We start from the raw sequence: 57,671 nt of genomic DNA, 5'->3' as shown, positions 1-57,671 counted from the left end.
CATTGTGAATATTGCTTAAAAAAGTTTCATTGTAGGCTGCAAAAATTCCTGTTTCTTCCAGTAATTCTTTCGGGAAGTAGAAGCGGCTATCTCCATGAATAGTTCCTGAAAGAGAAGCTACAATAGGAGATAATTGGGATAATTCAATAAGAGAATTATCCTTGCAAAGGATTTCAATCTGGGTTCTTTTTTTAGTGGATTCAGGACGATAGACATCATAGGGAAGGTCAAAGTTATGGTGAATTGCTGTATAATACTCTGGGTCAAAGCCAACTTCAGCCACGATATTACGGAGAATATCCAATTGTGTCTCATCTTCTGCTGAAAAGGTAATAGATTTGAAGACCTTGCGGTTGATGTAGCGCTGAGCCAAGTCAGACAAGGTTCTATCTGGTCCATCAATCCAGCTTTGAAAATAGGTATTCATGACTCCATCATCCAAGGCCAGATAATCTGCCAAGTTGAAACGATGCTCAAAGAAAGGAAGAAGTCTGGGTGAAGATTTAGCGAAAAATTCTTTTTCTCCAGCATAGAGCACTTTGGCTCGATTGAGGAGATTTTGCAAGAGGACTTCCATGGAACGACTAGCTGGGTGGAAGTAGACTTGCATATACATTTGATAACGACTAACCACATAATCTTCGACAGCATGCATACCAGATTCAAGGAATGCAATACCGCTATCGGTCGGGCGGATGACCCGCAAAATACGGGTCAAATCAAACTGCCCATAATTGGTACCTGTAAAATAAGAATCCCTCAGAAGATAATCCATTCGATCCACATCAATCTGACTAGAAATCAATTGAACAACCTGTTTATTGGGATAAGTATGACGGATGACATTGGCAACTTTGTCTGGAAAATCAGGAGCAACCTGTTTTAGAAGAGCATTGACCTCTGTTTCAGGGTTGGTCAAAATTTCACAAGTCATTTCTTCGTGATCAGTATCAAAAAGCCGCTCAAAAGTATGAGAATAAGCCCCGTGACCGATATCGTGCAGGAGGGCAGCTACCATGGTCAGAAGGGATTCTTCCTTGTTCCACTTGTCAGGATACTTTTCCTCAAAACTCTTCGTGATTCGTCTGGCAATCTCGTAGGCACCAAGACAATGCGAAAAGCGGCTATGCTCGCCACCATGAAAGGTATAGGAAGTTGTTCCCAATTGCTTGATGCGGCGTAGTCGCTGAAATTCTTTGCTATTGATAAGTTTATAAATCACTTCATGGTTAACATGAATATAGTTGTGAACTGGGTCACGAAATACTTTTTCAATCATTCTACTATTATAGCAAATATTAGAAAAAAATGAAAAGATTGGAAAGCCTGCGGTTTTACGAAATGGGATTTTTAGCATATAATAGATCTAAGAAGCAAAACAGAAAGTTCAAGATGAAAATTAGTTTACGCAATAAAATAACCTTAGATGGACAAATAGAAGTGTTAGACCAAGAATATCCAGTAGAGCTGGTAGAAAAAAAAGATCAACTCTATCTAATCTTTCACAATGAGGAAAAAGAAAAGACAATCATCAAGTGTGATGAGACCGAATTAGTCATGACTCGTTTTTCAAGTCCAAAGTCCATTATGCGCTTTAGGGAGAAGAAAGATGCTGTGGTGATTCTCCATACACCCCTAGGTATGCAACACTTTGTGACAGACACTAAGTATTTTCTTCTTGATAGAGACCAGCAAAGCCTTACTTTACATTATGACCTTAAACAGTTAGAGGGAGATGGGATTTTTGCATCCTATCAGATGGAGATCGGTTGGGGTTAGGTCGTTCCAAAAAAACGTTTTCAAGGTGTTTACTTCTTGAAAAAATCTCTCAATTTGATATAATTTAAAGTAAATCGAGGGAGTAGCTAGTAATTTTTAAATTGATTTCTTCATATGGGCTGATTTTCACGTTTAAAAATCAGCGATCTTGTGATAGAAGCTTTTAAAAATTGCGTTTATGTCGTCATTACGAAATCTAGAATTTCCGGCATAATCTTAAACAGCGAGACTTGTTTTTTAAAAAAACAAGTCTCTTTTTTGTGAAAAAGAGACTAGGAGGAGCTTATTTTGTCGAAAGAACAAAAAAAGGAATTGTATTATACACAGGCCAAGGATCAGGTCTTATCTAGCTTGGAAACAAGCCAAGATGGTTTGACCAAGGCACAAGCCAACGAACGTCTAGCAACATATGGACGTAATGAATTGGATGAAGGTGAAAAACGTAGCCTATTTATGAAATTCCTTGATCAGTTTAAGGATTTGATGATTATCATCCTCTTAGTGGCAGCAGCCCTTTCTGTTATTACAGAAGGCATGCATGGATTGACCGATGCCATTATCATCTTGGCAGTCGTTGTACTCAATGCGGCCTTTGGTGTATACCAAGAGGGACAAGCTGAAGCGGCTATCGATGCCCTTAAGTCTATGTCTAGTCCATTGGCGCGTGTGCGTCGTGATGGTCATGTTATTGAAGTTGATTCAAAGGAATTGGTTCCTGGTGATATCGTTCTTTTGGAAGCGGGTGACGTGGTTCCTGCTGATATGCGTCTCTTACAAGCAGCCTCTTTGAAAATCGAAGAAGCAGCTTTGACTGGTGAGTCTGTGCCAGTTGAAAAAGACTTGCATGTGCAAGTAGCAGCTGATGCCGGTATCGGTGACCGTGTCAACATGGCCTACCAAAACTCAAATGTTACATACGGACGTGGTACAGGTGTTGTGACCAATACAGGTATGTATACAGAAGTTGGACACATCGCAGGAATGCTTGCAAATGCGGATGAAACAGATACACCGCTTAAGCAAAACTTACACCAATTATCTAAAATTTTGACCTACGCAGTCCTTGCGGTTGCTGCGATTACCTTTGCGGTGGGAGTTTTCCTACGTGGTCAAGCACCTATTCAGGGTCTAATGACTTCTGTGGCCCTGGCTGTTGCGGCTATCCCAGAAGGCTTGCCAGCTATTGTAACTGTTGTGCTGTCACTTGGTACACAGGTCTTGGCAAAGCGGAACTCTATCGTTCGTAAATTGCCAGCGGTTGAAACGCTTGGTTCAACGGAGATTATCGCATCTGATAAAACTGGTACCTTGACCATGAACCAAATGACAGTTGAAAAAATCTATACCAACGGTCAATTGATTTCATCTGGTGCTGATATTGACATGACCAACAACACGCTTCGTGTCATGAACTTTGCTAATGATACAAAAATCGGTCCAGATGATAAGCTGATTGGGGACCCAACAGAAACAGCCCTTGTTCAATATGGATTGGATCACACCTTTGATGTTCGTGAAGTTCTTCTTGCTGAACCACGTGTAGCAGAGTTGCCATTTGACTCAGATCGTAAGCTTATGTCTACCATTCATAAACAAGCGGATGGCAATTTCTTCGTGGCTGTAAAAGGTGCTCCAGACCAGTTGCTGAAACGAGTGACTCAAATGGAAGAAAATGGGACTGTTCGTCCAATTACCGATGCGGATCGTAAGGCTATTCTTGGTACCAATAAGGAACTCGCTAAACAAGCCCTTCGCGTCCTTATGATGGCTTACAAATACACGGATGCGATCCCAACTTTGGAAACTGAAATCGTTGAAGCAGACCTTGTCTTTGCAGGTTTGGTTGGTATGATTGACCCGGAACGTCCGGAAGCAGCAGAAGCAGTTCGTGTTGCCAAGGAAGCTGGAATCCGTCCCATCATGATTACCGGTGACCACCAAGACACGGCTGAAGCGATTGCTAAACGCTTGGGCATCATTGACGAAGGTGATACAGAGGACCACGTCTTCACTGGTGCAGAACTTAATGAGTTGACAGATGAAGAATTCCAAAAAGTCTTCAAACAATATTCTGTATATGCCCGTGTATCACCTGAACACAAGGTGCGTATCGTAAAAGCTTGGCAAAATGACGGTAAAGTTGTTGCCATGACGGGTGATGGTGTCAATGATGCTCCATCCCTCAAGACCGCAGATATCGGTATCGGTATGGGGATTACAGGTACAGAAGTGTCGAAAGGCGCATCGGATATGGTTCTGGCAGATGACAACTTTGCAACCATTATCGTTGCGGTTGAAGAAGGTCGTAAAGTCTTCTCAAATATCCAGAAAACCATCCAGTATTTACTTTCAGCCAACATGGCCGAAGTATTTACCATCTTCTTAGCAACACTCTTTGGTTGGGATGTACTTCAGCCAGTTCATCTCTTATGGATCAACTTGGTAACCGATACACTTCCAGCTATCGCACTTGGTGTAGAACCTGCTGAACCAGGTGTTATGAAAAACAAACCTCGTGGTCGTAAATCAAGTTTCTTCGACGGTGGTGTTATGGAAGCTATTCTCTATCAAGGTGCTTTCCAAACAATCTTGGTATTGGGTGTTTACGGATTTGCCCTCATGTTCCCAGAGCATACAGGCTATGATTTAGTCCATGCAGATGCCCTAACGATGGCTTATGTCACTCTTGGTTTGATTCAATTGGTTCATGCCTTTAATGTTAAGTCGGTTTACCAATCCATCTTCAAAGTTGGTCTCTTCAAAAATCGTCTCTTCAATATGTCTATCCCCATTGCTTTCGTGCTCTTAATGTCGACAATTGTTATTCCTGGTTTCAATAACTTCTTCCATGTGACCGTATTGTCACCAACTCAATGGTTGGTTGTTGTCATCGGAAGTCTCCTTATGGTCGTCTTAGTTGAAGTAGTGAAAGCTGTTCAACGAGCGCTTGGGCATGATAAAAAAGCGATTTAAATCATTTTTAGGCTCTTTGTCAACTGTAGTGGGTTGCTGAAAAGTCATAACCTGGAGAGGACCAACTTGGTTCTCTTCTTTTTGATGTTCAAAGCGATGAGAATTCTTAATTTAAAGTTGTCAAAGTTCCGGAAACCAAAGGCATTACGCTTAATGACTTTGATGAGGTTGTTAGTAGCGTCTAGTTTGGCGTTTGAATAGGGGAGTTCTAATGCGTTAATGATCTTGTCCTTATCCTTCAAAAAGGTTTTAAAAATAGTTTGAAAGATGGGATTTACGCTGGGAAGCAGCTCCTCAATGAGGTCAAAGAAATGTTCAGCTTGCTTCTTTTGAAAATGAAAAAGCAATAGTTGGTAAAGTTCATAGTGTTCTCGAAGTTCCTGCGAGTAAGAAAGTAGTTTTTTAAGAATCTCTTTGTTGGTTAAATGCATCCGAAAAGTAGGGCGATAAAAGCGTTTATCGCTGAGTTTACTTCTATCCTGTTGAATGAGTTTCCAGTAGCTTTTTAGCGCCTTGTATTCATGAGATTTTCTGTCAAACTGCTTCATGATTTGGATGCGCAGATGGTTCATGGCCCGACTCATATGTTGGACGATATGAAAGCGATCGAGGACAATTTTAGCGTTTGGAAATAATTTTTTAGCGATATCGTAGTAAGGACTAAACATGTCCATAGTGATGACTTTGACTCGGTTTCTCACCTGTCTGGAATAGCGGAGGAAGTGATTGCGAATGGTCGTTTGTGTTCGTCCATCTAGAATAGCTAAGATAGTAAGCGAGTCAAAATCTTGTGCGATGAAGCTCATTTTGCCCTTCTTGAAACTATATTCATCCCAGCTCATGTGAGCTGGGAGCCAAGTTAGGTCAGTCTTGAATTGGAACTCCTTGAGTTTGCGAATGACTGTTGAAGTGGATACGGCCAAGCATTCAGCGATGTCTGTCATAGAAGCTTTCTCAATCAGCTTTTGAGCAATCTTATGGTTAACAATAGCTGGTATTTGATGATTCTTCTTGACCAGAGAAGTTTCTGCGACAGCTATTTTTCCGCAATCCTGACAACGAAAACGACGTTTCCTTAAACGAATTAAGGTCTTATATCCAGCACATTCCAGATAGGGGATTTTAGATTCTTTTTGGAGGTCATATTTAGCCATCTGACCATGACAGTTGTGGCATTTAGGAGCCGGATAGTCAAGTTTAGCGATGACTTCTTTATGAGTTCCAGCGTCCACATAATCTGAAATGGTGATATTAGGGTCTTTTATTCCAAGTAAGTTTGTGATAAAATCAAATTGTTCCATATGAGTCTTTCTAAAATGATGGTTTTGTCGCTTTTCATTATAGGTCATATGGGACTTTTTGTATACACTCAAAAAGGCTCCATAACCTCCATAGTGGTCTGACCCACTACAGAAATTATAGAGCCCATTTTTATGGTTAAAAACTGTCAAAAGATATTTGGCAGTTTTTAATTTTATGAAAAATATATGAAAACAATCAGAAAATTTGCTATTATTCTTGAATATGTCTATAATGACAGTATAGAAAAATATTATGGTTTCAAGGAAGGTGGATTTTTATGAAAAAATTCTTTGCAGAGGCAATCGGTACATTTATTCTTGTATTTGTTGGTACAGGAACTGTTGTTTTTGGGAATGGTGTTGAAGGTGTCGGTCACCTCGGGATTGCACTTGCTTTTGGTTTATCCATTGTAGCAGCAGCATATTCAATCGGTGCTGTTTCAGGTGCTCACTTAAACCCAGCAGTCTCAATCGCTATGTTTGTCAACAAACGTATGGATGGTAAGGAGCTTGCTACCTATATTGCAGCTCAATTAGCGGGTGCTTTTCTAGCGACGGCCACCCTCTTCTTCTTAGCATCAAATGCTGGGTTAGATACAGCCAGTCTTGGTGAGAACGGATTCTCAACGGTTAATGTCGCAGGTGCTTTCATCTTTGAAGCAATCGCATCATTTATCTTTATTTTGACAATCCTAACTGTTACATCAGAAAGCAAGGGCAATGGCAAAATTGCTGGCCTTGTTATCGGTTTGACTTTGACACTGATGATTTTGCTGGGGCTCAACGTAACAGGTCTTTCTGTCAATCCAGCTCGTAGTTTGGCTCCAGCAGTATTTGTTGGTGGTCAAGCACTCAGTCAAGTTTGGGTCTTTGTCTTTGCTCCAATTTTAGGTGGTTTATTGGCTGCCCTTGTTGGTAAGAACCTTATTGGTACAGAAGAGTAACTAGTAATAAAAAATCAGATTCCAGTGAATCTGATTTTTTTGAGTTTTAAGAGTTCGTTTATCTTAGGCAAACTACTACTAACAAAATTCTTTAATCTTGATCCTAGGAGCCAGCATAGGTTTGAAGCAATAGCGGGGCAAAAAGAATTGAGCTACTAGGAGTAAGGTCATATAAATAATAAGTAAAATCCATTTGATCAAGACAATTTTGATGAAGATACTAATGATAAAAAGGCTAATGGCTGTTAAGCAAGCCCACTGAAAAAGAGGATTGGTACAGAGAATGTATTTTTGATGATCACTGACTAAGATTGTCGATTTAGGATCCCCCTTAATCGATAAGTGGATAGGATAACTAGGTAAATCAAAGGTCACAGTTTGATTGTTGGCAATCTTAGCTGCTTCGTCCTCTTTCACTATTAGTTTCAGTTGTCCCCAAGGACCGAATATTCCTGTCTTTCGTAAAATAGTCACAGCCATAATATCACCTCTCAAACTTATTATATCATAGGAAGGGGCTAGTGAATCTTTCCATTTTAAAAAAATATGATAAAATATGAAAACTAGGAGAAGAAACATGACACAAATAATTGCTCATAGAGGGAGCTCTGTTAACAGACCAGAAAATACACTTGCATCCTTTGACGAAGCTCTGCGTGTTGGAGCTGATGGCATTGAATTAGATGTTCAACAGACTAAGGATGGTCACTTAGTGGTTATCCATGATGTGACAGTGGATAGAACAACAGATGGAAGTGGATATATCAAGAATTTGACTCTAGCTCAATTAAAGGAACTGGATGCTGGAACTTGGTTTGATAAGTCTTTTATGGGAGAGAGGATTCCTAGTCTCAGTGAAGTTTTTGAGCTTTTGGAAGACAGGCATTTTCGAGGAATCTTAAATATCGAGCTCAAAATGAAGAAGTTTGCTTATAGAGGTATGGAGAAAAAAGTGCTTGCCTTGGTCAAGAAGAAAAGCTGGCCATTTGAAATAATGTACTCATCCTTCAGTTTGTGTTCACTATATCGCATGCACCGCTTGGATAAAAAGGCTGAAATAGCATACTTGGTCAAGGAAATGAAACTCTTGATTTTACTGGGGAGGTTACTACCTTGGATTAAGACCTTGCATTTGTCTCATAAGTGGTATTTTAAAAATAAATATGCTTCTAAGAAAGCTTTGCGTCTATGGACTGTGAATAATGAGAAGTTAATGAGCGAAATTTTTAAAAGAGACTTACCTGCTATCATTACGGACAAGCCAGAAATAGCGAAAGCAGTGCGAGATCGAGTAGTCTAGGCCTAGGCCAGCCTTTACAAAAATGGTAGAACTGTGTATAATAAAAAAGTAGTCAAAGGAGAAAAAGATGTCCGTATTTTCAGATGCCTATTTAGCTGCCAATGCTGATAATTTACCACCAGAAGCTATTCCCATGCTTCGTCAACGCCTAGATGCTTTGACAGAAAATCAAAAGGCTTATGTTCTTGCTGCAAATTTAAAAAGTCCGACTACTGCCTTAATTTTTTCAATTTTCTTAGGTCATTTTGGTGTGGATCGTTTCTATATCGGACATATTGGTTTGGGAGTGGCTAAACTTTTTTTATCTTGGATGACTCTGGGGATTTGGCCATTTATTGATTGGTTCTTGATTATGGGAACTACTCGTCAGGTCAATCTCGAAACTCTCAACAATTCTATCAATGCAGCTACAATGTTTCAAACTTATTGAGTCTAAAAAATTTTAAATTGTAAAAAAAATGTAATAAGAAGAGGGATTCGTTACGTAACTGTAACCCAAGCTCCTCTCTTTTTTGTTATAATACTAAAATGCCTTACTATAGATATCTTATCAATGTTCAAGACCATTGATTTTTAAAGCATTTTTGTTAGAATAAAAGAGATGAATCTAAAGGAAAAAATTATTCAAGTGTCTCAAGAAATTGGGATTTCAAAAATTGGTTTTACTACAGCAGATGATTTTGCATATTTGGAAAAATCATTGCGCGCAGGAGTGGAAGAAGGTCGTACAACAGGCTTTGAGCATAAAAATATCGAAGAGCGCATTGATCCCAAGTTCAGTTTGGCATCAGCTAAGACCATTATCTCTATTGCCATTGCTTACCCCAGGAGACTTCCACAGAAACCGCAAAAGACCCAGTACCGTCGTGGGAAAATAACGCCTAATTCTTGGGGGTTGGATTACCACTACATTGTTCAGGATAAGTTGGAGCGGTTGGCTCGAGCGATAGAGGAGCTGACAGCTGATTTTGAATACAAGGGGATGGTGGATACAGGAGCCTTGGTGGATACAGCAGTGGCAAGGCGAGCTGGCATCGGTTTTATTGGAAAAAATGGTCTGGTCATCTCCAAAGAATTTGGCTCCTACATGTTTTTGGGCGAGTTGGTAACCAATTTGGTGATTGAAGCGGATAGTCCCGTTGACTATGATTGTGGGGACTGTAACCGTTGTGTCACTGCTTGTCCGACCTCCTGTTTGTTGGGTGACTCGACTATGGACGCCAGACGTTGCTTATCCTTTCAAACTCAGGATAAGGGGATGATGGACTTAGAATTTCGAAAAAAGATGAAAACGGTCATTTATGGCTGTGACGTCTGCCAGATTTGTTGTCCCTATAACAAAGGTATTGACAGTCCACCAGTGGTAGCGATTGATCCGGATTTAGCTCAGCCAGAGCTATTGCCTTTTTTGGAATTATCTAATGGTCAGTTTAAGGAAAAGTTTGGTATGATTGCAGGTTCTTGGAGAGGAAAAAACATTCTACAAAGAAATGCCATCATTGCTCTGGCCAATGCCCATGACCGTTCAGCTATTCCTAAGTTGCTGGAAATCATCGACAAGATGCAAAATCCCATCCATGCAGCGACTGCTATCTGGGCGCTCGGTCAATTGATAAAAGAGCCGGATGAAGGTATGGTTTCCTTTGTCCAAGAGATTAAAAGTGACCATCCAGAAGTCCTAGCTGAACAAGCAGCATTTTTGAAAATAGCCAAAGGGCTCTAAATGTGATAAAATAGATAAGCTAAGGCCGTTTTCTGCGGTCAAAAAGAGAATGAGGTGTATATGGATACAGCAGAAATTCGACAAAAAATCGAAGAACTTGAAGCCAAATTGAACTCATTCAGGGGGTCTCTTTGACTTAGATAGTCTGGAAGAAGAGATTGCCATCTTAGAAAATAAGATGACCGAACCTGATTTTTGGAATGATAATATTGCGGCTCAAAAAACATCACAAGAACTTAATGAATTGAAGAATACCTACAATAATTTCCATCTTATGATTGATTTGTTGGAAGAATCTGAAATTCTAAAAGATTTCTTAGCCGAAGATGAATCCGTTCGTGAAGAATTGGTTGAAAAACTTGCAGAATTAGATAAACTGATGACAAGCTACGAGATGACGCTTCTCTTATCAGAACCCTATGACCATAACAATGCCATCCTGGAAATCCATCCAGGTTCTGGTGGAACAGAGGCTCAAGATTGGGGCGAGATGCTCATGCGGATGTATATGCGCTATGGTAATGCCAAGGGTTATAAGGTTGAAACCCTGGATTACCAAGCAGGAGATGAAGCTGGAATTAAGTCTGTAACGCTCTCTTTTGAAGGTCCGAATGCATATGGATTTCTTAAATCAGAAATGGGCGTTCATCGCTTGGTTCGCATATCTCCATTTGACTCTGCCAAACGTCGCCATACTTCTTTTACATCTATCGAAGTTATGCCGGAATTAGATGATACCATTGAAGTGGATATTCGTGAAGACGACATTAAAATGGATACCTTCCGTTCGGGTGGTGCCGGTGGTCAGAACGTTAACAAGGTTTCGACAGGTGTTCGCTTGACCCATATTCCAACTGGAATCGTTGTTGCATCAACGGTTGACCGAACTCAGTATGGCAACCGTGATCGAGCAATGAAGATGCTTCAAGCCAAGCTCTATCAAATGGAACAAGAAAAGAAAGCAGCGGAAGTCGATGCCCTTAAGGGAGACAAACGGGAAATTACCTGGGGAAGTCAAATTCGATCCTATGTCTTTACACCTTATACCATGGTTAAAGATCACAGGACTAACTTTGAAGTAGCCCAAGTAGATAAGGTGATGGACGGAGATATCGACGGCTTTATTGATGCCTACTTGAAATGGCGGATTCGCTAATCTGAAGAAAGGACTGTCTTAGGACAGCAAACTTATGGGAATTATAGAAATGAAAGACGTTTCCAAAAAATATGGAAACGGAACAACAGCCTTAAGAGGAGTATCTGTTAGTGTAGAATCGGGTGAATTTGCCTATATTGTTGGACCGTCTGGTGCTGGTAAATCGACCTTTATCAAATTACTCTATCGCGAGGAAAAAATTGATAAGGGTAGTTTGACAGTAGGGAACTTCAATCTTGCTAAAATCAAGAAAAAAGATGTGCCTCTATTGCGTCGTAGCGTGGGAGTGGTCTTTCAGGACTACAAACTTTTGCCAAGAAAAACAGTCTTTGAAAATATTGCTTACGCCATGGAAGTTATCGGGGAAAAACCGAGAAATATTAAGAAGCGTGTCATGGAAGTCTTAGACTTGGTTGGTTTGAAGCATAAAATCCGCTCTTTCCCCAATGAACTTTCAGGTGGGGAACAACAACGTATCGCTATTGCACGCGCTATTGTCAATAATCCCAAAGTCTTGATTGCGGATGAACCAACTGGTAACTTGGATCCTGAGAACTCATGGGAGATCATGCATCTTTTGGAGCGCATTAACTTGCAGGGGACAACCATTTTGATGGCTACCCACAATAGCCAAATCGTTAATACCCTCCGCCACCGCGTTATTGCAATCGAAGATGGTCGACTGGTGCGTGATGAAACTGAAGGAGAATATGGATACGATGATTAGACGATATTTTAGACACTTTCTTGAGTCGCTGAAAAGCCTCAAACGAAATGGTTGGATGACAGTTGCAGCTATCTCTTCTGTAACCATTACCTTGATTTTGGTTGGTATTTTTGCTTCTGTTATTTTGAACACAGCTAAGTTGGCAACTGATTTGGAAAACAATGTCCGTATCAATGTTTACTTGCGTGAAGGGGCAACTGATCAGAAGAAAGAAGTGGTAAATGATGTTGGTGAAACGGTAAAAAATGAAAGTTACTTGGCCATCTTTAACCAGATTAAAAATATGGAAGAGGTTGCTGATGTTACCTATTCTAGCAAAGAAGAACAGTTGCAACATTTGACAGATACCTTAGGGGAAACTTGGAAACTCTTCTCAGGGGATGCAAATCCGCTCTATGAAGCTTATATCATCGAAACAAAAACTCCTGAATCTGTGAAAAAAGTTGCCGCAGAGGTTGCGAAAATTGATGGAGTTTCCGAGGTTCGTGATGGTGAAGTGGAAACAGAGCGAATCTTTAAGTTAGCAGATATGGTTCGTACATGGGGTCTAGCAGCAACTGTGCTCTTACTCCTGACGGCAGTCCTCTTAATTTCAAATACTATCCGTATTACCATTATTTCACGTAGCCGTGAGATTCAAATCATGCGCTTAGTGGGCGCTAAAAATTCCTATATCCGTGGTCCATTCCTCTTGGAAGGGGCTTGGGTCGGTCTAATGGGAGCTATTGCACCATCTGCTTTGATTTATTTCCTCTACAGAGCTGCGTTCCAATCCTTGGCACCAAGCTTGGCAACTCAGAATCTTTCACTAATCCCAATGAATGTCTTCATTCCTGGAATGATTGGAAGTCTCTTCTTAGTTGGTATCGTCATTGGATCTCTGGGTTCTATGATTTCAATGAGCCGATTCTTAAAGATTTAAGTAAAAAGATTATTAACAAGTGCTTGTTTACTTTTCTTATTTTACCGATAAAAAGAACTTAGAAAAACAGCACCCAATCTTAAAAGGCATAGAATAACGCAATTGTAGACGTTATTTTATGCCTTTTTATCAGGGATTTTTAGTTGTTGCCGTTGAAAAATTGATTAAAGACTTTCTCATGGGTAATAGTAGAATCAGGGCCATGGCCAGGATAAACTTTATAGTGACCGGGTAAACTGAGGATGTTTTTCTTAATACCTGCAATCAGTTGATCGAAATTACCGGTTGGTAGGTCTGTGCGGCCGATGGTTTCTCGAAAGAGAGCATCTCCCGTAATCACCAATTCATCTTGAAGGAAGATAAAGGAAACACCACCCCATGAATGACCAGGCGTCTCTACAACGGTAAAATGGAAACCAGATAGATCGTAGTCTTCTTCATAGTGAAAGACTTCTTCAGCGGCTTGGCAAATGACATCCGCTAAGTCATCATGCCTTGGCTGACCAGATAGATTATCCAGTGGGGAATAGAGCCAAGTGGCCTCTTTTTCAGAGACATAAACGGGTGGATGGTCAAAAGTATTACGCACTTTTTCTAGACTCATGATATGATCATAGTGGGTGTGGGTCAATAGAATGGCAGCGATCGGTTTATTGATTTGCTTAATGGTTCTTTCAATCACAGTCCAATCACTGCCAGGATCTACCACAATCAGGTGGCTGTCATTTTCAAGATAATAGGTATTCTCCCCTGCAATGGTATTGTTTGTACGATGTAGTTTCATAGAAAATCCTCCACTTATAAGTCTAACAAAAAAGAGGAGATTTGACATGGTTGGTGCCTGTTTTAGAAACAAGTTTACGAATTTCTGTTAAAATAGCTTCAAGAGGGGAATCATATGGAATTAAATGTGTATCAACTATATCAAAAAATGTTGGCTCAGATGGGGCCGACCGGGTGGTGGCCTGCAGATAGTAAGGAGCAGATTATCATTGAAGCGATCCTTATTCAAAATACCACGGAAGCGAATGCTACTCGGGCTTCTCAAGGCATAAAGAAAGAGACCGCCTATGATTTTACAAAGATAGTCAAGTTGAAGAGGGAGTTCTTAGAAGAATTGGTCCGTCCAGCTGGTTTTATGAAAAATAAGAGTAGGGCAATTCAAACGATGGCTAGCTGGTATTTGCAACATGAATCAAATCCTGCTGCAATCGTGGAGAAATATGGTGATGACTTACGATCTGTCCTGCTGAGTTTGCACGGAGTTGGTCCAGAAACGGCAGATGTCTTGCTGACCTATATTTTTGAACAAGCTCAGTTTGTAGCGGATAAATACGCTCGAACTCTCTTTGGCTTGCTTGGAGTAGAGGGGCTAACCGATTATCAATCTTTGCATCGTAGACTTAGTCTTTTGCCAGCCCCCTTTACCTATGCGGATGCTCAGGAATTTCATGGTCTGATTGATGAATTTGGCAAGACTCATTTTCGACCAATTAGCAAATTTCAAAGTAGCTTCTTAGCCGATGATAGCTTGCGACTAGACGGATAAAAAGTGATGAAGAGTCTAACTTGGTCAAACCCAAGTAGGCTCTTTTATGATATAATTTGAATACTATGGCAGAGAAAAAAAGTGGAAATCGTTACGCTGTTGTGGACTTAGAAGCAACGGGGACAGGTAGCGATGCAAAAATTATACAGGTTGGGATTGTTTTAGTAGAAGATGGGCAGATTATCCAGACTTATGAGCAGAATATCAATCCCAATGAGGATTTAAGTCCGCAAATTCAACTCCTGACAGGAATCAGTAATAAAGAACTGAGAAAGGCTCCTGGATTTGGTCAGGTAGCAGAAGACATCTATCGTCTGATTGAGGACGCTATTTTTGTAGCCCATAATGTCAAATTTGATGGAAATTTACTGGCAGAAAACCTCTTCTTTGAAGGATTTGATTTGCATACTCCACGTGTGGATACAGTTGAATTAGCCCAAGTATTTTTCCCAACTTTGGAAAAATACAGTCTGAGTCATTTGGCTCAAGCCTTGGATTTGGAATTAGAACAGGCCCATACAGCTATTTCAGATGCTAGGGCAACAGCTCAGCTACTCATAAAAATCCAGGAGAAAATTGCTAGCTTACCTAAAGAAACGATAGGACAAATCCTGCAACTGGCTGATTATCTTCTACATGAATCCCGCATGGTCATTGATGAGGTCTATGAAGCGATGTCTGCTTACTCTAGTCATCACCATCAGGATGTTCATGGGCTCATGCTCAAGACCATTGAGCCAGAAAAAAAAGGGACAGGTCTGGCGAACGATTTCTCGGAAAACTTGATCAGACTTGGCTTAGACCAGCGTCAAGATCAAGAAGTCTTTGCTCAAGTGGTGAAGGAACGGTTGCAGGATCAAGATAAACAGGTACATTTTATCCAGGCTCAGGCTGGAATAGGTAAAACCTATGGCTATCTCCTGCCTATTTTGGCCGATACTAGCCAACCTTTATTGGTTTCAGTACCCAGTTTGGTCTTGCAGCAGCAGATTATGGAAAAAGAAGGCCATCAATTGGCTCAGACCTTTGGTTTGTCTATTCAGTCTGTCAAATCTTCTAGGCACTATCTTAAGCTAGAGAGTTTTTGGCAAAGCTTGCAAAGGGAGGATAGCAATAGTTTACTCAATCGCTGCAAGATGCAGATCTTGGTCTGGCTATGTGAAACAGAAACAGGTGACATGGATGAACTCAAGCAAAAGTATCGCTTTCCATCTTACTTTGCTGAGCTTCAACATGATGGTTCCCTCTCCGCTCAATCGGTTTTTTCCGAATGGGATTTTTGGAGGAGATTGCATTCGAAGGCACAAGCTAGTCAGCTACTCTTGACCAATCATGCCTATCTTCTCCATCATCTTAAGGACCAAGCTTATCTGACGCAAAACCGTATTCTAGTGATTGACGAGGCTCAGAAGTTACTTCTGACAGCTGAGGAGTTTACCAATCAGTCCATGTCTCTTCAACCTCTTCTCCAGAATCTTCAACGTCGTAAGGATAAGGCAGAAAATTTGTTGGAGCAGCGCCTTTATGAAAGTTCTTTTTTTGAATTGCAACAGTTGCTTCATAACTATCAAAACTGTGGAACGACAGAGATTGTCAGCAAAGACCTAAAACAACTACAGCAGAATCTGCAGGAACTAGCTAATTTAGATACAGGCTTAGCTGATTTGAAATGGTTGCTAGACTTTTATGAGCACTTCTGGTTGGAGGTGGACTATTTGGATGGGGAGACTATCTACAATTTGCGGGCGACACAGATGGAACTGCTGGATTTAGCGGCGCTTTTACCAAAAGAAAAAACCTTCTGTATCTCTGCGACATTGGATATCAGCAAGAAAGTCAATTTGGCGGACCTATTGGGCTTTAAAGAGGCGAGTATGGATATCTTGTCCAGCCAAAAAAGTCAGCAACAAGAAATATTTCTCTTAGCTGATGGACCAGATTTGGTGGAGTTGGATTTGCCAGATCAGGCTGTTTTCGTGGTAGATTCATTAGAGCAAGTAAGGAGTCTGAATCAACCCATCTTAGTTCTCTTTACCTCACGGGCTCTTTTAGGAGCGGTGTCAGAAGTGTTGGAGGAGAGGAGCTTGCCTCATTTAGCTCAGTATCGCGATGGGAGTGAGATGGTGGTGAAGAAACGCTTTGAAAGAGGAGAATGCCAGATTCTATTGGCTACCGGTTCCTTCTGGGAGGGCGTTGATTTTTCTAGTCAATCTCAGATTCTTCAGCTCATCCCCCGACTACCCTTTGATAATCCTCGTGATCCTCTGGTTAAAAAAATCAATCATTATCTCAGAGAGAAAGGCAAGCAACCGTTCTTTGATTTCAATCTACCCGTCATGTTGCTCAAGCTCAAACAGGCTATTGGGCGTACCAAACGCACTGACCAGCAAGTATCAGCAGTCGTCATCTTAGACAAACGGAGTCACAATAAGCGTTACAGTCGCCAAATCCGACAGTTTTTAAAAGAACACTACCAGCTTCAGAAGACAGATACTGCAGGATTGGTTCAGACATTAGCAGAATTTTTTGCAAAACATTCGCTTTAAAAGGAAACTGGAAAGAATGGCTTTTGTCATTCTTTTCTTATCTGTATGAATATGGTATACTTTTGAGAAAGATTTAATGGAGAGAGTCTATGAAAGAGAAAACTCTAGTATTTAAGGTTGGGACCAGTTCCTTGACCCAAGAAAATGGTAGTTTGGACCGCATCAAGATTGCCCGTATCACCAATCAGTTATCCCAGCTTCATCAAGAGGGGCATCAGATCGTTTTAGTGACCTCTGGCTCTATTGCGGCTGGTTTTCGTCGTTTAGGTTTTGAGAAGCGACCGACCAAGATTGCGGAGAAACAAGCTAGTGCGGCGGTTGGTCAGGGTCTTTTGATTGAAGAATATACCCGTAATTTCATGAAAGATGATATTGTATCCGCTCAAGTTCTCTTGACTCAGGATGATTTTGCAGATGCTAGACGTTATCAGAATGCTTCACAAGCTTTACAGGTACTTCTTCGCCAAAGAGCTATTCCCATCATCAATGAAAATGATACCATTGCGATTGAGGAGATTAAGGTTGGGGATAATGACACTCTGTCAGCTCAAGTAGCTTCTCTTCTGAAAGCTGATTTGTTGGTTCTTCTAACAGATGTGGATGGACTCTATACCGACAATCCAAATATCAATCCCCATGCTAGACATTTGGACAAGATTGAGACTATTACAGAAGATTTATTTGAAATGGCAGCAGGAGCTGGCTCTGCAAATGGAACGGGTGGGATGACGACTAAAATTCAGGCTGCTCAAATTGCGACCAAGTCAGGTGTTCCCGTCTTTATCTGTTCATCAAAAGAAGATACAGCACTCCTTCAAGCGGTCCATCAAAAGAATAAGGGTACACTTTTCTTGGCGGATCCTCATGCCATGAACCAACGCAAGCAGTGGATGGCTTTTTATGCCCGTACGGATGCTTTAGTTGAAATTGATGCTGGCGCAGAAAAAGCAATGTTGGAGCAGGGGAAAAGCCTCTTGGCAGCAGGAATCAAGATGATTGAAGGTGATTTTGAGGTGGGCAACATTATTGCGGTTTATAGTCAGAAAAGTCACCGTTTGATTGGCAAAGGCCGTGTGAAAATTTCGTCAGTTGATTTGCGAGATATGGTGGATAACCAGCATGCTGAAGGAGTTTTCATTCACCGCAATGATTGGGTCACCCTTTAAGGAGAAAGATATGACGACTACACAAGCATTACTAGACAGTCTTTTAGAGCATAAATCAGCCATTAACTTGGCAACGACAGGACAGAAGAATCAGGCTTTAGAAGCTATGGCTAACCAACTGGAAGAACAAATAGATGCTATTTTGGCAGCTAATAAGTTGGATATGCGCGCAGCAAAGGATTCTGCTATTTCAAGCGTTATGTTGGAGCGCCTACTTTTAAATGAAGAACGCGTTAAAGATATGGCAGCGGGGATTCGAGCCTTAATTGCTTTACCAGATCCAATCGGATTGGTTTTGGAAGAAACCACTGCAGCAAATGGAATGAAGATTAGCAAACGCTCCATTCCCTTTGGTCTTATTGGCATGATTTATGAGAGCCGTCCAAATGTTACTTCAGATGTGGCTGCCTTGGCTATCAAGAGTGGTAATGCAGTGATTTTACGGGGCGGTAAGGAAGCTTTTCATTCGGCTCAGGCCATTGTGACAGCTCTAAAATCAGGCTTGTCTCAAGCTGGAATTGCCCCAGAAGTTGTAGAATTGGTTCAGGATACTAGCAGAACTTCAGCTACTGAGTTGATGACAGCAAAAGGTAAGATTGATCTCTTGGTCCCACGTGGTGGAGCTGGCCTCATTCATGCAGTGGTAGAAAATGCTACTGTTCCAGTTATTGAGACAGGAACGGGAATCTGCCATGTCTATGTGGATAAGGATGCAGATGTGGCTAAGGCATTATCGATCGTGGTCAATGCTAAAACTAGTCGTCCATCTGTTTGCAATTCAGCAGAAGTCCTCTTGGTCCATGAAGATATAGCTAAGACATTCTTACCGATTTTAGAAGCACATTTGGCTGGACAGGTTGAATTGAGAGCAGATCAACCCGCACTCTCACTATTTGAAAGAGCGGTGCCTGCAGGTGAGGATGATTTTGATACGGAGTTCCTTGATTATATCCTGGCAGTTAAGGTTGTTAAAGGTGTAGAGGAAGCTGTGGCTCATATTGGCCAACATTCCACAGGTCATAGTGAGGCTATTGTGACAGAAAATGATCAAGCGGCTCATATATTTACCCAGTCCGTTGACTCAGCAGCCGTCTATGTCAACGTCTCCACTCGCTTCACGGATGGTGGTCAGTTTGGTTTGGGCTGTGAATTGGGAATTTCGACGCAGAAGATGCATGCGCGTGGTCCGATGGGCTTACGGGAAATGACCACCTATAAGTACATCATCACAGGTGATGGCCAGATTCGGATATAAGGAGAAAAGATGAAAATTGGATTTATCGGTTTAGGGAATATGGGTTCTGCTATTTTGCGTGCTGTTGCGAAGTCCGGACAACACGAGCTGTTATTTAGCGACCATAATGCTGACAAATTAGCTGAACTAGTAGTGCTCTACAAGGGCAAAATCTCCAATAATCAGGAAATAGCAGCTCAAGCGGACGTTGTTTTTCTAGGGATTAAACCTCATCTAGTGGGTTTGGTTTTAACGGAAGTGAAAGAAGCCGTTTCAAAAAATCCCTCTGCAGTTTGGATTTCCATGGCTGCTGGAGTCAGCTTAGAGCAATTGGCCCAATTTTTACCAGCTGATAAACTTGTCCGTATGATGCCCAATACTCCAGTGGCAATCGGCCAAGGTATGACAACTTTTGCGACGTCAAAAGCTGAAAATGCCCAGCTCTTTCAAGAGCTGATGGCTCATTCTGGTCAAGTCAAGCAGTTGCCAGAAGGATTGATGGATGCAGCAACTGCCATTGCTGGTTGTGGTCCAGCTTTTGTCTATGAATTTATCCATGCCATGACCAGTGCTGGAGTTCAAAATGGACTTTCAGTTGCGGATTCTCAGCTCTTAGCCAGTCAAACCGTTTTGGGCTCTGCTCAGATGGTTTTGGAAACTGGCCAACATCCGGCTCATTTACGAGATCAGGTGACTTCACCAGGTGGCTCAACTATCGCTGGTGTGGTAGCCATGACCCAAGCAGGTTTCCAAGCAGCAACTATGGAAGCTGTTAATGCAGCTTTAGATAAAACAAGAGAATTAGGTAAATAAGAAGAGAGACTAGTATAAAAATGTCACACTTCATATAAAAAAGCGAAAGGGATTGACTTTCTGTTGTTCAGAAATCAGTCTCTTTCGCTTTTTGGATTTCCAGCCTTTTCTAAACATTAAAATCGCACTCTCCCTTGAAATTCTTTTTGTGCAATTTGCCCTAAAAGTTTAGCTCTTATGCATCTATAATGAAAGCGCTATTTTTGTTAAGATAGTAAAAAATATTAAAAAGGAGTGACCGATGGCCATTACAAATAAAACAATGTTGATTACTTATTCAGATAGTCTGGGTAAGAACTTGAAAGAATTGGATGAGATTTTAAGCAAGTATTTCGGTGATGCAGTTGGAGGGGTTCATCTCCTGCCATTCTTCCCATCAACTGGGGATCGTGGATTTGCACCTGTGGACTATGAGGAAGTAGATGCCGCTTTTGGGGACTGGGATGATGTGAAACGTTTGGGTGAAAAATACTACCTCATGTTTGACTTTATGATCAATCATATTTCTCGCCAATCTAAGTACTATAAGGATTTTCAAGAGAAAAAGGATGACTCAGAATATGCAGATCTCTTCTTACGTTGGGAAAAATTCTGGCCTGAAAATCGTCCAACTAAAGAAGATGTAGATTTGATTTACAAGCGTAAGGACAAGGCTCCTATGCAGGAAATCATCTTTGCAGATGGTAGCCAGGAGCACCTCTGGAATACCTTTGGTGAAGAGCAGATTGACCTAGATGTGACCAAGCAAGTCACCATGGACTTTATCCAAAAGACCATTGAAAACTTAGCGGCCAATGGCTGTGATCTCATTCGTTTGGATGCCTTTGCCTATGCTATCAAGAAATTGGACACGAATGACTTCTTTGTTGAACCTGAAATTTGGGATCTCTTGAACAAGGTTAGAGATATGGCTGCGGCGGCAGGAGCAGAATTATTGCCAGAAATCCACGAGCATTACACGATTCAGTTCAAGATTGCCGATCATGATTATTATGTCTACGACTTTGCTCTTCCAATGGTGCCTCTTCATGCCCTTTATTCAGGTCATACCAATCAGCTAGCTAAATGGTTGAAAATGAGTCCTATGAAGCAATTTACGACTCTGGATACACATGATGGGATCGGAGTGGTTGATGTCAAGGATATATTGACTGATGAAGAAATTGATTTTGCTTCCAATGAACTTTATAAGGTTGGCGCCAATGTGAAGCGCAAGTATTCATCGGCAGAGTACAATAACTTAGACATCTACCAAATCAACTCAACCTATTACTCGGCTTTGGGAGATGATGATAAGAAATACTTCCTGGCTCGCCTGATTCAAGCCTTTGCCCCAGGGATTCCACAAGTTTATTATGTTGGTTTCTTAGCAGGTAAAAATGACTTGGAACTGTTAGAAAACACTAAAGAAGGCCGTAATATTAATCGTCACTATTACACCAGTGAAGAAATTGCCCAAGAGGTGGAGCGACCTGTCGTCAAGGCCCTCCTCAGCCTCTTTACCTACCGCAACCGTAGTTCTGCATTTGATTTAGATGGTGGTATAGACGTGTCGACTCCTGATGACAATAGTATTGTCATTACACGATATAATGCAGATAAATCAGTTGTTTCAGAGGCAAGTCTTAACCTGAAAGAATTGACCTATAAAGTTCTTGAAAATGGACAGAACGTGACGTTTGAATAAAAGGAAAAATGAATTCGAAGGGATGTCGAATTCATTTTTTTATAGGCTATCTCTTATGACTAGTTCGGTTTTTAGAAGTCTACAATTAGGGACCTCATTGCCTTCTAGAGAGTTGATTAATATTTCTGTTGCTAACTCTCCCATTTCCTCTATAGGTTGAGCGATAGTTGTGATAGCAGGTGTTGTTAGTTCTGCAATCGGTTGATCATCAAAACCCAAAACAGCCAAATCCTCAGGAACACGGTAATCATGCTTCTGAACTTCAGATATTATACCTGCTGCCGTCATATCACCGTTTGAAAAGACAGCAGTAGGGCGATTTCTTTTCATTTTTAACCAGGCTTGAGCAAAGCTTCGACCGCCGTCAATACCCATAGTTTTTTTGAAATAGTGGCGATGGTTGAAAGGTAGACCAGCTTCATCCATTGCTTTCATAAAACCCTTGTACCGTTTATCACTTGGTGAAGGTGGCCGATGATTTCCCGTGCAAAAGGCGATACGTTCATGTCCTTTTTCAATCAACAATTTTGTCCCTTGATAGCAAGCTTCCTCTTCATCGATGCGGATCATATCTAATGGTTCATCTCCCAAATAGCGGTTACAGAGGACAACTTTTCCTTCACTTATAAGATTTTTTAATTTTGGAGTGGCTTGACCGATACTGGTAACGATGATGCCATCCATTTGTTTTTTGGCAATGAGATCGAGATAAAAATCTTCCAGTTCAGGGCTTTCAGATGTTTGTAATATAATCAGACGATAGCCCATTTGCTTGGCTTTTTTTTCAATAGCATCCACTAGGTAGGCGAAAAACTGGTTGGTAATAAAGGAAACCGTCACGCCGATTAACTTTGTTTTTTGCCCTCTTAATTGTTGAGCGATATTATTAGGATAGTAATTGAGCTCTTGCATAGCCTTTCGGATGCGTTTTTTTGTTTTGTCAGAAACATAGGGATGGTCATTAATAGCTCGGGATACTGTCGTGACAGAGACATTGGCTTTTTTTGCAACATCTGTAATACTAGCTGACATAGGAAGTTCCCTTTCTTCTTTTTTCTTAGTATAAAGAAAATTACATAAGATAGCAAGGTTTTGAGTGAATTTTTTGATAGATAAAAATTTTTAAAAAAATTTTATAAAAACGGTTTACAAAATGGTAACGTTTTCATATAATAGGATCATCGATATATATCAAACGAAAAACAAACAGCGAAATATGAAGTAGTGAAATGGCCTTCAAATTTTATAAGGAAAGAGATGTTTATGAAGAAAAAAACATTTTTGCGCATGCTAGCAACTGTCTCATTAGGTGTTGCTCTAGTTGGATGTGGAAATTCTGGTGGTTCAAGCAATAGCAATGAGCTATACATTTTTAATACCAAGAGTGAAATTGGTCCAGGGTTGGAACAATTAGCAAAAGACTATGAAGCAGAAACTGGGCAAAAGCTCAAAGTTTTCTCTCCGGGATCAGGTACAGATACGACAGAAATAGCCAATGCAGAGATGGCTTCTAAAAATCCACCGGCGATCTTCTCAACAGTTTCCCTGGTGCCATGGGGGCCAAAAGATGGTGATTTCCTCTACAATCTCAATGACTCATCTAATGAAGAGTTGAAGAAATTGGCTGAACAAGTTCCAGAAGCGCAACGACTACGTTCAACGGATGGGGAAAACTTCGGGATTCCTTATACTGTAGAAGGCTATGGGTATGTTTTTGATAGCAAGCTCTTGGGTGAACTTTTTGCAGGAGCAGATACTGCTAAATTAGCAGCGGATCTTAAAGCTTCTGATTTTGATTCATTCCGTAAGTTTACAGATGCTGTTGATGCTTTCATTAAGGGCACAACTGGTGCAAGTGTTACATTGAATGGCAATACCTATACCTTTGCAAGTGAAAAAACAGATCTTACCAAGCAATTGACGGGTGTCTTTGTGGAAGCGGGTGCTGAAAAATGGACCTACTCAGACCATTTCATGGCTAATCTTCCCATCAATGCTGCTTTTGAAAGTTATTCGGATGCCTTGTACACAGATCCTAAGCAAATGGAAAAAGCAAAATCTGCTATCATCAAAGCCATGGGTGTCTTGGAATACAACACAGCGCATGCAGCTGGTGAAAATGGCCCAAATAAACGTGGCCCTGAATACGTGAACACAACAACTGGTTCATATGACTACTCTCTAGAATTGTTTGCCAACCATAAAGGTCTCTTCATCAAACAAGGAAACTGGATCTATCCTAACCTTGTCAAATTGAATAAAGATATCGTATCCACTCTCGATATGCTTCCAGTAAAAATGCCTTTCACACAAGAAGATATTTCTGTTGAAGGACGCAAAGCGGAAACCTTTACCAAATCTATTCCAGTCTTTATTCCAAACTACTTCACTATCAACAAAAATGTTGGCGAAGAAAAAATCAAGGCTGCAGAAGACTTCCTCGTATGGCTTTATACCTCAGAGCGCGGTCTTAAATTCCTCAAAGAAGAAAGTGGCTTCATCATGTACAATGATCCAACAGCTACTGATTCACCAAATACATTAAACAACGCTATCGTTCAATATCTTGGCGAAGATACCCTTTCAAATCCATACAATGCTGCTCCAGGAAACTTCCTTGAAGAAATCGGAAATGATTTGAAAGAAAACTACATGACCAAAGAAACTTGGGACGAAAAAACTTACTCAGACTTTGCTGACAAGTATATCAAGACTTGGGAAGACTTGAAAGCTGCGGCAAATTAATTAGAGACGAAAGACAGGAGTGAAAAGTCGGTCAGCCAAGGGGGCTACTAAACTTCTCACTCCTATCATTTTAGAATTATTTAGGAGAAGCATATGAATTCTGTTTATAAAAAATGGTTTGCACCATTTGTCCTGCCAGCATTTATATTATTCGGATTGGTGGTATTGGTCCCATTTATCATTGGAGTCCTCTACTCTTTCTCTGCTTGGCGAGGCGTTTACTTTGCAGGTGGGAGCAATGCTTTTGAAGCCTGGGTTGGTTTTGAAAACTATCTTCGTTCCTTTGAGAATGAAAATTTCCGAAAAGCCTTTATTTATACTTTAAAATTTACAGTCATGGCAGTGGTAGCAGTCAATGTTGTAGCCTTGGCTCAAGCACTTTTTCTTCATGGATTGGGCAAAATGGTTGGATTTTTCCGTGCGACCTTCTTCTTGCCAAACCTACTGGGAGGCTTGGCTCTTGGCTACATCTGGCTCTTCATCTATGAGAATGTCTTTTCAAAGATGCTCTTTGGACCTAATGGCTCAATGCCCTTTGACTTGTTGAACAACATGACCCAAGACAGTGGTAAAAATCTTATTGCTCTCTTGATCATGGTAACGTGGCAGATGTCTGGTTATATGATGTTGATTTACATCACAGGCCTTTCTAACATTTCCGATGATTTGTATGAAGCTGCAGATATTGACGGAGCAAACTATTGGCAAAAACTACGTCATGTGACTTTCCCAATGCTAATGCCTAGCTTTACAGTTGTCTTCTTTATGGTTCTATCAAACTGTTTCAAACTTTTGGATCCTAACGTAGCCTTGACCAACGGAGAGTTCAGCACCCGTATGCTGGCCTTGCAAATCTTACGGGTTCCTAAAGATACGACCAACAACTATGGTATGGCCCAGGCCCAAGCGGTTATTTTCTTCATTATTATCGCTGTAGTATCCTTGACACAAGTGGTCATTACTAAGAGAAAGGAGGTTGAAGTACAATGAAAAAGAATACAAATTCTTACTTACGGTATGCAGTCATTACAATCATGGCCTTGTTTACCCTTTTTCCAGTTGTCTTCTTAGTCTTGAACTCCTTTAAATCTCAAACGGAGATTGTTAAATCACCCATGGCTTTTCCTCAGAATTTCTCTTTTGAATACATTCAAACAGCCATAGAAAAAATTAATATTGGTAGTTCCTTTGTCTTAACTTTAGTCATTACCGTACTGTCAGTTGCTTTAATTATTCTTGTTTCTTCGGCTGCCGCTTGGATGATGGTCCGCTTTAAGTCAAAACTATCCACTGTTCTCTTGCTCTGCTTTACGGCCTCCATGTTGATTCCTTTTCAGGCCATCATGTATCCGCTTATCAGCATTTTTGATAACATGGGCTTGAAAAATGTACCTGGGCTGATTCTCATGTATGGTGGTTTCGGACTCAGCATGTCTCTCTTTCTCTATCATGGATTTATTAAGAGTATCCCAGCCTCCTTGGAAGAAGCGGCTATTATTGATGGAGCAAGTCCATTTCAGGTTTACTTCAAAGTCATCATGCCACTCTTGAAACCGACGACTATGACCGTGATTATTTTGAACGGAATGTGGATTTGGAATGACTATCTTTTGCCATTTTTGGTGATTGGAAATAGTCCGATCAAGACCTTAACCCTCTCCGTTTACTTTGCTAAGATTGAATCAGGTCAGTACGGAAATTCCTGGGACTTGATTTTCCCAGCTGTCTTAATTACGATTACCCCTGTTATTTTGATGTTCTTGTTCCTACAAAAGAATATCATCAAGGGTATTGCAGATGGTGCTGTTAAATAAGTAGCTTTATCTCATAAATAAATGAAGGAGAAAATGAATAGTATGGAAAAAAATTGGTGGAAGGGGAAAGTTGCTTATCAAATTTATCCCAAAAGCTTTAAAGATAGTAATGATGACGGTATCGGTGATTTAAAAGGAATCACAGAAAAACTAGATTATCTAAAAGATTTAGGGGTGGATATTGTCTGGCTTTCACCTATGTTTAAAAGCCCTTTTGTTGATCAGGGCTATGATATCTCGGATTACTATGCGGTTGATCCTATTTTTGGAACCGACCAAGATATGGATGAGTTGATTGCGGAAGCTAAGAAGCGTGATATGTATATCGTCTTGGATTTAGTGGTCAACCATTGTTCTGACCAGCACGAATGGTTCCAGAAAGCTCTGGAAAGTCCAGACAGTGAATACCGTGATTACTTCTATTTTGTAGACAGTCCAGATGGACCACCAAGTAATTGGAGGAGCTATTTCGGTGGCAATATGTGGGAGAAACTTCCAGGAACAGATACTTATTATTTCCATTCTTTCCACAAAACACAGCCTGATTTAAACTGGCAAAATCCCCTTGTTCGGCGAAAAATTTATGATATGATGAATTGGTGGTTTGAAAAAGGGGTGGCAGGATTCCGAATTGATGCTATTATCAACATCAAAAAAGACCTGAATTGGACCAACTATAAGACAGATAATAAAGATGGGCTCGTGACGCCAGAAGTATTTCTTGAGAATGCTCAGCCGATTGAACCATTCTTGCGGGAAATGTATGAAGAAACCTTCAAAAAGTACAATGCTTTTGCAGTGGGAGAAGTCTTTAATGAGAGTGACGAAGACCTGCAATTCTTGATTGGTGGAGAGGATAGTGTTTTTTCATCCATCTTTGATTTCAAGCAGTCCACCATCAATTTAGAAGATGGCTGGCACAATTTTACAACTCCAACAAGCGAGCAAATTAAAGAAAGTATCTTTGCGGCCCATAAACGCAATGATCCTGTAGGTGTTATTTCGACCATTATCGAAAATCATGACCAGCCAAGGGGTGTCAGTCGCTATATTCCAGAAGCAGACCTGAATGATACGAGCAAGAAAGCTTTTGCAACAGTCTTTATGTTGCGAAAAGGGATTCCATTCATCTATCAGGGACAAGAAATTGGGATGGAAAACCAAGTTTTTGGTAGTTTAGAAGAAATTGATGACATCAGTACTCTCAATGAGTATGAAGTGGCGATTAAGGATGGTTACAGTCCAGTATCAGCCTTTAATGCTGTTACTAAAATTAGCCGCGATAACGCCCGTACTCCTGTACAATGGGATGATAGTCTTTATTTCGGTTTTTCTGAAACCACTCGTCCATGGATGTTTAGTCAGCAACCAAACCGTTCGATTACAGTCGCTGCTCAATTAGATGATGAAGCCTCTGTTCTCAATTACTACAAGCGTCTAACCAGACTCTACAAAAATCCTGTATATGGAAAAACGATTCAATTGGGTGAATTCAATCCCTTGTTTGAAGAGATGGAGGGTGTCATTGCTTATGAACGTACATTGGATAAAAATGTTGCCGTTATCACTAATTTCCAAAATTCTGAGGTCGGCCTCGAACTGGCAAAACCTATCGTGGAGATTCTTTTGAATAACTACGATGAAGAAGGGGAACTTGACCAAAAGATTGCCTTGAAACCCTATCAATCAATCGTTTTAGCCTACTAATACTCTGATAAAATCAAAAAGATTGAAACCAAACAGGCTCGAAGGTAGTTAACCTTGCAGCAGTTTCCATCTTTTTGTTTTTTCTATTATAGTCATTTGAATTAGTATGTTTGATACGTTGTCACTACCGGTTTGCTGTACTCCAGTTGAGAGAAACTTAGTTTCTTTTATTTCGGTCCTCCAACAGTCTATCCCATGACTGTTAGGTAAACTGACTTTTGTCAGTTTTTATTTCCCGCCTCCAACAGTCACTCCCCTGACTGTTGGAGCTGCCTGCACCTCAGTTCCTAGTCTTAAAGCTAATTCATTCGACTATATGACCTGTGCAACCTGCACAAATATTTTCATCAGATTGGCCATTGCGGTTTGATGAAAACGTTTGCTATAATTTGGTAAAAGAAATAAATTGACCTCCTAGTAAGAAAGCTCCAGATGATATGGAGCTTTCCTACTGTTGAAAAGGGAAAGGAAATAGCATGAAAAAACACTGGTGGCATAAGGCGACAATTTATCAGATTTACCCAAAATCATTCATGGATAGCAATGGAGATGGAGTTGGTGATTTGAAGGGAATCATCAGCGAATTGGATTACCTTAAAAAGTTAGGAATCACAGCCATCTGGCTCTCACCTGTTTACCAATCCCCCATGGATGATAATGGGTATGATATCTCAGATTATGAGGCCATTGCAGACATTTTTGGCGATATGGCAGACATGGAAGAATTGTTGGCAGAAGCCAATAAACGCCATATCCGTATCATTATGGACCTGGTGGTCAATCACACGTCAGATGAGCACGCCTGGTTTGTGGAAGCGCGTGAGAACCCAAGCAGTCCTGAGCGTGACTTTTATATCTGGCGTGATCAACCAAATGGACTGAAATCAACATTTTCTGGTTCAGCTTGGCAGTATGATGAGGCTTCTAATCAGTACTACCTTCATCTCTTCAGTAAGAAGCAACCTGATCTCAACTGGGAAAATGCAGACCTCCGCCAAAAGATTTATGACATGATGAATCGTTGGATTGATAAGGGTGTTGCAGGATTCCGCATGGACGTTATCGATTTGATTGGGAAGATTCCAGATCAAGAAATCACTGGGAATGGACCCAAATTACACGACTACCTCAAGGAAATGCACCAAGCCAGTCTCCTCAATAAGGATTTGTTAACTGTTGGAGAAACATGGGGGGCAACACCTGAAATTGCCAAACAGTATTCCAATCCTGACAATCACGAATTGTCCATGGTTTTCCAGTTTGAGCATATCGGGCTGCAACACAAACCAAATGCGCCGAAGTGGGATTATGAGACAGAGTTGAATGTTCCGGCTTTGAAGGAAATTTTTACCAAATGGCAGACAAAGTTGGAACTGGGCCAAGGATGGAACTCGCTCTTTTGGAACAACCATGATCTGCCCCGTGTCCTCTCTATCTGGGGAAATGATGGAGAATACCGTGAAAAATCTGGTAAGGCCTTTGCCGTTCTCTTGCATCTGATGCGGGGAACTCCTTATATCTATCAAGGAGAAGAAATCGGCATGACCAACTATCCATTTGCTGATTTGACCGAAATTGAGGATATTGAGTCCGTCAATTATGCCAAGGAAGCCCTGGAAGAAGGACAGGATTTGGAATCGATTATGGATAGTATCCGGGCAATAGGACGCGACAATGCCAGAACACCAATGCAATGGACAGCAGGTCAGCAGGCAGGATTTTCAAGGGCAGATAAGACTTGGTTGCCAGTTCATCCAAACCACGAAGCCATCAATGTCGAAGCAGCATTGGCTGATTCTGAGTCCCTGTTTTATACCTACCAAAAATTGGTTGCTCTGCGCAAAACACAAGATTGGTTGATCGATGCGGATTTTGAATTATTGAATACGGCGAATAAGGTATTTGCCTACAAACGTAGAACGGCGGATGAAAGTTACCTGATTGTGGTCAATTTATCGGACCAAGTTCAACCATTTGAATTGGCCGTTGAGGGGGAGGTTATCATTGGCAATACCTGTGTAGAAACTGTGAGCAAAACCAAGCAACTCCAAGCCTGGGATGCTTTCTGTCTAAAAATTTAAGGACAGATATCTTCAAGCTAAAAAAATTTATCAAAAAAAGTGAACATGTTTATCTTTCTGTTGACTAGAAAGATAAACATGTTCACTTTTTGCTTCTCTGATTGCTAAGAACGCTAGATATGAAGGGAACTGTTTTTTAGAATGTTATTTTTAATAGTTTTAAATAATCACTTAATTTTAAAAAATAATATTAAATAAATAATTGACTTTATTTTTAAGAAATGTATAATATTTATATTAAATAAATATTTAATATAAATTAAGTGAGGTTAGAAAATGAAAACGATTCTACAAAACAAACTCTTTATGGCGACCTTTGTAGCAGATATGCTATCCAACTTTGGAGATGTTCTATACTATTTAGCTTTGATGAACTATGTCCTACTTTTACCAGAAGCAAAGCTGGCTATTTCCCTGGTCACTATTTCAGAAAGTCTTCCGTTTTTGACCATGATTTTCACGGGCATGTGGGGGGACAAGACCAAGAACAAGGTGGATCGTGTATCCCTAACCCTACTTTTTCGAGTCGTTCTCTATCTCATAATTGGTTTTGCGATGGGATTTCCAGCAGCTCTTTGGGTGGTTGTTTTGGCAGTAATCGTTAATCTCTTATCTGACCTAGCTGGTCAATATGAAAATGCTCTTTTTACTCCTATTAGCCTACGTATCGTTGCTGATAATGAACGCGAAAGTATGTATGCCTTTCGGCAGGCTAGTAGCTCAATGTTACGCATTCTTTTTCAATCCAGTGGGGCAATCCTCATCGGTATCATGACTTACCAACACTTGGCCTTTTTCAATGCTGGAACCTTTCTAGTTAGTCTGCTGATTATCATGGCTATTCGCCCAAGTCTAAACAAGTTGCTCAAAGATAATCCTATTCAGGCCAGTCAAGAGCAAGTAGCAGAAGGATCTGGAAGCTTTTTTCAACATTTTTAGTTCAGTCTCAAAGATTCCTATCAGGCCGTTAAGAATATTCCGTCACTCAAGGTCTCTATTGTAACCATTGCTGGTCTCAACGCAGTGTTTGCAGGACAGGATGGCTTGCTTCTTCTCACAATCAAGGAAAATGCTAGCTTTGCTCTTGTTTCTCCTGCCATCACTTTATCCAGTTTGGTCATCATCAGTCTCGTGGCTACTATTTTAGGGAGTATTCTTTCAACTACTCTTCTCAAAAATACTAACTTTATAACATTGGTGAATAGCATAGCCTTTATGCCGAGTTTACTGTTTTTTGGCTTTTTCTTGCAGAACATTTATCTGATTATGCTCATTAATTTCTTCAGTATGGTTCTAGCGGGTGCCAGTCAACCCAAAATGCATGCTTTTATCGTCCGGGCACTGCCAGAAGAGCGGTTGGCCACTATTGGTGCAGGAATTGATACCTTCTGTACTCTAGGCCTGGTCACTTGTCGTCTACTAGTATCAGCTTTAGTAGTCGTCCTTTCATCACAAGCCATTGCTCTTATCTTTTTAGGTCTATCTCTTATCCTTATCCTTTTTACCTTGAAATCTGCCAGACTCAAAATGCATTCTACTCTTGAAAAAGCAATCTAAGCAGAGCAAACGGTTTACATGCTTGTTTGATTTTGATAAGATAAACTTAAATAAGTGTTGAAGAAAGAGGAATGCAAATGAAGGTCATCTATTCCGAAAAAGCCAGTCAGATTGTAGAACAGTTCTTTGTACCCATTTTTCCTGAAGATGGCTCTGATGGAGAATGGGATTTATCCAATAAAGAAAAAGAAATTCTCAAGGACGTCTTTCCAATTTTAGAAGAGCTCAAGCAAGTCTTTGCCCCTTATAAAGATAGAATCGCTCAATATTATCTGATGGGATACGGTCTTAGCTTGCTTCATTCTGTTTTTATTGAAATGGTAGACAAAGATATAGACGTTGAAGATGTGGAAGATGTTCACACCTATTGCTTAAGTTTGACTGAAGAAGAAATTCAAGAACATTTAAAGCAACTATTAAATTCCGAACCCGAACAGATGGACAAGGAAGCTGATTTTTGGGAGCGACTGGACTTGTCAACAGCAAAAGCTGACACGAAGTGGTACTTTAGCCAGTTTTATCGCAAGCCTATGGATTCTATGCAGGAATTAGTTACCCTTTCTAGGGAGCTGGTTCCCCTCTATCAACCATATTTGGATAAAGGCGTAAAGGAACGCCAAGCTTTTGCTCGAGCTTTCTCTCTAGAAGAACTGTTTACAAAATCTCCCTATTTATCCAATTCTTCATTTTATCTGGGAGAAGAAGAGGAAGTGGGTCTCTACATTGTGAGTCCTTGGATTATCCGGTTTTTATCCTATACTTCGGATGCCCAGGGTAGTTTGTATCACTATTTTATCCTCTCCTGCCGAATAGACCAACTTTTGGGAGAGAATAAGGAATTGGATGTGGATCAGTTCACTACTATTCTCAAGGTCATCAGTGATGTGACCCGATATAATGTTTTGGTAGAGCTAACCAAACCCCATGCCAAGAGTAAGGATATTGCACAAGCTCTTGCTATTACCGGGGCTGCTGTGTCCTTTCATACGCAAAAACTCATCAACGCCCAACTCTTAATCTTCAATCGCGAGGACAAGCATGTCAAATATAACGTTAATAAAGAGCTACTGGAGGAAGTCATCGCTAAGTTGCAAACAGATTTCCAACTGGATACAAGAAAATAATTTTTTACCGGATTCAAAAAGAGGTACTAATACCAGCTCTTTTTTGTTACAATAGTCCTTAAGATTATTAAAAAAAGAGGAGTGCTATGAGCCATCGGATTTACAATATGACCTTTCCCAGTGTTTTCAAGGCCTTAATTGCTAAGGCGGAGCGAAAAGGGAAGACCCGACAGGATGTTTTGGATGTGACCAGCTGGTTGACAGGTTACGACCTAGAGACGATTGAAAAACTCATGGAATCCGAGTTGACATTCGGGGATTTTTTCCGTCAGGCACCACATTATACACCATTCCGTAGCAATATCACAGGTAAGATTTGTGGGGTGCAAATCGAAGCGATTGAAGATCCCCTCATGCAAGAAATTCGCCGTTTGGATAAGTTGGTGGACTGGTTGGCTAAAGGGAAATCAGTTTCAGATATTATTGGGAAGTATCAAGTATGAGGGATTACGCAAGCTTCTATAAAAACTTGACCTCTTCCATCCGGCAATCACCTCTGGCTCTTTCTTTATTAGCTACCTTTAATCGATCCGTTACCAAGCTCATGTACTTGCTCTATCCGCTTTTGTTAGGCTACATTTCTTTGAATTCTCCAAATCAATTATTAATCTATATCTTGGTACCAGGCCTGACTTTTTTGCTGGTGACCATCATTCGCAAGGTTATCAATCAAGCTAGGCCCTATGAAAAATGGTCTATCCAGCCCATTATGACAAAGGATACAGTTGGACAATCCATGCCCAGTCGTCATGTTTTTTCAGCAACCATGATTTCTATGTGTTTTCTCTCCTTCAATATTTGTTTGGGATTAGTTTTGTTAATTTTATCTGCAACCTTGGCAATTTGCCGTGTTCTGGGTGGCGTTCACTATCCCAAAGATGTCATTGCAGGCATGCTAATTGGTATCTTGGCAGGGTTAGTCCTCATTATAAGTTAGTCAATGAAGCGACCATCTGGTTGCTTTTTTACATACTTCTTATAGTGAATTTATGTCGATATTGTCTAATATAGCTTGCTATTGCTGCTTAAAAACCGTATACTAGAATTAGAGAAAAATTGATATAGCGGAGTTATTTTTGTAAGCGGTATCAAGAATGTTTCTGAAAACTGTCCAGAAAGAGAAATGATGAAAAAGAATCAATTAACAACAAGAACTCAATCCGTCTTTATTCTCATGGCTTTTGTTTTAGCCATGTCGGCCATGCTTTTTAATGGGATTCTAGATAAGGTGGCTGACCAGCTTAGTATTTCCATTGCCGAAACCGGTTTGCTCAATTCTTTTTATGCTTACGGGGCTGCAATTGGAGTACCCATTGTCCTCATTCTTTTTCGAAAGATGGAGCGAACCAAGGCATTGAAAATGATGCTTTTTTTAACCATATTATCAACTTTTTGGATGATTCTGGCTCCAAATTTTATTCAACTGCTCATGGCTCGTTTTTTATCTGGTATCGCTGGCAATAGCTACGGAGTCTTAGCGACAGCTACGGTGGCGGGTTTTTCTTCCAAAGATAAACTTGGTTCGACACTTGCTAGATTAATTATGGGTGCAGCTTTGGCCCTTGTTATCGGCGTCCCATTAACCCGATTCTTATCAGAGATATTTAGCTGGCAAACAGATTTTGGTTTTTTGATTGTTTTGATGCTTTTCTCTTTGCTTTATTTCATGCGTTTCTTGCCCAAAGCAGAAGTTGAGGAGAAGGAAAACAACTTCCTAGAAGAACTAAGGTTTTTCAAGCTTAAAGATGTTCAATTTGTCCTTTTATGTATGTTCCTCTTTTTCTTAGGATATGGTGGTTTCTACACCTTCCTGACACCCTATGTACTAGAACTGCTGCCAAGTCTTGCTCCCATCATGAGTATTTTACTGGTGATTATTGGGATTGCTAGTTTTTCAGGTAATCATGTTGGTGGAGTCTATGCAGATAAAATCGGCTACAAAAAAGCCCTTGTACTAGGAAGTAGTCTACAAGGAATCATTTCTATCTTGATTTTTTTGCTCCCTAAAGAGGTTTTTATTCTTATTCCACTGATTATTCTTTGGCAAATTGCAGCCTGGTTTACAGGTATTCAGATGATTACCGGGATGAGTGTCGCTACGGATAATAAATCCAGTCTGATGCTTAGTCTTAATGGCTCAGCCAATCAGTTGGGACAGGCAGTTGGTTCTAGCCTATCAGCTTTTCTGATTGCCAATATCCATATTTCCTACACCGTTCTTTTACCCTTAATGGGAAGCCTCATGATTTTTGGCTTCTCCCTTCTCTATCGTAATTTTATGACCAAATAGAATTTAATTTATTTTAAAGGAGAAAAATAATGCAAAGAATTGAAGAAATGGAAAAAAACCTCCATCATCAAGTAGAGATGCTGCGTCAACTGGAAGAAGTGGCAAAAGCTTACGAAGCCAGTCAGTCAGAATATCAGGATTTGCAGGACTACTACTATAGTGACCAGTATATGCAGGATTTTGATGCAGCAGGTCGAGGAGAATTTGACAAGATTCCTGCCGGTGTCCTCAGTGAAGATGCCATCTATAATCTGATAATGGACCGCCAGCAAGTAGCCATTTCACTCTTAGAGTTGGCTACTAAAATGCTGAAAGTAGAAGAATAAAGAAGAAGGAGTTGGTTGAGTAAAATCAGCTCTTTTTCGTCGTCTTTTACAACCTTCAAGCCTCTCCAAATACCCAAATCATGCTATAATAGAAGCATGAAAAAAAATAAACTCTTATTAATTGATGGATCTTCCGTCGCATTTCGAGCTTTCTTTGCTCTTTATAACCAGATTGACCGCTTTAAGAGCCCGACCGGTCTCCATACCAACGCCATCTATGGTTTTCACCTCATGCTCAACCACCTTATGGAGCGGGTACAGCCGACCCACATCTTGGTAGCCTTTGATGCGGGCAAAACAACTTTCCGGACAGAGATGTTTGCAGATTATAAGGCTGGTCGGGCCAAAACTCCAGATGAATTTCGAGAGCAATTTCCTTTCATTCGTCAGATGTTGGAAGCTATGGGTATCCAGCACTATGAATTGGCCAACTATGAAGCAGATGACATCATCGGTACCCTGGATAAGATGGCTGAGCGGACAGAAGTACCTTTTGATGTGGTCATCGCCAGTGGCGACAAGGACTTGATTCAGCTGACTGATGCCAATACCATTGTGGAAATTTCCAAAAAAGGCGTGGCGGAATTTGAAGAATTTACTCCGGACTACCTTATGGAAAAAATGGGGATCACCCCCACTCAGTTTATCGACCTAAAAGCTCTCATGGGCGATAAGTCTGATAACATTCCAGGTGTTACTAAAATTGGAGAAAAAACAGGTCTCAAACTACTTTTGGAATACGGTAGTTTAGAAGGTATTTATGAACATATTGATAGTTTCAAGGCTTCCAAAATGAAAGAAAACCTGTTAAACGACAAGGAGCAGGCTTTCTTATCACGAACTCTGGCGACCATTGACACCCAATCGCCAATTGAAATTGGACTGGATGATATTGTTTATAATGGACCAGATTTGGCCGTTTTGGGTCAATTTTATGATGAAATGGGTTTCAAGCAACTGCGGGCTCAATTAGGTCAGACTGGCCAGGAAGAAGAGCAAGCCATCGAATATACCGTTGTGACAGAAGTCACAGCAGATATGTTGCAAGCTGATGATGCCTTCTATTTTGAAATCTTAGGCGAAAACTACCACAGAGAAGAAATGGTTGGTTTGGCTTGGGGACGTCCTGGGCAGCTCTATGTGGCCAAACCAGAGGTTCTTCAACAAAGTATCTTCAAAGAATTTCTAGAAAGTCATGCCATTCAAACCTATGACTTCAAACGGAGCAAAGTCCTCTTATCTCACATGGATATCAACTTGCCTAAGGCTAGCTTTGATAGCCGTTTGGCTACCTATCTACTGTCAACGGTAGAAGATAATAGATTGGCAACGATTGCTCATCTGTACGGACAAACTAGTCTGTCAGTGGATGAGGCTGTCTATGGCAAGGGGGCAAAACTCGGTCTTCCAGAAGATGACGTCTTCTTTGAGTATTTGGCCCGTAAGGTTCAGGTCATCTTAGAGACTAAGGAGCCTATGTTAGGCAAACTGACGGAGCATCAACAGTCAGACTTGCTTTTTGAGATGGAGTTGCCACTGGCGGATGTCCTGGCTAAGATGGAAATCGCTGGTATCAAGGTGCAAGCTGAAACCTTGCAAATCATGCAGGCTGAAAATGAGCTGTTGATTGCGGAGTTGACTCAGAAGATTTATGATTTGGCTGGTGAAGAGTTCAATATCAACTCGCCTAAACAGTTAGGTGTTCTCCTCTTTGAGAAGATGGGACTACCTTTGGAATTGACCAAGAAAACCAAGACGGGTTATTCAACAGCGGTTGATGTGCTTGAGCGTTTAGCACCGATTGCTCCAGTTGTTTCAAAAATCTTGGAATACCGCCAAATTACTAAATTACAATCGACTTACGTCATTGGCTTGCAGGATGCTATCTTAGCAGATGGTAAGATTCATACCCGCTATGTCCAGGACTTAACTCAGACCGGTCGTCTGTCCTCTACGGATCCCAACCTACAAAATATCCCTGTCCGTCTAGAACAGGGACGCCTGATTCGTAAGGCATTTGTACCCTCTATGGAAGACAGTGTTTTGCTAGCATCGGACTACTCGCAGATTGAGCTGCGGGTCCTGGCTCATATTTCCAAAGACGAGCACTTGATTGAATCCTTCAAACGGGGCGAAGATATCCATACGGCGACAGCTATGCGGGTCTTTGATATCAAGGATGCCAAGGATGTGACGCCAAATGACCGCCGCAATGCCAAGGCCGTTAACTTCGGTGTAGTCTATGGTATCTCTGATTTTGGTTTGTCCAACAACTTGGGTATTACCAGAAAGGCTGCCAAGTTTTATATTGACACCTATTTTGAGCGTTTCCCAGGCATCAAGGCCTATATGGAAAATATTGTTCGTGATGCGCGTGATAAGGGCTATGTGGAGACTATTTACCACCGCCGCAGAGAGTTGCCAGATATTAATTCCCGCAACTTCAATGTCCGTAACTTTGCCGAGCGGACAGCCATTAACTCCCCAATTCAAGGTTCCGCTGCTGACATTCTCAAGGTGGCCATGATTAACCTGGATAAGGCTCTGACAGCAGGATACTTCAGGGCTCGCATGCTCTTACAAGTGCACGATGAAATTGTCCTAGAAGTACCAAATGCCGAGCTGGAAGCCGTTCAAAAATTGGTCAAAGAAACCATGGAATCAGCCATCGAACTGGCCGTACCATTGATCGCAGAAGAAAATGCTGGTCAGACTTGGTATGAAGCGAAATAAGGTAAACAACGATTGATTGGGAGGCTCTTAGCAGTCTCCCTCAATCGTTTTTTTATCTATCAGTAGATTATAGGTTGAAATGTTAAAAATTTGTTGACGCTTACAAAAAACTGTGCTAGAATGAAATCATAATTAAATAAATGGCATGTAACTGGTCAAGCAGGCATAACCGAATTAAACCGAGAATATCAATGGGTATTTTGGGTTTAGTTCGGTTTTTTCTTTTCCAGGACGTGACCAAATTTAGGAGGTTGTACAATGGATGTACATAAATTAGCAATAGATATTGTAGAGCAGATTGGCGGAAGTACCAACATTGCCCAATTTGAGCATTGCTCCACTCGCTTACGCTTCAACCTTGTGGATGATAGCAAGGCCAATCTGGAAGCATTGAAAAAGCTGTCCGGTGTGCTGGGAGTTGTTCAAAATGTTCAAACGCAAATCATTATTGGGAACTCAGTGGTAGAAGTGTATAATGAAATTGAGAAATTAGTTGCTGGTCGTACGGGCGATGCTTCCAGCCAAGATGGGAAAAAACTCTCTATCGGTGCAACCATCCTAGATTACTTAGTATCCATTTTCCAACCATTAATTCCGGCCATCGCTGGTGGTGGTATTCTTAAATCATTCTTGATGATTTCTGCCTTGTTTGGTATCCTAGATAAAACCAGTCAAACCTACATGATTTTGAACTTTATCGGGGATGCTCCACTTCGTTTCTTGCCCCTTCTTGTGGCTGCAACAACCGCTAAGAAATTGAAATCCAATCAGTTAGTGGCTACCGCAACAGTTGCCACACTCTTGACACCTGACTTGGCAACCATGTTGGGAGAGGGAGCTCAATTATTTGGCGTCAGCATCACAAATATAAACTATACCTACTTAGTATTCCCAGCAATCCTGACTGTATTTACATACTCATATCTTGAAAAATTCTTTACGAAAATCACACCGAAAGTTTTGCGTGTATTCTTTGTTCCAATGTTCAGTATGTTGATTACAGTTCCATTGACTCTCTTCATCCTTGGTCCGCTTGGTTTCAACTTTGGTCAAGGTTTTGCATCAGTAGTGATGTTCCTCTTCGCTAAGTTTGGCTGGATTGCGGTAGCTATTCTTGCTTCCTTCTTGCCCTTCATGGTGGTGACAGGTATGCACAAGGCCATGATTCCATACGTCATCACTGCCCTTGGAGAGACTGGAAAAGAAATCATTTACAATGCAGCTTCTCTTGCCCATAATATTTCTGAATCTGGTGCCAACTTTGCTGTTGCAATTCGCTCCAAAGATAAGGAACTGCGTTCAACGGCTCTATCTTCTGGTGTTTCTGCCCTCTTTGGTATTACAGAACCAGCCCTCTATGGGGTGACTATCCTTCACAGACGTGTTCTTTATGGGGTTATGATTGGTAGTTTCATCGGCGGTGCATCGCTTGGATTGATGGCGGTTGAAGCCTATGTAGCAGTTGGTCCAGGTCTGGCAACCTTGTCTAGCTTTATCTCTGAAACTTTGCCAAATAACTTCCGCAATGCTGTCATTGGTCTTGTTATCTCCTTCGCTGTTTCCTTTGCTGCAACCTTTGTTCTCTGGAAAGAGCCAGAAGTAGAGGCAATAACTGTAGAGGATAATGAAACAGTTGACACGGCTGCTGATTCAAAAAGATTTGATACTCCCTTAGAAGGCACTGTTGTTCCACTTGAAAATGTCAGTGACGAAGTATTTTCTGGTAAACTATTAGGAGATGGAATTGCCGTCAAACCAAGCAAAGGAGAACTATATGCTCCTGTTGATGCTGAAGTCAAGATGGTTTATAAAACAAAACATGCCCTTGGTCTGCTAACTGAAGATGGGGTTGAAATCTTGATTCACATTGGTATCAACACTGTCAACTTGGAAGGTAAATTCTTTGACGTTTTGGTCAAGGAAGGCCAGAAAATCAAACGTGGTGATTTATTAGTCATCTTTGATGTAGATAGAATTGTTGAGGCTGGTTTTGATACAACCACCATGATGCTCTTTACCAAGCCAAGTAACTTGAAATTTACAGTGACAGACAAAACAAATGTTAAACAATTTGAAACATTGCTAACACTTGAATAGGAGGAATCTATGTCAACATTTAAAAAAGATTTTCTTTGGGGTGGGGCTCTAGCTGCCAACCAAATTGAAGGAGCCTGGAATGTCGGAGGCAAAGGCTTATCTGTTGCAGATGTAGCCACTTATAAACCAAATCTTGATGTATCAGATTATGCAGGACACAATAAGGTCACCAGCCAAATGGTTGAAGAAGCCATTGCGACGGACGAAGTGCAGTATTATCCAAAACGCAGAGGGATTGATTTCTACCATAAATATAAAGAGGATATCCAACTCTTTGCAGAAATGGGTTTCAAAACCCTCCGTATTTCTATCGCCTGGACGAGACTTTTTCCAAGTGGTGAAGAAAAGGAAGCTAGTCAGGAGGGGATTGCTTACTATAAGTCTCTTTTTGAGGGGCTCAAAGAAAATAATATCGAGCCAATCGTGACACTTTCCCATTATGAAATGCCTTTAGCATTAAGTATCAAATACAATGGCTGGGGAGATCGAAAATTGGTTGACCTGTTTGTCAACTATGCCCAAGTCTGTTTTAAGGAGTTTGGTCCCTATGTCAAATATTGGTTGACCTTCAATGAGATTGATAGTGTTGGCCGCCATCCTTTTACTACTGCAGGCATCATTCCGGACAAGTGCATCGACTATAGCTTAGATCAGGCGGTTTACCAATCCTTACACCATCAGTATGTAGCTGCAGCTATAGCGACCAAGCTTTGTCATGATATGATTCCGGGCAGTCAAATGGGCTGTATGCTGACAAAACTAACAACTTATCCAAACACCTGTAATCCAAACGATGTCCTTCTTTCATTAGAGCAAAATTTAGACAATCACTCTCACGCCGATATTCAGATTTTTGGTAAATACCCAACTTTGTACAAGCAGTATTTGAAAAATAAAGGCATTGTCGTTAAAATGGAAGAAGGAGATGAAGCGATTCTCAAGGAAGGGAAAGCAGATTACCTAGCTTTCAGTTACTACATGTCCAGAACTGAGTCGGCAGATCCAAATAAGGAAAAAGCTGCTGGCAATACCATCATGAGTGTTAAAAATCCTTACCTAGCATCGACAGAGTGGGGTTGGCAAATTGATCCAGTAGGGCTTCGGATTTCTCTGCTGGAATTGTATGATCGTTACAATGTCCCTCTTATCATTGTCGAAAATGGTATGGGAGCGGTTGACCAGTTGACAGCAGATGGGAAAGTTCACGACCCTTACCGCATTGCTTATTTGAGAAGTCATATTGAGGAAATGGCCAAGGCTGTTGAAATGGGTGTTGACTTGTTTGGATATACTAGTTGGGCACCTATTGATTTGATTAGTGTGTCAACATCACAGATGAGCAAGCGTTATGGATATATCTATGTTGATCAAGATGATTTAGGGAATGGCAGCTTGAAACGCTATAAAAAAGACTCGTTTTTCTGGTATAAAAAGGTCATCTCTTCAAATGGGGAGGACCTAGATTAGGAGATTTCAAAGTGAAAATAAAGAAACCTTTGAATGCGAATGCGATTCTGGTGGTTAATGATGATCAAAGTGAGTTCATTCTCTTTGGAAAAGGAATTGGCTACGGTAAAAAAGTCGGAGATAATGTGGATAGTGATAATATTAATCAAACCTTTATTCCTCTGAAAAATTCTGAGTTAAAAGAATATCTGACCATTTTGGAATCCATTCCAGCTGAGTTGCTGGAATTATCTAGGCAAGTCATTTTGGAGGCCGAAGATAGGTTGGGTTGTAGTCTAAATCCAAGTATTTATTTTATGCTCAGTGATCACTTGAATTTTGCTATCGAACGGTATAAGAGCAATATTAATGTGACCAATCGCGTCTTTTGGGAAATTAAGAATTTTTATCCCCAAGAGTTTAAGATTGGTTTATACGCTTTAAAATTGATTAAGAGAGAATTTGGTTTAGTCTTGCCTGAAGAAGAAGCTGCTAATGTCGCTTTTCATATCATCAATGCTCAAAGCTCTGCTGAGATGAAGGCGGATGGAATGAACTATGCCAAACTCATCGCAACTGTGAATAGCATAATTAGGTATAGTATAAGTTCAGAATTGGACAATACAAGTGTCCATTACCAACGATTTATTACCCATTTGAAATTCTTCGCTGAGCGTTTCTTCAATGATAAAATGCTAGATGACTCAAATCAATTGTTTGAACAAATTGTACAACTATATCCAAGAGCCACAGAAATATCTTTCTTGATAAAAGATCAGTTAGAATTAGTATATTCGAAGAAAATTAGCAAAGAGGAAATTGCTTACCTTGCCATTCATATCAATCGAATGTTAAGCTCCGAGGAGATTTCCAAGCATTCCTGAAATGACTTAATAGAAGTCTAAAAATAGAGGTTGGACAAAAATTCGAGAACACAGAAAAAGAGGCTGGGCAAAAAGTAGCTTCAGAATAGAAAAAACGAGCATTTCCGCAGTTGGAGATGCTCGTTTCCCTATGTCATGGTTTATAATTATAATAACGACAAAACAACTAGAAAGCCATGATCATGTATAAAGAGTATAACACAAATCAACTCAGTTTGGAACTAAATCTTGCCTACGATATTCCTATGAATCATGAAGTTAGATTGATCAGTCTTTTTGTGGACAGTATCCCTAATCATGTTTTATTGGAAGATAAATCACACACTGGCCGTCCTGCCTTCCATCCGGCTATGCTCATGAAGATGACGCTCTTCGCCTACGCTCGTCAGGTCTTTTCTGGTCGCAAAATGGTTCAGATGAATGAGGAAGTCATTCCCATGAAATGGTTGAGCCAGGATACCTACGTCAGCTACAAAACCATCAATAATTTTCGTTCCAGTAAGCATGCCAACAACCTGATTAAGACTGCCTTTATTTACTTCACCCTCCTCATGCGTGAAAATGGCATGATTGAAGACGAGGCTCTCTTTATCGATGGCACCAAGCTAGAAGCTGATGCTAATCTCTACTCTTTCACTTGGAAAAGAGCTGTTGATAAATATGAAGATGCCCTAAATGGGAAAATCTCAGAACTCTATGACCAGCTGGTTCAAGAGGGGGTAAACCTAGCTCTGTCTAAAGAAGAATGCGAAACCAGCCAAGGTTTGGAAGAATTGCTTGAAAAAACTGCGGAAGCCTTAGCTGAAGTTGAGAAGGCTATTTCTGAGGAACCCAAAGTTATCAAGGGTGGTTCTATTAATAAACAGAAACGACGTCGCATCAAGAAACTGCGCAACCAGTTGAGAAGAGATTACATTCCTCGTAAACAGCGCTATGAGGAGGCTAGAGAGATTCTAGAAGAGCGTAACTCTTTCTCCAAAACGGACCATGATGCCACCTTTATGCGAATGAAAGAAGACCATATGATGAATGGCCAGCTCAAACCTGGCTATAATGTTCAAGCTGCCACCAATGGTCAATATGTACTTGCCTACGATATTTTTTCAAATCCAACGGACACCAGAACTCTAAAACCCTTTCTCCAATCGATTCAAACCTTAGACTTGTTCCAAAATATTGTCGCCGATGCCGGTTATGGCAGTGAGGAGAATTATAGTTTTATCATTGATGAGTTGGAGAAGACCCCTCTGATTCCCTATGGTATGTACCAGAAGGAATTGACGAAGAAATATAAGAACAGTCCTACTAATCCAAATAATTGGGACTACCTTGAAGAGACAGATCAGTTTATTAAACCAGACGGAGTTGTTTATTCCTTTAAGAATTACTCTCGTCGAACTGACAAGTACGGATTTAAACGTGACTTTAAAATCTATGAGGCGGATAACATACAAGGCACAGAAGAGTTAGAAAAACTTTCCAAAACAGAAAGTGGTCGCCAGAAACAAATCCATTACAATCCAACTTGGAATTACTTTAAAGAACTCATCAAGGAAGAATTACATAGCGAAGAAGGCTCTCGAATCTATGCCAAACGGAAAATCGATGTTGAACCCGTTTTTGGCCGATTAAAGAGTGTTTTTGGCGTGCGCAGGGTTCATGTCAGAGGCAATCGAGCCGTCCAAGAATCTAGCCTCTAAAACTTCACATACTCAAAAACCACACAGTGATTTTTTCATCTTGATTGTTTTCAAGACAGAAATCACCGTGTGGTTTTATTTGAAGCTACTTTTTGCCCAGCCTCTTTTTTTGAGTATTGAATCTTTCAAAGATTGAATGGGATTTGAGTTTCACAAGCTTTATTCTTATGCTCTTTGAACATCAACAGTATCCTTTGTTAAAGCTTCTTACTTACCACAAGGTATATCTATGTCACTTTGCTTCATTTATTGTTAATCCTCTTTGAACTTTAACAAGGATAAAATTTGTTGTTCAATCAGTTCCAAATCTTCTTTCTCGGATTGAGTTGGAATATTGAAGATAAAGCGTTGGGTAAAATAAGCAAAGAAGATTCCGGCACAAGAACGTAAGGTTTCTATTGTCTTATCTGAAAAATCAGCTTCAGGGGCCTGATGAAAGAGCACTTTCATCTGAAGAATATAATCCTCAGCGGCAACTTCTTTAAAGTTGGTTAATAACGTTTGGCGAAAATCTGGGTTAACCAAAACTTCCTGTATCAAAATCTTTATGAAATCTGCATTTTGTGTCAAAAAGTGAAAACGATTTTTAATGATAAAGTGAACAGCCTCATCTAGTGTCTGATAGGCTTGCAATTTTGGTAAGAATTCTTTTTTTAATTCCGGAATCATGGGCTTCATTATTTCGGATAAAAGGTCGCTTTTTGTTTTGAAATACTTAAAAATAGTGGCTTGACTAACACCAGCTTTTTCTGCAATTTGAGCAGTGGAGGTGCCATTGTATCCTTGTTGGGAGAAGAGTTGAGTAGCGGCCAGTAAGGTTTTCTTCTTTCCCGCTGGTATTTCGTGGACCTGTAACCAATCTTGATAGTTGTATAAAATAGTTTTATTTTCCATTTTTTCTCCTGTTTTTAGTACTTATACCTTACGGTAACGTTTCAACCCAATAATATTCAGAATGGTTAAGCTAATCAAGAAAAGGAAGAGGATTAGTAGGTCTGAACCAAGATTGAGGATGCTGGTGCCATTTAGAACAATTTTTGACAAGGCGTGACCAGCATAGTGGAGAGGTATAAATTTTCCAAGATTTTGCAACCATCCAGCCATAGAATCAAGTGAAATAATACCTGAGAAAAAGAATTGCGGTATGATGATAAGGGGAATAAACTGCATCATCTGAAATTCAGAGTGCGTGAGAGTAGATAGGAGAAGACCAAAGGAGAGAGCAACCAAAGCAAAGAGTATATTCACTAGGATGACATCTCCCAGACTACCCTTAATTTCTAAATCAAATAGCCAGATGGTAGATAGGACGATGACAACGGTTTGAAGAGTTGCAAGAAGGCTATAAGGCAACATATAACCAAAAACGATTTCGGAGCGTTTGACTGGTGTGGCTAATAGACGGTCAAGTGTTCCAGAGGTGCGTTCTTTTAAAAGAGCCATCCCTGAGATGAGGAAGACAAAGAAGAAGACAAAGAAACTCATTAAAATGGGCATCATTTTTGTAAAAAAATTGGAATCGTTGCTTCCGTAGATATAGGATTCGGACAATTCGGTATCATCTTCAGGAGTGACAATCTTGTCAGTCTGCTCTGCTTGTTGCTTATCTTGTCCTGTAATTGTTTGATGTTGAGTGGCTTCCGAGGTTAGTAGTCTGTTTCTTTGGCTGAATTTGAGACCATCCATCAGTTCTTGGAATTGTGCCTGTTTGATGCTAGTTTTTATAACCTGGCGGGTCATTTTAGTTTTGCTGGGATCTGTATTAGCATAGGTAACAGCATAATCGCCTGGTTCGCTGTAAATCAGAATAGCATCAACTTTTTCATTTTGTAAGGCTTGCTGAGCCTCTTTCTCAACTTTGTAGGCTTGGATGCTTACCTTTTCTAGGTCACTCATGGACTGTGCAAGCTCATCAGGTACAGAAACGGTAGCAATGCGTATACTCGTTGCGGTATCTGCAGAAAAGGCGGCATTCATCAGACTCATAATTAAGATAGGAGCGATAAATAGTAGAAGAAGAGTCCGCTTATCTCGAAATAGCTCCATTAGTACCTTTTGTGAAATAGCTAGCATTTTCATAGCAATTCTCCCTCTGCTTTTAAGAAGACATCTTCAATGCTGCTGACAGCATATCTGGTCTTGAGGTTCTTGGGGCTGCCGAAAGCCATAATTTGACCGTTCAGCAATAAGCCAACCTTATCTGTTAATTCAGCTTCATCCATCACATGGGTTGTGATTAAAATACCCATGCCACTATTTTTCAAATGAGTTAACTCTTGCCAAATCTTGCGTCGTAAAGCAGGGTCTATACCCACTGTCGGTTCATCCAGAATAAGGAGTTTGGGATTTCCTATCAGAGCAATTGCCAAAGACAAGCGACGTTTCATTCCTCCTGAATAATTCGAAACAGACTTATGAAGGTCTTTACTTAGATCGACGACTTGGGCAATATGCTGGATACTGTCAGTAATATCTTTTTTCTTTATGCCTTTCATCGTAGCGAAAAAAGTTAGATTTTCTAGACCTGTCAATTTTTCATAAAGGGCATCTGACTGAGCCATATATCCTATTTGTCCTAGAATGTGACGGTTTGGCATATGGTGATTCAGTACCAAAGCTAAGCCCTCATCAGCCTTTTCCATCCCCAGCATAGTTTTAATCATGGTTGATTTTCCAGCACCAGAAGGACCAATGAGACCGATAATTTGCCCAGTAGATAGATCGAAATTTATATTTTTAAGAACCAGTTGCTTTCCGAAATATTTAGTGATATTTTGTAAATCCAATAATTTTTCCATAAGGGCTCCTTTTTGAAGGTGAGTGGATACTCACCTATCCTGTATTATAGTGAGTAATCACTCACTTGTCAAGTGCAGATATAACTAAATGAAGAAAAAGTCAATCCAGAGAAATTATGCTATACTGAAACTAGAGACGAATTAGGAGGCTCCCATGACTTATACATTTCAAAACCCCAGTCAAGATGTGATGTTTGACTATCTCAAAAATGCCAAGACTATTGCAGTGGTTGGTTTGTCTGATCGTGAAGAGACAGTAGCCTACCGTGTTTCAAAATTCATGCAAGAAGCTGGTTATACCATCATTCCGGTTAATCCCAAATTAACTGGACAAGAGATTTTGGGACAAACAGTCTATTTTTCACTGCAAGATGTGCCTGTTCATATGGATATTGTCAATGTTTTTAGACGTTCTGAATTTTTGCCGGATGTAGCAAGTGATTTTCTAGAAACAGATGCAGATATTTTCTGGGCACAACTGGGCTTAGAAAGCCAAGAAGCAGAGGAAATCTTGCGACAAGCTGGTAGGAATGATATTGTCATGAACAAGTGTATCAAGGTTGAATATCTGAGTATGGTGGAAACTTGACTAACTTTTAGTGATGCAGAAAGTTTTATAGTCATTTGAAGGAAGGCTGATACCTTATCTCTATCGGCTGGTCGTACTCCAGTTGAGAGAAACTTAGTCCCTTTTATTTCTAACCTCGAAGAACCTAACCTATCCCCAGACTGTAAGGTGAGCTGACTTTCGTCAGTTTTTATTTCCCGCCTCCAACAGTCACTCCCCTGACTGTTGGAGCTACCTGCGCCTCATGTTTCTAGTCTTGAAGATACTAACTCATTCGACGATACGATCTTAACTCTAAAATTGTTATTCTCTTAACAATTCTAGAGTTTTTCTTTATTTTTCTATAAAAGAAAAAGATTGAAGAAATCTTCCTTCAATCTTGAGTCTCATAGGGCATTTTCTATTCGTGATGATCCAGTGGGGTATCAATAGCAGAGTCCATCTTTGCTTCTGTGAATGGATTCTCAGTTGTCTCCACTGTTTTTTCAATTGACTCTTGAAAGTCAGGTGTTTTTTCAGGAGTTGGGCTAGGAATTTCTTCAGTCGGCTTTTCTACTTGATTTGAAGTGCTTGTAGCTTGATTCAATTGGTTGAAGTCGGCTGCTTCTTTCATCTGATTGTCCTTCTTTACAGCTTCATAAAAATGAGCTTGCGCAGCGTAGTAGTATGGCAAAACATAGATACCGGCTAAACCAAAGGTAATTCCTTGTAAGAGAAACCAGCCAATAAAGGACAAGTCGAGGACAAAACGTTTACCTTTGTAGCCCTTCATCATTTGACGACTAGCCTTGATAATAGCATTGGGACCAGCGTATTGATTATTTTCTAACTGATCGTAAAGAATGTACTCAACTTGGCTATAAGCAAGATTTTGAGGGATATAAAGAATGACACCAGCAATCAGTACGACTAAACCAATAATCAACATTATGCCAAATGCAGCCAAAGTTTGGTCGGGAGAAGTTGAGCTTTCTGAGTTGTATCTGAAAATCGCATAAATTGCTAGAGCGAAAAATGCACCTAAAGATAAGATGATTCCTATCCATGCAATCAATCCCCAAAGAAAGAGATATAGTTGTTTGACCAGATAGGTAACAAAAATCTTTCCTAGATAGGGAGAGTTAAAGATAGCTAGAGCATCTTTGATTTCAACCATCTTCTTGGTACCACGAATCGCTTGTAATAAGGTCCATGCTATTGAGATGGAGATAAAAGAAACTAAAAGTCCGTAAAGGATGGGAAAAAAGAAAGAACCGGCTATATTTATCCCAGATACGGAAGGATCATAATTATTTAAGTAAACAGTAGGTCTGAGATATTGAAAAATTGCCATTACAAAGGTCATTGCGACTGGAATAATGGGCAAATAATAAATCCCAGGAATGGAATTAATGGTTTGACGTGCCTGCGCACGGATCTGGCTAATTGTAAACATATAAAAACCTCCTGCATATATCTTAGCATAAAACAAAAAGATATGGAATAGAAATTCAAATTCCAAAAGTAAAAGATGACAGCCAAGACCATTTTTGGTACACTAGTATAGCTGAAAAATACTCAGGACTGTCTTTCCTGAAGTAAAAGAAAGGAAACAGATCCGTCCGAAAAACTTAGGAAAAAGACTGCTTGCATCCGAAATCAGGATATCAAGTCGTCACTATATTCATTCGTTTTTTGTTCGGACTTAGCAACTTAAAAATGACCGATTATCCAATTAAATACCGTTTAATCAAAAAAGAAAAGCATACAGGTGCCCGTTTGGGTGAGATCATCACTCCGCACGGTACCTTCCCAACCCCGATGTTCATGCCAGTTGGTACTCAGGCTACGGTTAAAACCCAATCGCCTGAAGAACTGAAAGAAATGGGATCAGGGATCATCCTATCCAATACCTACCATCTTTGGTTGCGTCCGGGTGATGAGCTGATTGCCCGAGCTGGTGGCCTCCATAAATTTATGAACTGGGACCAACCAATTTTAACTGACTCAGGTGGATTCCAGGTTTATTCTTTGGCGGATAGCCGCAACATCACAGAAGAAGGGGTAACTTTCAAGAACCACCTTAATGGCTCTAAGATGTTCTTATCACCGGAAAAAGCTATTTCTATTCAGAATAATCTGGGTTCAGATATCATGATGTCCTTTGATGAGTGTCCTCAGTTCTATCAGCCTTACGATTATGTAAAAAAATCCATCGAGCGGACTACACGCTGGGCAGAGCGCGGTCTCAAGGCTCATAGCCGCCCTCACGACCAAGGTCTTTTCGGTATCGTACAAGGTGCTGGATTCGAAGACCTACGCCGCCAATCTGCTCAAAACCTAGTTAGCATGGACTTCCCTGGATACTCCATCGGTGGTCTGGCTGTTGGCGAGACCCACGATGAAATGAATGCAGTGCTGGACTTTACTACGCCACTCTTGCCAGAAAACAAACCACGCTACCTGATGGGAGTAGGAGCGCCTGACAGCCTGATTGATGGGGTTATCCGTGGCGTTGATATGTTTGACTGCGTTCTGCCGACCCGCATTGCCCGCAATGGTACTTGTATGACATCAGAAGGCCGTTTGGTGGTCAAAAATGCTAAGTTCGAAGAAGATTTCACACCACTTGATTATGACTGTGATTGCTACACCTGTAAAAACTACACGCGTGCCTATATCCGCCACTTGCTCAAGGCTGATGAAACCTTTGGTATCCGTCTAACCAGCTACCACAATCTTTACTTCCTTATTAATCTCATGAAAAATGTTCGTCAAGCTATCATGGACGACAACCTTTTGGAATTCCGCCAAGACTTCATGGAACGCTATGGCTACGGAAAAAATGGACGAAATTTTTAAAAAATCGAGACCCTTTTAAATCTGGGTCTCATTTTTATGTTGAAAAGTGCTATAATACTAGTAAAAAATAGAAGCAGAGGGGAGTCATGATGCTAGATAAAATAAATTTACCCTTCAATCAGACGACACTAGCAGCTCAGAGAAGTCCAGGTAAGGACAGACGAAGCCTCGATTTCATTGCATTGGTTTATGCTTTTTCTGATATGATCCTTTCCTGGATTTTGAATTCAGTCTTCAAACTAGATTTTATTAGCGCTCACTTGATTGCCTATATTCCTGTTAGTTTTCTTACAGTCTGGTTTGCGCTCAAAAAAATTAGAATGACACCGAGTGCTCTAGGAATGAATCCAAGGACCTCCCTTAAACCCTATTTACCAGGTGTCCTCCTTGCCGTTCTTTCTCTAGTCTTAATTTGGTGCTTACTATGGATCTCAGGTGGCTTATCCTTTTCTTGGAGTAAAGACTTGAATCGGACTTTGCTATTTATCCTCCTACTTGGTTTTATCTGCCAAGGTTTTATGGAAGAATTTCTCTGCCGTGGCTTGCTACAAACCCAGCTGGCCATTCGTTTTGGGATGCTTTTTGCTATCCTAGTCAACTCGTTAGTTTTTGGCCTGCTCCATGTGTCAAACAATAGTGCAAGTCTGATTAGTGTCAGTAATACCATTCTGAACGGTCTGGTTTTCAGTCTCATGTATTATTATCATGATAACATCTGGTTTGTTGCAGGATTTCACTCAGCTTGGAACTTTGTATTAGGGCCGATATTAGGGATAGCCGTCAGTGGAATGCCTATGCCGACCTCACTCATGGTGAGTAGCCTAGACCCAGATAAAGCATTCTGGTCAGGAGGTATCTACGGTTTTGAAGCTGGTTTCTTAGTGACTCTGTTGAGTCTAGTGCTTGTTACAGTCTATGGAGTTTTAGTCGCCAAAAAGTATGGTTTGCTTAAGCGTTCAGGTTAATGTGAAAAGCATCTGTCAAAGTAAATTGGAGGTAGAAATCGATCTTGGAATTTCGTAAAATCAAGTTAGAAGATGAAAAAGCTTACAGAGAGTTTGAAGCTGCCATGCTGGAAGATAAGAAAAGCAATCCTTTTGTCGAATGGTGGCATATAGAAGATTTTCAGAGCTTTGTCAGTAAGGAAGAAAAGAGCGAGGTCAAAGCAAAGGGGCAGTCCTGGTCTATTTATACTCGATATTTTGCCTTTCTTGATGGTAAAATTGTCGGGAATGTCATCTGTTATTGGGAATTGGGCCATCCCGATTGCCAAAAATTGGGGCATATGGGTTACATGGTTGCGCCATCTTTTCGAAGACAAGGATTTGCTAGTCGATTTATCAGCTTTGCCCTTAAACGTTATAGAGAGAAAGGAATGGACTCAATTCTGATAGCAACAGACCAGACCAATCTAGCTAGTCGAAGGCTGATTGAAAAAATGGGTGGGCAGCTGGTTGCCCTAGAGGAAGTTGAATACCAAGAACAGCTTTTGCAGTCGGCCCGCTATAAATTGAAATTAAAACATTTCATGAGTGATACGAGTCAATCACTCAACAAACAAAGGATATAGTCTTTTGAATTAACTTTAATACGTTGTCACTATCGGCTTGCCGTACTCCAGTTGAGAGAAACTTAGTTTCTTTTATTTCGGATCTCAAACAGTCTGTCCCCAGACTGTAAGGTGAACTGTCTTTCGTCAGTTTGTATTTCCCGCCTCCAACAGTCACTCCCCAGACTGTAAGGTGAACTGACCTTCGTCAGTTTGTATTTCCCGCCTCCAACAGTCACTCCCCAGACTGTAAGGTGAACTGACCTTCGTCAGTTCTTATTTCCCGCCTCCAACAGTCTGTCCCCAGACTGTAAGGTGAACTGACCTTCGTCAGTTCTTATTTCCCGCCTCCAACAGTCTATCCCCAGACTGTTGGAGCTGCCTGCGCCTCAGTTCTTAGTCCTAATGTTAATTCATTTGACTATAAAAATAGAAAAGGAGTCTATCATGGAAAAAGTTCTTTTAGTTGTCAATCCCAGCTCAGGTGGAGAGAAAGCCAAGGATTTTGAAGAAATGGCCAAGGAAAAATTGGGTCAGGGATTTGAAGAGATTGTTGTAAAACACACGGAAAAGGGCGGAGATGCCCGTGATTTTGCCAAGCAGGCTGCCAAGGATGGCTTTGATGCGGTCTTTGTTATGGGAGGTGACGGCACTGTCAATGAAGGAATTAGTGGCTTAGCAGAAGAGGAATACCGACCAAAATTTGGATTCTTCCCTCTTGGCACAGTCAATGATTTGGCACGCGCGCTCAAAATGCCATTAGATCCAGAAGAGGCAATCCAATCCTTGGATTTGACCAAGACTAAAGCATTAGATATTGGTAAAGTTAATAATAAAGACTATTTCATGAATGTGATTGCTATCGGAACCATTCCACAGGCAGTCAATGAGACAAGTGTCGAAGAAAAGACTAAACTGGGCAAATTGGCCTATGCTATCTCAGCTCTGAAAAATTTAGCTGACAATCATTCTTATGCTTTTACAGTTCAATTGGATGGTCAAGAAAAAGTGATAGAAAGTTCTAATTTATTGATTGGCTTGACCAATTCCATTGCTGGTTTTGAAGAACTATTACCAGAAGCCAAGGTGAATGATGGTTTACTGCATTTCATTTACCTAAAAGATAGTAATTTCTTAGAAAGCGTTCAAACCTTACCTAGTCTCTTGTCAGGTGTTGATCAATCCAATGAACACGTAGGTTACTATCAGGTCAAAGATATTCGTATTTCACTTGAAGATCAAGGTGAAGAATTGCATCTCAATGTGGATGGCGATGAGGGCGATAAATTACCAGTCGATATTACAGTTCTGCCATCCCATCTAGAAGTCTTTGCCTAGTACTTATAGAAAACAAAACAAAGCTGGAAGTTCAGAAGATTAGGTAAGAACTTGAGATAAAAATAGTTTAGATAAAATACATTAGAAGAGGGGATAGGATGGGTAACATTCGAACCATTGAATTAAGGGATCAGGAGGCTTTTGAGAGATTTCAAGACTCTCTCCTATCCGAACGAGAATCCGGAAATCCTTTTTCTAGAACAGAAAAAGTCTATGATTTTAGAGCCTTTGTTGAAAAAGCCAAACGTTGTGAAACCAAAACGGACCATCCTGACTGGTCAACCTACACGACTTATTACTACTTTAAATATGGAGAGATCGCGGCTAAACTATCCTGTCGTTGGCAGTTGGAAAAAGGAGAATTAGCGCGTGTTGGTGGACATATCGGCTATGCAACTTCTCCTATTTTTCGCCGTCAAGGCATCATGCAAGAACTCCTAACATTTGCATTTGAACGATTTAGAGAGAAGGGAATCCAATCAGTCCTCATCACAGCCCTTGCCGACAATCACGCAAGTCGAAAATTGATAGAAAAAGTTGGTGGTCATCTGGAAAATATTATTAGTATAGAAGATTGTGATCAGCTGAAAATAGAGAAAGAGCTTGCTCGTTATTGGGTGCAAATATAAGTGAAAGTGGTTCTCAATGAGGATCACTTTACTAAAGTATTAAAGCTAGATTATTTTTATGGACTTATCTTAAAAGCGAAGTCCTCAAACGAGTAAGATTTAGCGTTTCGTTACAAGGTATATGAAGCGACTTGTTTCGTTTTTTTTGATAAAATAGGAGATGAGAAAGTAGACAGTTGTCTACCACAGAAAGGATTTTATAATGAAATCAGACAAGGAATTAAATAACAAGGCTCACTCTCTCTTGAAAGAGCGTGGTGTGGAGATTGAGGATATAGCAGAGCTCGTTATCTATCTGCAAAGCAAATATATCCCAGACTTGAGTTTAGAAGAATGCATAGATAGTGTAGAACAGGTGCTTTCTAAGCGCGAAGTTCAAAATACGATTATTACAGGTGTTGAGTTGGATATGTTGGCCGAAAAAGGCCTTCTATCTCAACCCCTCAATGATATTTTGACAGGTGATGAAGGTCTTTATGGTATCGACGAAATTTTAGCTCTCTCCATTGTCAATGTCTTTGGTTCAATTGGTTTTACTAACTATGGTTATATCGATAAGGTGAAACCAGGAATTATTCAGAAACTGGACAGTAAGGAAAGTGGAGCTTGCCATACCTTCTTAGATGATATTGTTGGTGCTATTGCAGCAGCAGCCTCTAGTCGTATTGCCCATGGTCAACCTGCAAAGTTGGCAGCCAAGGAAGGTAAGTAAGCCTTAAAAAGCAGTAGAAGTGATTTTCGAATTCACTGAAAGTGTCTAACAATCAAAAATTGAGCAACGAAAAAACGAATGATCGTTTCGGGTTAGAGAATTCCGATAACGATTCATTCGTTATTTTTTATACTTTGGTTGTTCTAAGAGAGAAGTCTTTGTTATTTTTTTGAAGCTCTCTACTTTTTCAGTGACCTTTGATTTTCTGCTATTTTTCTTTTATGCTTCAAAATATAAGAGTTCTTTAGGGGTTTGTGTGAAGACTTCAAATCCTGACTCGGTCACATAGCCACAGTCCTCGATACGGACTCCGACCTTACCCGGAATGTAAATACCCGGTTCCACAGAGAAACACATTCCTTCCTCAATAACTAAATCATTACCAGCCATAATGGATGGAAACTCGTGGACATCCATGCCCAGACCATGGCCCAAGCGGTGGTTGAAATATTCGCCGTAGCCGGCTTTTTCAATAACTTTTCGTGCAGCAGCATCCACTTGGCTTGCTGTCACACCCGGTTTGATGAAATCTTGAGCGGTCAACTGAGCCTCAAGAACAATTTCATAGATGTCTTTTTTAAATTGGTCAGGCTGCCCAACCGCCACAGTCCGTGTCATGTCTGATGTATAGCCTAGAGTTTCTACGCCCAAATCAAAGAGTAGAAGAGCGTTATTTTCAATGCGATTGGTTCCTGGTATACCATGAGGATTAGCGGCATTATTTCCTGTCAAAACCATAGTTTCAAAACTCATCTTGGAAATGCCTTGCTTTTTCATTTCAAATTCAATTTGGGCAATGATATCTGTTTCGGTATTCTTCAAAGAAATATGGTTAAAGCCAATTTGCATGGCTTTATCCGCAAACTTACCAGCAATCAGCATTTTTTCAATTTCATCACGAGATTTGATGAGCTTAAGACGATTGATGAGGGGAGTCAAATCCGTAAATTCTTGGTTAAAAATGGATTTTAGGCCATAGAATCGAGTCAGATTGAGATTATCAAATTCAGCACCAATTGTAGCAAAGGATTTAGCAGGTAAAGCCTTTTTGATGAGATTCCATGGATTTTCAGAATCCATATAGCCCATAACAGGGAAATTCAAAGCAGTACGTGCCCTCTCCACATCCAGTGCAGGAAGAAACAAAAGTGGGTCAGCATCTGCTAGAACAAAGAGAAACATGTGACGCTCATGGGGATCCCCAGCAAAACCAGTCAAATAATTGATAGTAGTTGGATTTGAAAAAATGGCCAAATCCATTTTCTCTTGTTTCAGATAAGCTTGAATAGATTTGATTTTAGACATAAAATACCTCTTTCTATACCCCTATTCTTCCAAAAAATGAAAAAAATTGCAAGAAGAAACGAAAAATTAACTCTAGCTCTTGAAAGTGTTTACAAAAAGTGATAAACTATAACAGAGTGAAAGCGTAATTTTCATAAAAAAGCTTTGAAAAGTTTTTGATGATGTTAAGTCGCTTTGCCTGCCTATAGGTATGTCTGCGGTTTCTTGCCTCGTCATAACTCTATTTCAAATACTGTTAAAAAATAGGAAAGGAAATCAATCATCATGATGAATACAGATGATACAGTGACCATTTATGATGTCGCTCGCGAAGCTGGAGTTTCTATGGCCACTGTTAGTCGTGTGGTCAACGGCAATAAGAATGTTAAAGAAAACACACGAAAGAAAGTTTTAGAAGTTATTGACCGTTTGGACTACCGTCCAAATGCAGTTGCACGTGGACTTGCAAGTAAGAAAACAACTACTGTTGGTGTGGTCATTCCAAATATTGCCAATGCCTACTTTGCGACCCTGGCAAAAGGTATCGATGACATCGCGGATATGTACAAGTACAATATCGTTTTAGCTAATAGCGATGAAAACGATGAAAAAGAAATCAATGTTGTCAACACTCTTTTCTCTAAGCAGGTGGATGGGATTGTCTTTATGGGTTACCATTTGACGGATAAGATTCGTGCTGAATTTTCTCGTTCCCGTACGCCAATTGTTTTGGCGGGAACCGTTGATTTGGAGCATCAATTGCCAAGTGTTAACATTGACTATGCTCAAGCTTCTGCGGATGCCGTTCAACTCCTGGCTAAAAACAACCAAAAGATTGCCTTTGTTTCAGGACCACTTGTGGACGATATCAATGGTAAGATTCGTTTAGCGGGCTACAAAGAAGGCTTGAAAAATAATGGTTTGGAATTCAACGAAGGCTTAGTTTTTGAATCTAAATACAAATATGAAGAGGGCTATGCTTTGGCAGAACGCTTGCTTAATGCGGGAGCTACTGCAGCTTATGTTGCGGAAGATGAGATCGCAGCAGGACTTCTGAACGGTATTGCGGACAAGGTGGTTAAGGTTCCTGAGGAGTTTGAAGTGATCACAAGCGATGATTCCCTAGTAACTAAATATACTCGTCCTAATATGACTTCAATCAGCCAACCCCTCTATGACATTGGTGCCATTGCCATGCGTATGCTGACAAAGATTATGCATAAGGAAGAATTGGAAAACCGTGAGGTTATCCTCAACCATGGCATCAAAGAACGCAAATCAACAAAATAAAGAGTTAATGAATTTCACCCAAATGCTAAGACACTTTTTAGAGTGTCTTTTTTTGATAAAAAAGATATAATGGGAACATGAAAGTTTTACTCTACTTAGAAGGAAAGACTGTTTTGCAGAAATCAGGCATCGGTCGAGCCCTTTATCATCAAATGGAAGCTCTGGACTTGGCTGGAATCCCTCATACGACAGATTTATTGGGTGACTACGATGTTGTTCACATTAATACCTACGGGCCACGGTCTCTCAGGTTGCTTCATACTGCTAAACGTCAGGGAAAAAAGGTTATCATGCACGGTCATTCGACACGAGAAGATTTTAAAAATTCCTTTATCGGG

The 57,671-nt window shown here is 40.5% G+C and carries 47 protein-coding genes and 4 pseudogenes (2 of these 51 running past the window's edge); 40 read left to right on the top strand and 11 right to left on the bottom strand.

Annotation, left to right across the window (positions count from 1 at the left end; translation table 11 throughout):
- Positions 1 to 1,279: the 5' portion of an HD domain-containing protein gene (locus BN1356_RS06065; RefSeq protein ID WP_093650493.1), read on the bottom strand. The gene continues 35 nt to the left of window position 1, outside the view; 1,279 of the gene's 1,314 nt are visible here — the first part of the coding sequence; the start codon lies at positions 1,277 to 1,279; its stop codon lies beyond the left edge, outside the window.
- 113 nt (positions 1,280 to 1,392) lie between these two features.
- Here BN1356_RS06065 and BN1356_RS06060 point away from each other — a divergent pair, with 113 nt between their 5' ends.
- The gene (locus BN1356_RS06060) at positions 1,393 to 1,779 is read left to right on the top strand and encodes a YwiB family protein (RefSeq protein ID WP_093650492.1); all 387 of its coding nucleotides are present in this window, start codon (positions 1,393 to 1,395) and stop codon (positions 1,777 to 1,779) included.
- Between the two features lie 288 nt (positions 1,780 to 2,067).
- Positions 2,068 to 4,752 (top strand): cation-translocating P-type ATPase, encoded by a 2,685-nt coding sequence (locus tag BN1356_RS06055; protein ID WP_093650491.1) that lies wholly within the window; start codon positions 2,068 to 2,070, stop codon positions 4,750 to 4,752.
- Between the two features lie 44 nt (positions 4,753 to 4,796).
- Here the strand turns inward: BN1356_RS06055 and BN1356_RS06050 are convergent, their stop codons facing one another.
- On the bottom strand, positions 4,797 to 6,053 hold the full coding sequence (locus tag BN1356_RS06050) for an ISL3 family transposase (protein WP_176694242.1): 1,257 nt from the start codon (positions 6,051 to 6,053) through the stop codon (positions 4,797 to 4,799).
- Between the two features lie 278 nt (positions 6,054 to 6,331).
- Between BN1356_RS06050 and BN1356_RS06045 the strand changes: the two genes are divergently transcribed.
- On the top strand, positions 6,332 to 6,997 hold the full coding sequence (locus BN1356_RS06045; RefSeq protein WP_093650489.1) for an MIP/aquaporin family protein: 666 nt from the start codon (positions 6,332 to 6,334) through the stop codon (positions 6,995 to 6,997).
- A gap of 78 nt (positions 6,998 to 7,075) precedes the next feature.
- Here the strand turns inward: BN1356_RS06045 and BN1356_RS06040 are convergent, their stop codons facing one another.
- On the bottom strand, positions 7,076 to 7,477 hold the full coding sequence (locus BN1356_RS06040; protein ID WP_093650488.1) for a hypothetical protein: 402 nt from the start codon (positions 7,475 to 7,477) through the stop codon (positions 7,076 to 7,078).
- A 97-nt stretch (positions 7,478 to 7,574) separates the two neighbouring features.
- Between BN1356_RS06040 and BN1356_RS06035 the strand changes: the two genes are divergently transcribed.
- The 6 genes from BN1356_RS06035 (at position 7,575) to ftsX (ending at position 12,825) form a co-directional block, all read left to right on the top strand.
- Positions 7,575 to 8,297, top strand: a complete 723-nt coding sequence (locus tag BN1356_RS06035) for a glycerophosphodiester phosphodiesterase family protein (protein ID WP_093650487.1) — start codon at positions 7,575 to 7,577, stop codon at positions 8,295 to 8,297.
- A gap of 67 nt (positions 8,298 to 8,364) precedes the next feature.
- Positions 8,365 to 8,727, top strand: a complete 363-nt coding sequence (locus tag BN1356_RS06030) for a TM2 domain-containing protein (protein WP_093650486.1) — start codon at positions 8,365 to 8,367, stop codon at positions 8,725 to 8,727.
- 171 nt (positions 8,728 to 8,898) lie between these two features.
- Positions 8,899 to 10,020 (top strand): tRNA epoxyqueuosine(34) reductase QueG, encoded by a 1,122-nt coding sequence (gene queG / locus BN1356_RS06025; RefSeq protein WP_093650485.1) that lies wholly within the window; start codon positions 8,899 to 8,901, stop codon positions 10,018 to 10,020.
- Positions 10,021 to 10,080: 60 nt separating this feature from the next.
- Positions 10,081 to 11,176 (top strand): peptide chain release factor 2 gene (gene prfB, locus BN1356_RS06015; protein ID WP_141651829.1). Its coding sequence is split into 2 segments (ribosomal slippage): positions 10,081 to 10,152 and positions 10,154 to 11,176, totalling 1,095 coding nucleotides; the frame shifts between segments, so codons are not numbered across the junction.
- A gap of 34 nt (positions 11,177 to 11,210) precedes the next feature.
- On the top strand, positions 11,211 to 11,903 hold the full coding sequence (gene ftsE / locus BN1356_RS06010) for a cell division ATP-binding protein FtsE (RefSeq protein WP_093650483.1): 693 nt from the start codon (positions 11,211 to 11,213) through the stop codon (positions 11,901 to 11,903).
- A complete protein-coding gene (gene ftsX, locus BN1356_RS06005) occupies positions 11,896 to 12,825 on the top strand; it encodes a permease-like cell division protein FtsX (protein WP_176694236.1) in 930 nt (309 codons plus the stop codon). The genes ftsE and ftsX overlap by 8 nt, the downstream gene beginning before the upstream one ends.
- Before the next feature lie 139 nt (positions 12,826 to 12,964).
- Here ftsX and BN1356_RS06000 read toward each other — a convergent pair whose 3' ends face one another.
- Positions 12,965 to 13,609 carry an MBL fold metallo-hydrolase gene (locus tag BN1356_RS06000; protein WP_093650481.1) on the bottom strand — a complete coding sequence of 215 codons (645 nt, stop codon included), beginning with the start codon at positions 13,607 to 13,609 and terminating at the stop codon, positions 12,965 to 12,967.
- A gap of 114 nt (positions 13,610 to 13,723) precedes the next feature.
- Between BN1356_RS06000 and BN1356_RS05995 the strand changes: the two genes are divergently transcribed.
- The 6 genes from BN1356_RS05995 to gtfA all read left to right on the top strand — a co-directional run bounded on the left by BN1356_RS05995 (position 13,724) and on the right by gtfA (position 21,820).
- Positions 13,724 to 14,374 carry an endonuclease III domain-containing protein gene (locus BN1356_RS05995; RefSeq protein WP_093650480.1) on the top strand — a complete coding sequence of 217 codons (651 nt, stop codon included), beginning with the start codon at positions 13,724 to 13,726 and terminating at the stop codon, positions 14,372 to 14,374.
- A 65-nt stretch (positions 14,375 to 14,439) separates the two neighbouring features.
- Positions 14,440 to 16,920, top strand: a complete 2,481-nt coding sequence (locus BN1356_RS05990; RefSeq protein WP_093650479.1) for a bifunctional DnaQ family exonuclease/ATP-dependent helicase — start codon at positions 14,440 to 14,442, stop codon at positions 16,918 to 16,920.
- A gap of 89 nt (positions 16,921 to 17,009) precedes the next feature.
- Entirely contained in the window at positions 17,010 to 18,086 is a 1,077-nt protein-coding gene (gene proB / locus BN1356_RS05985; protein ID WP_093650478.1) for a glutamate 5-kinase, read from the top strand.
- 10 nt (positions 18,087 to 18,096) lie between these two features.
- Positions 18,097 to 19,341 carry a glutamate-5-semialdehyde dehydrogenase gene (locus BN1356_RS05980; protein ID WP_093650477.1) on the top strand — a complete coding sequence of 415 codons (1,245 nt, stop codon included), beginning with the start codon at positions 18,097 to 18,099 and terminating at the stop codon, positions 19,339 to 19,341.
- Between the two features lie 9 nt (positions 19,342 to 19,350).
- Positions 19,351 to 20,133, top strand: a complete 783-nt coding sequence (gene proC, locus BN1356_RS05975) for a pyrroline-5-carboxylate reductase (RefSeq protein WP_093650476.1) — start codon at positions 19,351 to 19,353, stop codon at positions 20,131 to 20,133.
- A gap of 241 nt (positions 20,134 to 20,374) precedes the next feature.
- Positions 20,375 to 21,820 carry a sucrose phosphorylase gene (gtfA, locus tag BN1356_RS05970; protein ID WP_093650475.1) on the top strand — a complete coding sequence of 482 codons (1,446 nt, stop codon included), beginning with the start codon at positions 20,375 to 20,377 and terminating at the stop codon, positions 21,818 to 21,820.
- 39 nt (positions 21,821 to 21,859) lie between these two features.
- Here gtfA and BN1356_RS05965 read toward each other — a convergent pair whose 3' ends face one another.
- Positions 21,860 to 22,852: a LacI family DNA-binding transcriptional regulator gene (locus BN1356_RS05965; RefSeq protein ID WP_093650474.1), complete on the bottom strand. Its 993-nt coding sequence runs from the start codon at positions 22,850 to 22,852 to the stop codon at positions 21,860 to 21,862.
- A 231-nt stretch (positions 22,853 to 23,083) separates the two neighbouring features.
- Here BN1356_RS05965 and BN1356_RS05960 point away from each other — a divergent pair, with 231 nt between their 5' ends.
- From BN1356_RS05960 to BN1356_RS05885, 16 genes and pseudogenes are all read left to right on the top strand, one after another.
- Positions 23,084 to 24,565, top strand: a complete 1,482-nt coding sequence (locus BN1356_RS05960; RefSeq protein WP_176694235.1) for an ABC transporter substrate-binding protein — start codon at positions 23,084 to 23,086, stop codon at positions 24,563 to 24,565.
- Between the two features lie 93 nt (positions 24,566 to 24,658).
- Complete coding sequence (locus tag BN1356_RS05955; RefSeq protein ID WP_093650472.1) at positions 24,659 to 25,555, top strand: carbohydrate ABC transporter permease; 897 nt, start codon at positions 24,659 to 24,661, stop codon at positions 25,553 to 25,555.
- On the top strand, positions 25,552 to 26,379 hold the full coding sequence (locus BN1356_RS05950) for a carbohydrate ABC transporter permease (RefSeq protein WP_093650471.1): 828 nt from the start codon (positions 25,552 to 25,554) through the stop codon (positions 26,377 to 26,379). The genes BN1356_RS05955 and BN1356_RS05950 overlap by 4 nt, the downstream gene beginning before the upstream one ends.
- Before the next feature lie 42 nt (positions 26,380 to 26,421).
- A complete protein-coding gene (locus tag BN1356_RS05945; RefSeq protein ID WP_093650470.1) occupies positions 26,422 to 28,086 on the top strand; it encodes an alpha-glucosidase in 1,665 nt (554 codons plus the stop codon).
- 476 nt (positions 28,087 to 28,562) lie between these two features.
- Positions 28,563 to 30,167, top strand: a complete 1,605-nt coding sequence (gene dexB / locus BN1356_RS05940) for a glucan 1,6-alpha-glucosidase DexB (protein WP_093650469.1) — start codon at positions 28,563 to 28,565, stop codon at positions 30,165 to 30,167.
- A gap of 276 nt (positions 30,168 to 30,443) precedes the next feature.
- A pseudogene (locus tag BN1356_RS05935) lies at positions 30,444 to 31,724 on the top strand (MFS transporter).
- A gap of 77 nt (positions 31,725 to 31,801) precedes the next feature.
- On the top strand, positions 31,802 to 32,848 hold the full coding sequence (locus BN1356_RS05930; RefSeq protein ID WP_093650468.1) for an ArsR/SmtB family transcription factor: 1,047 nt from the start codon (positions 31,802 to 31,804) through the stop codon (positions 32,846 to 32,848).
- Between the two features lie 86 nt (positions 32,849 to 32,934).
- Positions 32,935 to 33,291: a DUF2200 domain-containing protein gene (locus tag BN1356_RS05925; RefSeq protein WP_093650467.1), complete on the top strand. Its 357-nt coding sequence runs from the start codon at positions 32,935 to 32,937 to the stop codon at positions 33,289 to 33,291.
- Positions 33,288 to 33,785, top strand: coding sequence for a phosphatase PAP2 family protein (locus BN1356_RS05920; RefSeq protein ID WP_093650466.1), 498 nt, complete (start codon positions 33,288 to 33,290; stop codon positions 33,783 to 33,785). The genes BN1356_RS05925 and BN1356_RS05920 overlap by 4 nt, the downstream gene beginning before the upstream one ends.
- Positions 33,786 to 33,971: 186 nt before the next feature.
- On the top strand, positions 33,972 to 35,138 hold the full coding sequence (locus BN1356_RS05915) for an MFS transporter (RefSeq protein WP_218054294.1): 1,167 nt from the start codon (positions 33,972 to 33,974) through the stop codon (positions 35,136 to 35,138).
- Between the two features lie 29 nt (positions 35,139 to 35,167).
- Complete coding sequence (locus BN1356_RS05910) at positions 35,168 to 35,464, top strand: DUF4298 domain-containing protein (protein ID WP_093650464.1); 297 nt, start codon at positions 35,168 to 35,170, stop codon at positions 35,462 to 35,464.
- A 96-nt stretch (positions 35,465 to 35,560) separates the two neighbouring features.
- The gene (gene polA / locus BN1356_RS05905) at positions 35,561 to 38,197 is read left to right on the top strand and encodes a DNA polymerase I (protein ID WP_093650463.1); all 2,637 of its coding nucleotides are present in this window, start codon (positions 35,561 to 35,563) and stop codon (positions 38,195 to 38,197) included.
- Between the two features lie 258 nt (positions 38,198 to 38,455).
- The gene (locus BN1356_RS05900; RefSeq protein ID WP_093650462.1) at positions 38,456 to 40,294 is read left to right on the top strand and encodes a beta-glucoside-specific PTS transporter subunit IIABC; all 1,839 of its coding nucleotides are present in this window, start codon (positions 38,456 to 38,458) and stop codon (positions 40,292 to 40,294) included.
- A 9-nt stretch (positions 40,295 to 40,303) separates the two neighbouring features.
- The gene (locus BN1356_RS05895) at positions 40,304 to 41,761 is read left to right on the top strand and encodes a glycoside hydrolase family 1 protein (protein WP_093650461.1); all 1,458 of its coding nucleotides are present in this window, start codon (positions 40,304 to 40,306) and stop codon (positions 41,759 to 41,761) included.
- Between the two features lie 11 nt (positions 41,762 to 41,772).
- A complete protein-coding gene (locus BN1356_RS05890; RefSeq protein ID WP_093650460.1) occupies positions 41,773 to 42,624 on the top strand; it encodes a PRD domain-containing protein in 852 nt (283 codons plus the stop codon).
- 182 nt (positions 42,625 to 42,806) lie between these two features.
- Positions 42,807 to 44,444, top strand: a pseudogene (locus tag BN1356_RS05885) (IS1182 family transposase).
- Between the two features lie 132 nt (positions 44,445 to 44,576).
- Here the strand turns inward: BN1356_RS05885 and BN1356_RS13100 are convergent.
- The 4 genes and pseudogenes from BN1356_RS13100 to BN1356_RS05870 form a co-directional block, all read right to left on the bottom strand.
- Positions 44,577 to 44,699: pseudogene (locus BN1356_RS13100) on the bottom strand (TetR/AcrR family transcriptional regulator); the annotation flags it as partial.
- 107 nt (positions 44,700 to 44,806) lie between these two features.
- Positions 44,807 to 45,218 (bottom strand): annotated as a pseudogene (locus tag BN1356_RS13095) (TetR/AcrR family transcriptional regulator); the annotation flags it as partial.
- Between the two features lie 21 nt (positions 45,219 to 45,239).
- Complete coding sequence (locus tag BN1356_RS05875) at positions 45,240 to 46,403, bottom strand: ABC transporter permease (protein WP_093650458.1); 1,164 nt, start codon at positions 46,401 to 46,403, stop codon at positions 45,240 to 45,242.
- Positions 46,400 to 47,122 (bottom strand): ABC transporter ATP-binding protein, encoded by a 723-nt coding sequence (locus BN1356_RS05870; protein WP_093650457.1) that lies wholly within the window; start codon positions 47,120 to 47,122, stop codon positions 46,400 to 46,402. Before BN1356_RS05870 ends, BN1356_RS05875 begins: the two co-directional genes overlap by 4 nt.
- Positions 47,123 to 47,276: 154 nt before the next feature.
- On the opposite strand from BN1356_RS05870, the gene BN1356_RS05865 reads away from it, so the two are divergent.
- On the top strand, positions 47,277 to 47,711 hold the full coding sequence (locus tag BN1356_RS05865; protein WP_093650456.1) for a CoA-binding protein: 435 nt from the start codon (positions 47,277 to 47,279) through the stop codon (positions 47,709 to 47,711).
- 379 nt (positions 47,712 to 48,090) lie between these two features.
- Here the strand turns inward: BN1356_RS05865 and BN1356_RS05860 are convergent, their stop codons facing one another.
- The gene (locus tag BN1356_RS05860; RefSeq protein ID WP_093650455.1) at positions 48,091 to 49,125 is read right to left on the bottom strand and encodes a DUF975 family protein; all 1,035 of its coding nucleotides are present in this window, start codon (positions 49,123 to 49,125) and stop codon (positions 48,091 to 48,093) included.
- Between the two features lie 263 nt (positions 49,126 to 49,388).
- On the opposite strand from BN1356_RS05860, the gene tgt reads away from it, so the two are divergent.
- From tgt to BN1356_RS05830, 6 genes are all read left to right on the top strand, one after another.
- Positions 49,389 to 50,531, top strand: a complete 1,143-nt coding sequence (gene tgt, locus BN1356_RS05855) for a tRNA guanosine(34) transglycosylase Tgt (protein ID WP_093650528.1) — start codon at positions 49,389 to 49,391, stop codon at positions 50,529 to 50,531.
- 89 nt (positions 50,532 to 50,620) lie between these two features.
- Complete coding sequence (locus BN1356_RS05850) at positions 50,621 to 51,496, top strand: CPBP family intramembrane glutamic endopeptidase (protein ID WP_176694234.1); 876 nt, start codon at positions 50,621 to 50,623, stop codon at positions 51,494 to 51,496.
- Positions 51,497 to 51,540: 44 nt separating this feature from the next.
- Positions 51,541 to 52,101, top strand: a complete 561-nt coding sequence (locus BN1356_RS05845; RefSeq protein ID WP_093650453.1) for a GNAT family N-acetyltransferase — start codon at positions 51,541 to 51,543, stop codon at positions 52,099 to 52,101.
- Positions 52,102 to 52,527: 426 nt separating this feature from the next.
- Positions 52,528 to 53,418: a diacylglycerol/lipid kinase family protein gene (locus BN1356_RS05840; RefSeq protein WP_093650452.1), complete on the top strand. Its 891-nt coding sequence runs from the start codon at positions 52,528 to 52,530 to the stop codon at positions 53,416 to 53,418.
- Between the two features lie 98 nt (positions 53,419 to 53,516).
- On the top strand, positions 53,517 to 54,047 hold the full coding sequence (locus BN1356_RS05835) for a GNAT family N-acetyltransferase (RefSeq protein WP_093650451.1): 531 nt from the start codon (positions 53,517 to 53,519) through the stop codon (positions 54,045 to 54,047).
- Positions 54,048 to 54,249: 202 nt separating this feature from the next.
- Positions 54,250 to 54,759, top strand: coding sequence for a phosphatidylglycerophosphatase A family protein (locus BN1356_RS05830; protein WP_093650450.1), 510 nt, complete (start codon positions 54,250 to 54,252; stop codon positions 54,757 to 54,759).
- Between the two features lie 219 nt (positions 54,760 to 54,978).
- On the opposite strand, the gene BN1356_RS05825 is transcribed toward BN1356_RS05830, so the two are convergent.
- Positions 54,979 to 56,064, bottom strand: a complete 1,086-nt coding sequence (locus BN1356_RS05825) for a M24 family metallopeptidase (protein ID WP_093650449.1) — start codon at positions 56,062 to 56,064, stop codon at positions 54,979 to 54,981.
- A 267-nt stretch (positions 56,065 to 56,331) separates the two neighbouring features.
- Between BN1356_RS05825 and ccpA the strand changes: the two genes are divergently transcribed.
- Together ccpA and BN1356_RS05815 are read left to right on the top strand one after the other, a co-directional pair.
- Positions 56,332 to 57,333 carry a catabolite control protein A gene (gene ccpA, locus BN1356_RS05820; RefSeq protein ID WP_093650527.1) on the top strand — a complete coding sequence of 334 codons (1,002 nt, stop codon included), beginning with the start codon at positions 56,332 to 56,334 and terminating at the stop codon, positions 57,331 to 57,333.
- Positions 57,334 to 57,410: 77 nt separating this feature from the next.
- Positions 57,411 to 57,671 carry the beginning of an LTA glycolipid anchor biosynthesis glycosyltransferase, IagA/BgsA family gene (locus BN1356_RS05815; protein WP_093650448.1) on the top strand. 738 nt of this gene lie beyond the right edge of the window, so the window shows 261 of its 999 coding nt (coding positions 1-261); it begins with the start codon at positions 57,411 to 57,413; its stop codon lies beyond the right edge, outside the window.

It is taken from the genome of Streptococcus varani, assembly GCF_001375655.1.
Lineage (GTDB): Bacteria > Bacillota > Bacilli > Lactobacillales > Streptococcaceae > Streptococcus > Streptococcus varani.
This window is presented reverse-complemented; position numbering and strand designations above follow the sequence as displayed.

What these genes read in the sequence shown, in the direction of transcription:
- BN1356_RS05945 (WP_093650470.1), top strand. Translation starts at nt 26,422, where the DNA reads ATGGAAAAAAATTGGTGGAAGGGGAAAGTTGCTTATCAAATTTATCCC.
- BN1356_RS05955 (WP_093650472.1), top strand. Translation starts at nt 24,659, where the DNA reads ATGAATTCTGTTTATAAAAAATGGTTTGCACCATTTGTCCTGCCAGCA.
- ftsE (WP_093650483.1), top strand. Translation starts at nt 11,211, where the DNA reads ATGGGAATTATAGAAATGAAAGACGTTTCCAAAAAATATGGAAACGGA.
- BN1356_RS05865 (WP_093650456.1), top strand. Translation starts at nt 47,277, where the DNA reads ATGACTTATACATTTCAAAACCCCAGTCAAGATGTGATGTTTGACTAT.
- ftsX (WP_176694236.1), top strand. Translation starts at nt 11,896, where the DNA reads ATGATTAGACGATATTTTAGACACTTTCTTGAGTCGCTGAAAAGCCTC.
- tgt (WP_093650528.1), top strand. Translation starts at nt 49,389, where the DNA reads ATGACCGATTATCCAATTAAATACCGTTTAATCAAAAAAGAAAAGCAT.
- BN1356_RS05825 (WP_093650449.1), bottom strand. Translation starts at nt 56,064, where the DNA reads ATGTCTAAAATCAAATCTATTCAAGCTTATCTGAAACAAGAGAAAATG.
- BN1356_RS05915 (WP_218054294.1), top strand. Translation starts at nt 33,972, where the DNA reads ATGATGAAAAAGAATCAATTAACAACAAGAACTCAATCCGTCTTTATT.
- polA (WP_093650463.1), top strand. Translation starts at nt 35,561, where the DNA reads ATGAAAAAAAATAAACTCTTATTAATTGATGGATCTTCCGTCGCATTT.
- BN1356_RS05830 (WP_093650450.1), top strand. Translation starts at nt 54,250, where the DNA reads ATGAAATCAGACAAGGAATTAAATAACAAGGCTCACTCTCTCTTGAAA.
- BN1356_RS05990 (WP_093650479.1), top strand. Translation starts at nt 14,440, where the DNA reads ATGGCAGAGAAAAAAAGTGGAAATCGTTACGCTGTTGTGGACTTAGAA.
- BN1356_RS05840 (WP_093650452.1), top strand. Translation starts at nt 52,528, where the DNA reads ATGGAAAAAGTTCTTTTAGTTGTCAATCCCAGCTCAGGTGGAGAGAAA.
- BN1356_RS05980 (WP_093650477.1), top strand. Translation starts at nt 18,097, where the DNA reads ATGACGACTACACAAGCATTACTAGACAGTCTTTTAGAGCATAAATCA.
- proB (WP_093650478.1), top strand. Translation starts at nt 17,010, where the DNA reads ATGAAAGAGAAAACTCTAGTATTTAAGGTTGGGACCAGTTCCTTGACC.
- BN1356_RS05835 (WP_093650451.1), top strand. Translation starts at nt 53,517, where the DNA reads ATGGGTAACATTCGAACCATTGAATTAAGGGATCAGGAGGCTTTTGAG.
- BN1356_RS06035 (WP_093650487.1), top strand. Translation starts at nt 7,575, where the DNA reads ATGACACAAATAATTGCTCATAGAGGGAGCTCTGTTAACAGACCAGAA.
- BN1356_RS05850 (WP_176694234.1), top strand. Translation starts at nt 50,621, where the DNA reads ATGCTAGATAAAATAAATTTACCCTTCAATCAGACGACACTAGCAGCT.
- BN1356_RS05875 (WP_093650458.1), bottom strand. Translation starts at nt 46,403, where the DNA reads ATGAAAATGCTAGCTATTTCACAAAAGGTACTAATGGAGCTATTTCGA.
- BN1356_RS05960 (WP_176694235.1), top strand. Translation starts at nt 23,084, where the DNA reads ATGAAGAAAAAAACATTTTTGCGCATGCTAGCAACTGTCTCATTAGGT.
- BN1356_RS05900 (WP_093650462.1), top strand. Translation starts at nt 38,456, where the DNA reads ATGGATGTACATAAATTAGCAATAGATATTGTAGAGCAGATTGGCGGA.
- BN1356_RS05895 (WP_093650461.1), top strand. Translation starts at nt 40,304, where the DNA reads ATGTCAACATTTAAAAAAGATTTTCTTTGGGGTGGGGCTCTAGCTGCC.
- BN1356_RS06060 (WP_093650492.1), top strand. Translation starts at nt 1,393, where the DNA reads ATGAAAATTAGTTTACGCAATAAAATAACCTTAGATGGACAAATAGAA.
- BN1356_RS05920 (WP_093650466.1), top strand. Translation starts at nt 33,288, where the DNA reads ATGAGGGATTACGCAAGCTTCTATAAAAACTTGACCTCTTCCATCCGG.
- BN1356_RS05950 (WP_093650471.1), top strand. Translation starts at nt 25,552, where the DNA reads ATGAAAAAGAATACAAATTCTTACTTACGGTATGCAGTCATTACAATC.
- BN1356_RS05930 (WP_093650468.1), top strand. Translation starts at nt 31,802, where the DNA reads ATGAAGGTCATCTATTCCGAAAAAGCCAGTCAGATTGTAGAACAGTTC.
- BN1356_RS05870 (WP_093650457.1), bottom strand. Translation starts at nt 47,122, where the DNA reads ATGGAAAAATTATTGGATTTACAAAATATCACTAAATATTTCGGAAAG.
- BN1356_RS05965 (WP_093650474.1), bottom strand. Translation starts at nt 22,852, where the DNA reads ATGTCAGCTAGTATTACAGATGTTGCAAAAAAAGCCAATGTCTCTGTC.
- BN1356_RS06045 (WP_093650489.1), top strand. Translation starts at nt 6,332, where the DNA reads ATGAAAAAATTCTTTGCAGAGGCAATCGGTACATTTATTCTTGTATTT.
- BN1356_RS05995 (WP_093650480.1), top strand. Translation starts at nt 13,724, where the DNA reads ATGGAATTAAATGTGTATCAACTATATCAAAAAATGTTGGCTCAGATG.
- BN1356_RS06040 (WP_093650488.1), bottom strand. Translation starts at nt 7,477, where the DNA reads ATGGCTGTGACTATTTTACGAAAGACAGGAATATTCGGTCCTTGGGGA.
- BN1356_RS06030 (WP_093650486.1), top strand. Translation starts at nt 8,365, where the DNA reads ATGTCCGTATTTTCAGATGCCTATTTAGCTGCCAATGCTGATAATTTA.
- gtfA (WP_093650475.1), top strand. Translation starts at nt 20,375, where the DNA reads ATGGCCATTACAAATAAAACAATGTTGATTACTTATTCAGATAGTCTG.
- ccpA (WP_093650527.1), top strand. Translation starts at nt 56,332, where the DNA reads ATGAATACAGATGATACAGTGACCATTTATGATGTCGCTCGCGAAGCT.
- proC (WP_093650476.1), top strand. Translation starts at nt 19,351, where the DNA reads ATGAAAATTGGATTTATCGGTTTAGGGAATATGGGTTCTGCTATTTTG.
- BN1356_RS05925 (WP_093650467.1), top strand. Translation starts at nt 32,935, where the DNA reads ATGAGCCATCGGATTTACAATATGACCTTTCCCAGTGTTTTCAAGGCC.
- BN1356_RS06000 (WP_093650481.1), bottom strand. Translation starts at nt 13,609, where the DNA reads ATGAAACTACATCGTACAAACAATACCATTGCAGGGGAGAATACCTAT.
- BN1356_RS05860 (WP_093650455.1), bottom strand. Translation starts at nt 49,125, where the DNA reads ATGTTTACAATTAGCCAGATCCGTGCGCAGGCACGTCAAACCATTAAT.
- BN1356_RS05910 (WP_093650464.1), top strand. Translation starts at nt 35,168, where the DNA reads ATGCAAAGAATTGAAGAAATGGAAAAAAACCTCCATCATCAAGTAGAG.
- queG (WP_093650485.1), top strand. Translation starts at nt 8,899, where the DNA reads ATGAATCTAAAGGAAAAAATTATTCAAGTGTCTCAAGAAATTGGGATT.
- BN1356_RS06050 (WP_176694242.1), bottom strand. Translation starts at nt 6,053, where the DNA reads ATGGAACAATTTGATTTTATCACAAACTTACTTGGAATAAAAGACCCT.
- dexB (WP_093650469.1), top strand. Translation starts at nt 28,563, where the DNA reads ATGAAAAAACACTGGTGGCATAAGGCGACAATTTATCAGATTTACCCA.